The sequence below is a fragment of the Pelagibius marinus genome, assembly GCF_014925385.1.
Taxonomy (GTDB): Bacteria; Pseudomonadota; Alphaproteobacteria; order Kiloniellales; family Kiloniellaceae; genus Pelagibius; species Pelagibius marinus.
Genome location: NZ_JACSDK010000013.1, coordinates 1 through 56,689 on the forward strand (window position 1 = coordinate 1; position 56,689 = coordinate 56,689).

The 56,689-nt window shown below is 66.4% G+C and carries 50 protein-coding genes (1 of these 50 cut by a window edge); 34 read left to right on the plus strand and 16 right to left on the minus strand.

Annotated elements, in window-relative coordinates; genetic code table 11:
* The first annotated feature begins 242 nt into the window (after positions 1-242).
* Complete coding sequence (gene prsT / locus H7X47_RS14780) at positions 243-2,666, plus strand: XrtA/PEP-CTERM system TPR-repeat protein PrsT (protein ID WP_193369488.1); 2,424 nt, start codon at positions 243-245, stop codon at positions 2,664-2,666.
* Positions 2,667-3,399: 733 nt separating this feature from the next.
* Here the strand turns inward: prsT and H7X47_RS14785 are convergent.
* Positions 3,400-4,098 (minus strand): TetR/AcrR family transcriptional regulator C-terminal domain-containing protein, encoded by a 699-nt coding sequence (locus tag H7X47_RS14785; protein WP_193369489.1) that lies wholly within the window; start codon positions 4,096-4,098, stop codon positions 3,400-3,402.
* A 194-nt stretch (positions 4,099-4,292) separates the two neighbouring features.
* On the opposite strand from H7X47_RS14785, the gene H7X47_RS14790 reads away from it, so the two are divergent.
* Complete coding sequence (locus H7X47_RS14790) at positions 4,293-4,775, plus strand: RidA family protein (RefSeq protein ID WP_193369490.1); 483 nt, start codon at positions 4,293-4,295, stop codon at positions 4,773-4,775.
* A gap of 205 nt (positions 4,776-4,980) precedes the next feature.
* Here H7X47_RS14790 and H7X47_RS14795 read toward each other — a convergent pair whose 3' ends face one another.
* Entirely contained in the window at positions 4,981-5,820 is an 840-nt protein-coding gene (locus H7X47_RS14795; protein ID WP_193369491.1) for a citryl-CoA lyase, read from the minus strand.
* On the minus strand, positions 5,817-7,016 hold the full coding sequence (locus H7X47_RS14800) for a CaiB/BaiF CoA transferase family protein (protein ID WP_193369492.1): 1,200 nt from the start codon (positions 7,014-7,016) through the stop codon (positions 5,817-5,819). Before H7X47_RS14800 ends, H7X47_RS14795 begins: the two co-directional genes overlap by 4 nt.
* Positions 7,017-7,155: 139 nt before the next feature.
* Between H7X47_RS14800 and H7X47_RS14805 the strand changes: the two genes are divergently transcribed.
* The 17 genes from H7X47_RS14805 to H7X47_RS14880 all read left to right on the plus strand — a co-directional run bounded on the left by H7X47_RS14805 (position 7,156) and on the right by H7X47_RS14880 (position 24,452).
* Positions 7,156-7,848: an IclR family transcriptional regulator gene (locus H7X47_RS14805; protein WP_227010512.1), complete on the plus strand. Its 693-nt coding sequence runs from the start codon at positions 7,156-7,158 to the stop codon at positions 7,846-7,848.
* Positions 7,849-8,074: 226 nt separating this feature from the next.
* Positions 8,075-8,950 (plus strand): FAD binding domain-containing protein, encoded by an 876-nt coding sequence (locus tag H7X47_RS14810; protein WP_319633613.1) that lies wholly within the window; start codon positions 8,075-8,077, stop codon positions 8,948-8,950.
* Positions 8,950-10,902, plus strand: a complete 1,953-nt coding sequence (locus H7X47_RS14815) for a molybdopterin cofactor-binding domain-containing protein (protein ID WP_319633614.1) — start codon at positions 8,950-8,952, stop codon at positions 10,900-10,902. The genes H7X47_RS14810 and H7X47_RS14815 overlap by 1 nt, the downstream gene beginning before the upstream one ends.
* The gene (locus H7X47_RS26345) at positions 10,869-11,774 is read left to right on the plus strand and encodes a xanthine dehydrogenase family protein molybdopterin-binding subunit (RefSeq protein ID WP_319633615.1); all 906 of its coding nucleotides are present in this window, start codon (positions 10,869-10,871) and stop codon (positions 11,772-11,774) included. Before H7X47_RS14815 ends, H7X47_RS26345 begins: the two co-directional genes overlap by 34 nt.
* A gap of 10 nt (positions 11,775-11,784) precedes the next feature.
* Complete coding sequence (locus H7X47_RS14820) at positions 11,785-13,335, plus strand: 6-hydroxynicotinate reductase (RefSeq protein WP_227010513.1); 1,551 nt, start codon at positions 11,785-11,787, stop codon at positions 13,333-13,335.
* A complete protein-coding gene (locus tag H7X47_RS14825) occupies positions 13,336-14,238 on the plus strand; it encodes a UPF0280 family protein (protein WP_193369495.1) in 903 nt (300 codons plus the stop codon).
* A gap of 15 nt (positions 14,239-14,253) precedes the next feature.
* Positions 14,254-14,835: an amino acid synthesis family protein gene (locus H7X47_RS14830; RefSeq protein ID WP_193369496.1), complete on the plus strand. Its 582-nt coding sequence runs from the start codon at positions 14,254-14,256 to the stop codon at positions 14,833-14,835.
* A gap of 10 nt (positions 14,836-14,845) precedes the next feature.
* Positions 14,846-15,430 (plus strand): amino acid synthesis family protein, encoded by a 585-nt coding sequence (locus H7X47_RS14835; protein WP_193369497.1) that lies wholly within the window; start codon positions 14,846-14,848, stop codon positions 15,428-15,430.
* Positions 15,431-15,458: 28 nt separating this feature from the next.
* A complete protein-coding gene (locus H7X47_RS14840; protein ID WP_193369498.1) occupies positions 15,459-16,490 on the plus strand; it encodes an NAD(P)/FAD-dependent oxidoreductase in 1,032 nt (343 codons plus the stop codon).
* Positions 16,487-16,801 (plus strand): 2Fe-2S iron-sulfur cluster-binding protein, encoded by a 315-nt coding sequence (locus tag H7X47_RS14845; protein ID WP_193369499.1) that lies wholly within the window; start codon positions 16,487-16,489, stop codon positions 16,799-16,801. Before H7X47_RS14840 ends, H7X47_RS14845 begins: the two co-directional genes overlap by 4 nt.
* Positions 16,802-16,831: 30 nt before the next feature.
* Positions 16,832-17,890, plus strand: coding sequence for an aromatic ring-hydroxylating dioxygenase subunit alpha (locus H7X47_RS14850; protein ID WP_193369500.1), 1,059 nt, complete (start codon positions 16,832-16,834; stop codon positions 17,888-17,890).
* A 184-nt stretch (positions 17,891-18,074) separates the two neighbouring features.
* Complete coding sequence (locus H7X47_RS14855) at positions 18,075-19,283, plus strand: ABC transporter substrate-binding protein (protein ID WP_193369501.1); 1,209 nt, start codon at positions 18,075-18,077, stop codon at positions 19,281-19,283.
* Between the two features lie 99 nt (positions 19,284-19,382).
* Positions 19,383-21,278, plus strand: a complete 1,896-nt coding sequence (locus H7X47_RS14860) for an ABC transporter permease (protein WP_193369502.1) — start codon at positions 19,383-19,385, stop codon at positions 21,276-21,278.
* Positions 21,275-22,078 carry an ABC transporter ATP-binding protein gene (locus H7X47_RS14865; RefSeq protein WP_193369503.1) on the plus strand — a complete coding sequence of 268 codons (804 nt, stop codon included), beginning with the start codon at positions 21,275-21,277 and terminating at the stop codon, positions 22,076-22,078. Before H7X47_RS14860 ends, H7X47_RS14865 begins: the two co-directional genes overlap by 4 nt.
* A 5-nt stretch (positions 22,079-22,083) precedes the next feature.
* The gene (locus tag H7X47_RS14870; protein ID WP_193369504.1) at positions 22,084-22,785 is read left to right on the plus strand and encodes an ABC transporter ATP-binding protein; all 702 of its coding nucleotides are present in this window, start codon (positions 22,084-22,086) and stop codon (positions 22,783-22,785) included.
* 12 nt (positions 22,786-22,797) lie between these two features.
* The gene (locus H7X47_RS14875; protein WP_193369505.1) at positions 22,798-23,976 is read left to right on the plus strand and encodes an amidohydrolase family protein; all 1,179 of its coding nucleotides are present in this window, start codon (positions 22,798-22,800) and stop codon (positions 23,974-23,976) included.
* On the plus strand, positions 23,973-24,452 hold the full coding sequence (locus tag H7X47_RS14880) for a MarR family winged helix-turn-helix transcriptional regulator (RefSeq protein ID WP_193369506.1): 480 nt from the start codon (positions 23,973-23,975) through the stop codon (positions 24,450-24,452). The genes H7X47_RS14875 and H7X47_RS14880 overlap by 4 nt, the downstream gene beginning before the upstream one ends.
* Before the next feature lie 367 nt (positions 24,453-24,819).
* Here H7X47_RS14880 and H7X47_RS14885 read toward each other — a convergent pair whose 3' ends face one another.
* Positions 24,820-25,467 carry a LuxR C-terminal-related transcriptional regulator gene (locus tag H7X47_RS14885; RefSeq protein WP_193369507.1) on the minus strand — a complete coding sequence of 216 codons (648 nt, stop codon included), beginning with the start codon at positions 25,465-25,467 and terminating at the stop codon, positions 24,820-24,822.
* 295 nt (positions 25,468-25,762) lie between these two features.
* Between H7X47_RS14885 and H7X47_RS14890 the strand changes: the two genes are divergently transcribed.
* On the plus strand, positions 25,763-26,167 hold the full coding sequence (locus tag H7X47_RS14890) for a response regulator (protein WP_193369508.1): 405 nt from the start codon (positions 25,763-25,765) through the stop codon (positions 26,165-26,167).
* Between the two features lie 71 nt (positions 26,168-26,238).
* On the opposite strand, the gene H7X47_RS14895 is transcribed toward H7X47_RS14890, so the two are convergent.
* Together H7X47_RS14895 and H7X47_RS14900 are read right to left on the minus strand one after the other, a co-directional pair.
* Entirely contained in the window at positions 26,239-28,818 is a 2,580-nt protein-coding gene (locus tag H7X47_RS14895; RefSeq protein WP_193369509.1) for a PAS domain-containing hybrid sensor histidine kinase/response regulator, read from the minus strand.
* A 187-nt stretch (positions 28,819-29,005) separates the two neighbouring features.
* Positions 29,006-30,019 (minus strand): TAXI family TRAP transporter solute-binding subunit, encoded by a 1,014-nt coding sequence (locus H7X47_RS14900; protein WP_193369510.1) that lies wholly within the window; start codon positions 30,017-30,019, stop codon positions 29,006-29,008.
* Between the two features lie 646 nt (positions 30,020-30,665).
* Here H7X47_RS14900 and H7X47_RS14905 point away from each other — a divergent pair.
* The 3 genes from H7X47_RS14905 (at position 30,666) to H7X47_RS14915 (ending at position 33,896) form a co-directional block, all read left to right on the plus strand.
* Complete coding sequence (locus H7X47_RS14905) at positions 30,666-31,859, plus strand: PAS domain-containing sensor histidine kinase (protein WP_193369511.1); 1,194 nt, start codon at positions 30,666-30,668, stop codon at positions 31,857-31,859.
* A 177-nt stretch (positions 31,860-32,036) separates the two neighbouring features.
* Positions 32,037-32,633: a carbonic anhydrase gene (locus tag H7X47_RS14910; RefSeq protein ID WP_322096492.1), complete on the plus strand. Its 597-nt coding sequence runs from the start codon at positions 32,037-32,039 to the stop codon at positions 32,631-32,633.
* Between the two features lie 18 nt (positions 32,634-32,651).
* Positions 32,652-33,896: an APC family permease gene (locus tag H7X47_RS14915; protein ID WP_227010515.1), complete on the plus strand. Its 1,245-nt coding sequence runs from the start codon at positions 32,652-32,654 to the stop codon at positions 33,894-33,896.
* Here H7X47_RS14915 and H7X47_RS14920 read toward each other — a convergent pair.
* Positions 33,893-35,014, minus strand: coding sequence for a cyclic nucleotide-binding domain-containing protein (locus H7X47_RS14920; protein WP_193369512.1), 1,122 nt, complete (start codon positions 35,012-35,014; stop codon positions 33,893-33,895). The two genes, H7X47_RS14915 and H7X47_RS14920, sit on opposite strands and share 4 nt — an antisense overlap.
* Before the next feature lie 343 nt (positions 35,015-35,357).
* On the opposite strand from H7X47_RS14920, the gene H7X47_RS14925 reads away from it, so the two are divergent.
* The gene (locus H7X47_RS14925; protein ID WP_193369513.1) at positions 35,358-35,945 is read left to right on the plus strand and encodes an EF-hand domain-containing protein; all 588 of its coding nucleotides are present in this window, start codon (positions 35,358-35,360) and stop codon (positions 35,943-35,945) included.
* Between the two features lie 115 nt (positions 35,946-36,060).
* Here H7X47_RS14925 and H7X47_RS14930 read toward each other — a convergent pair whose 3' ends face one another.
* From H7X47_RS14930 to H7X47_RS14945, 4 genes are all read right to left on the minus strand, one after another.
* Positions 36,061-37,485: a multicopper oxidase family protein gene (locus H7X47_RS14930; RefSeq protein ID WP_227010516.1), complete on the minus strand. Its 1,425-nt coding sequence runs from the start codon at positions 37,483-37,485 to the stop codon at positions 36,061-36,063.
* Positions 37,486-37,556: 71 nt separating this feature from the next.
* Positions 37,557-38,603, minus strand: coding sequence for an ABC transporter substrate-binding protein (locus H7X47_RS14935; RefSeq protein ID WP_193369514.1), 1,047 nt, complete (start codon positions 38,601-38,603; stop codon positions 37,557-37,559).
* Positions 38,604-38,617: 14 nt separating this feature from the next.
* Entirely contained in the window at positions 38,618-40,027 is a 1,410-nt protein-coding gene (locus tag H7X47_RS14940) for a sensor histidine kinase (protein WP_193369515.1), read from the minus strand.
* Between the two features lie 25 nt (positions 40,028-40,052).
* Positions 40,053-40,754, minus strand: a complete 702-nt coding sequence (locus tag H7X47_RS14945) for a response regulator transcription factor (protein ID WP_193369516.1) — start codon at positions 40,752-40,754, stop codon at positions 40,053-40,055.
* A 146-nt stretch (positions 40,755-40,900) separates the two neighbouring features.
* Here H7X47_RS14945 and H7X47_RS14950 point away from each other — a divergent pair, with 146 nt between their 5' ends.
* The 10 genes from H7X47_RS14950 to H7X47_RS14995 all read left to right on the plus strand — a co-directional run bounded on the left by H7X47_RS14950 (position 40,901) and on the right by H7X47_RS14995 (position 52,107).
* A complete protein-coding gene (locus tag H7X47_RS14950; protein WP_193369517.1) occupies positions 40,901-41,893 on the plus strand; it encodes a tripartite tricarboxylate transporter substrate binding protein in 993 nt (330 codons plus the stop codon).
* Positions 41,894-42,050: 157 nt separating this feature from the next.
* Entirely contained in the window at positions 42,051-42,512 is a 462-nt protein-coding gene (locus H7X47_RS14955; RefSeq protein ID WP_193369518.1) for a tripartite tricarboxylate transporter TctB family protein, read from the plus strand.
* Positions 42,509-44,047 (plus strand): tripartite tricarboxylate transporter permease, encoded by a 1,539-nt coding sequence (locus H7X47_RS14960; RefSeq protein WP_193369519.1) that lies wholly within the window; start codon positions 42,509-42,511, stop codon positions 44,045-44,047. Before H7X47_RS14955 ends, H7X47_RS14960 begins: the two co-directional genes overlap by 4 nt.
* 80 nt (positions 44,048-44,127) lie before the next feature.
* Positions 44,128-45,774: a GMC family oxidoreductase gene (locus H7X47_RS14965; RefSeq protein WP_193369520.1), complete on the plus strand. Its 1,647-nt coding sequence runs from the start codon at positions 44,128-44,130 to the stop codon at positions 45,772-45,774.
* A 255-nt stretch (positions 45,775-46,029) separates the two neighbouring features.
* Complete coding sequence (gene hemN, locus H7X47_RS14970) at positions 46,030-47,376, plus strand: oxygen-independent coproporphyrinogen III oxidase (protein WP_193369521.1); 1,347 nt, start codon at positions 46,030-46,032, stop codon at positions 47,374-47,376.
* A gap of 151 nt (positions 47,377-47,527) precedes the next feature.
* Entirely contained in the window at positions 47,528-48,478 is a 951-nt protein-coding gene (locus H7X47_RS14975; protein WP_193369522.1) for a hypothetical protein, read from the plus strand.
* On the plus strand, positions 48,475-49,239 hold the full coding sequence (locus H7X47_RS14980; protein ID WP_193369523.1) for a hypothetical protein: 765 nt from the start codon (positions 48,475-48,477) through the stop codon (positions 49,237-49,239). Before H7X47_RS14975 ends, H7X47_RS14980 begins: the two co-directional genes overlap by 4 nt.
* A 63-nt stretch (positions 49,240-49,302) precedes the next feature.
* Positions 49,303-50,364, plus strand: coding sequence for an isocitrate/isopropylmalate dehydrogenase family protein (locus H7X47_RS14985; RefSeq protein WP_193369524.1), 1,062 nt, complete (start codon positions 49,303-49,305; stop codon positions 50,362-50,364).
* 187 nt (positions 50,365-50,551) lie between these two features.
* On the plus strand, positions 50,552-51,313 hold the full coding sequence (locus H7X47_RS14990) for a DUF7847 domain-containing protein (protein WP_193369525.1): 762 nt from the start codon (positions 50,552-50,554) through the stop codon (positions 51,311-51,313).
* A gap of 56 nt (positions 51,314-51,369) precedes the next feature.
* Positions 51,370-52,107 carry a hypothetical protein gene (locus H7X47_RS14995; RefSeq protein WP_193369526.1) on the plus strand — a complete coding sequence of 246 codons (738 nt, stop codon included), beginning with the start codon at positions 51,370-51,372 and terminating at the stop codon, positions 52,105-52,107.
* On the opposite strand, the gene H7X47_RS15000 is transcribed toward H7X47_RS14995, so the two are convergent.
* The 5 genes in view from H7X47_RS15000 to H7X47_RS15020 are tightly spaced (at most 31 nt apart) and all read right to left on the minus strand, a layout consistent with a single transcriptional unit that may run on beyond the window.
* On the minus strand, positions 52,104-53,129 hold the full coding sequence (locus H7X47_RS15000; protein WP_193369527.1) for an RDD family protein: 1,026 nt from the start codon (positions 53,127-53,129) through the stop codon (positions 52,104-52,106). The genes H7X47_RS14995 and H7X47_RS15000 overlap by 4 nt on opposite strands.
* Complete coding sequence (locus tag H7X47_RS15005) at positions 53,116-54,150, minus strand: stage II sporulation protein M (RefSeq protein WP_193369528.1); 1,035 nt, start codon at positions 54,148-54,150, stop codon at positions 53,116-53,118. The genes H7X47_RS15000 and H7X47_RS15005 overlap by 14 nt, the downstream gene beginning before the upstream one ends.
* A complete protein-coding gene (locus H7X47_RS15010; RefSeq protein ID WP_193369529.1) occupies positions 54,150-55,460 on the minus strand; it encodes a DUF58 domain-containing protein in 1,311 nt (436 codons plus the stop codon). The genes H7X47_RS15005 and H7X47_RS15010 overlap by 1 nt, the downstream gene beginning before the upstream one ends.
* Before the next feature lie 31 nt (positions 55,461-55,491).
* Positions 55,492-56,448, minus strand: a complete 957-nt coding sequence (locus H7X47_RS15015) for an AAA family ATPase (RefSeq protein WP_193369530.1) — start codon at positions 56,446-56,448, stop codon at positions 55,492-55,494.
* Positions 56,363-56,689, minus strand: the end of a protein-coding gene (locus tag H7X47_RS15020; protein ID WP_193369531.1) for a DUF4350 domain-containing protein. It continues 984 nt past the right edge of the window; the window shows 327 of its 1,311 coding nt (coding positions 985-1,311); the start codon falls outside the window, past its right edge; its stop codon occupies positions 56,363-56,365. Before H7X47_RS15020 ends, H7X47_RS15015 begins: the two co-directional genes overlap by 86 nt.

Sequence of the window (56,689 nt, forward strand, 5' to 3'; positions counted from 1 at the left end):
AAAATTTGTGGCTACTAATTGGCAGCTTTTGGCTAATCTGCGACATGCCAAGACGCGGACATAAGGTCTGGAGTTCCCTCAGGAGCAGACACTCCTACGTATTGCGACGCTGCCGCCGTTAATGAGTACACGCCCTGGGATGTCACGATGCCTTTTTGGGCAGAGAGAAGATTCAGACTGGCCAGAATATGGTTGTCCAGTCATCGCTTGCTTCTACTGGCAACGGAATGGCGGATTAATCAATGTTCATCCTCAAAGATCACCCCTTTATCTTATCGTGGGCCCGCCTTAGCGCCATACTATTTGCTTGCGGCGTTATTCTTGGTTATGCCGCTCCGGCGCTTGCCAAAATGGAGTCAGATGCTTCGAGAGCCCACTACGAGTCTGCAGTAAAGCGTGTCGAAGCGGGAGATCTGCGCGCAGCCATCATTGAACTGAAGAACGCACTGCAGCAAGACCGGACGAACCCAGCGGCCCGACTGCTTCTAGGAGAGGTCTATCTGCAACTCGGAAACGGTGGCTCTGCTGAAAAGGAATTGAGGGCCGCCAAGCACTACGGCACTGATGAAGCGCGCGTCATGGTCCCTCTAGCACGAGCCATGCTTTTGCAGGGGCGTTTTAAGGAGTTGCTAGGCGAGTTCCCGGTAGAGGCTCTAGCGCCCCCGAACGACTTCGAGATGATGTTGCTGCGTGCCGAAGCTTACATAGGTCTGGGTCAATTCGAGACCGCTCGTTCAATTTACGACGCAGCAGCAAGAGAGAAGCCCGAGCATGCTCGTATCCACCTTGGCCTGGCCCAAATCGCAATGGCGACACGGAATTTTGAGGAAGCCGAGACCTACGCCACGACAGCCCTAGCGCTTGAAGCGAACCTCGTTGAAGCCTTGCTTTTGCAGGCAGAAGCGCGCCGATTAAGCGGCCAGCATGAGGGCGCGCTCGCTCTGTTTGGGCAAATCGTCCAGCAGAGGTCGCAGCCGGCTGCCACTATATTGCGTGCGCACATCGGGCGCGCTGCCACTCTCATCGCGCTTGATCGCGATGCAGAAGCGGAACAGGCGATAGCATCCGCCCGCGAAATCGCGCCAGAAATACCCCTCGCTGCCTATTTGCGGGCTTTGATCAAGGTTCGGCAGCGCGATTTTAAGACAGCACGGCAGGAATTGGAGAGTGCCTCGCTGTCTTTGGAAAATTTCTTGCCGGCGCAGTTCTTGTTCGGCGTCGTCTATTACGCTTCCGGGAATTTCGAAACTGCAAGAACCTGGCTCCTTCGCTTTGTCTGGAAGCAGCCAGAGAACCTTCCGGCAAAGAAACTTCTGGCAGCAACGTTTTTGCGCTTGAATGCGTTTCCTGAGGCCATCGGTTTACTCGAGCCGGTTCTGACGCAGGCACCAGACGACCCGCAGATACTCTTTCTGCTCGGCGATGCATATCTTCGTGATCGCCAGGCTGCCAAGGCAGCCAGTGTGCTTCGGCGGGCAGCGGAGAATACTTCTCAGGATCCGCGCATACTAAGCCAGCTGGCCATTAGCTACTTGGCGACAGGCCAGCGGGATGAGGCATTGACCGCCCTCAATGCCACGCTCGATCTTGGGGTCGATGCTAGTGCCATCGGCTATGCCCTAGCATATTCGCATTTGCGGTCTGGTGCTTTCGACAGTGCATTGAATGTGGCGCAGGAACTGCGCAAGCGCTTTCCGCAGAGTGCCATAGCGGCAAATCTCGAGGGCGGTGCGTATGCGGCGCTTGGCCAGTTGGATCGGGCTCGGGCCTCCTTCGGAGAAGCATTGGCCATAGACCCAAGCTATCACCCAGCGCGCGCTAATCAGGCGAGTCTCAAGGCGAAAGCCGGTGACTTTGAGGGCGCTGAGGCCGAGTACGATGCGATTTTGGCCGTGGAACCAGGAAATTTGTCAGCGCTGTTGGGAATGGCCGCGCTCGCTAATCGTCGTGGCGACCAGGATGCCAAAGGACGCTGGCTGGTCAGCGCAGTGGAGGCGGACCCCAACAGCCTCAGGGCGTCAATCGCACTGGCAGAACATCAAGCGGCAGCGGATAGTATGGCGGCGGCAATCGCGACCATGGAGGGTCTTGCAGAAAGACAACGGCGCAATCCGCAGGTGCTTTTGGCTCTGGCGCGATTTCAAAGTAGGGCGGGCCAGTCGGCTGCTGCTGTTCAGAGTTATGAGCGCCTTGTGGAGATCAGTGACGGATCGATCGAAGCCCGGCAACAGCTTGCCGAGGCGTACCTCGCCGCAGGCGATCTAGAGGCGGCGCGGTCCTCATATGAGCGCCTCAAGGAAGCCGCGGCCGACAATCCAATCATATGGAATAACCTTGCCGTCCTCTATCGGCGGGCCGGCGACAGACGCGCACGAGCGCATGCGGAGAGGGCCCTCGAGTTAGCTCCAGACGAACCAGCGATCATGGATACCTTGGGTTGGATCCTGCTGGATGAAGGTGAGATCGATCGTGCTGCAGAACTACTCAGGCAGGCGCACAAAGCAGCACCAGCGACCGCCGACATCACCTATCACTATGCGGAGGCCCTCCGCCGAAAGGGCGAAAATCAAGCAGCTCGCCAGCTGTTGCAGTCTCTCCTGGCAGAAAGCCAGCCGTTTTCCAGCCGGCCGGCGGCTGCGGCTTTGCTGGAGGAGCTGTCGCGGTGACTCTGGTGACAGCGAAGTGACCCAGTGAGAACGATGGCGATGGCGGACTCAGCGTACACCGACCGAGTATAGGAAAGCGATGTGACGAAGCCTGGACAGCTGGTCTACTCCCCATAGGCTCCCACTGTTGATGGGAAGCTCCCTCACGAAGCGCGTTTCGGTGCGGCGCATCTATCGATGGGACGCGGCCATCTCACGGCCGGCTTTCAGCGAGTTGAGTCAGCAGACAGCGAAGAGCCTCATCACTAACGCCACATCGTCTTCGGGCCGTTGAGGACCATCGGAGGCATGACAAGGCAATAGATAGCAAGCGTTCGCAAGTGCCGACAGGCCTGGCTTGCACCCTCCTCGCTGAGATCGTCCAGGAGGGAACTGTAGCCGGGTGGGCTATGGTGTCGCGTAGCAACGATTGCGGGATTATAGCCGACCACGTCGGCGGCGAGTATTGCAGCGAGCCTGCGTTCCACGCTGTGCCTTCCTCGTTCAGGAGAATTCCGGCGCACAACCGCAAAATCCATGTCGTTCGAAAGGCCTTGGAACGTCCGCTTCTGGCACATTGCGGACGATTAGAACGGCTCGGACTGGTGTCTGCTTTTGACCCGTTTCGGACATCTTGGTCTGTTGGGGGGACAGGTGCGAAAGGAACCGTGGTCGGAGCTTACTCGATCACCCGCGGCGTTGGCGCGGCGTGTTGCGGTGGTTGGCGCCGTCTCGTTCAGGAAATGACAAATGTTCATCGCCTCAGGGCGAGGCCATCAAGCAGGAAATCGAGGCCCTCCCTGAACGCGCCGTCCCAATCGTCATCCAACAGCAGACGAGAGCGTTCAATTGTCGGGTAGCATTCATCAAGGTGTGCAAGGCGCTGCTGTGCGGCGGCCCTATCGTCTTCCGAGAGGTCGAAGCTCGCCCGGGTAATGGTAGCGCCCATCACGTGGTTCCAGAGCGACCATATCGCTACGTTCAGGTCTGCGTCCGCCACACCGGCTCCGGACAGGGTTTTGCTCAGCAGTTCCAGGCGACTGAGGGTGTTCGGGCCCAGCGCCCGGCGCGGCAACAGCGCTGCCGCCCAAGGATGGCGCAGCATACTGGCGCGCCAGTCTTCGAGCACATGAACGACTTCGCCGCGCCAGTCTTCAGGCTCAACTGTCTGCGGCGGTCCGCGATACGCGAGTACCGAGTCGAGCGCCAGATCGAGGACATCCTCTTTGTTGTCGACGTGCCAATAGAGGCTCATCACGCCCGAGCCGAGGCGATCGGCCAGCCGCCGCATCGTCAATCCGTCCACGCCTTGGGCGTCCAGCAGTTCTACCGCGGTTGTAACGATGCGTTCGCGGGACAGAGGCGGTTCACCGCGCGGCGCCTGCTCGGCCTGGGATGACACACTTTTCCGTTGAGACCGTTTGCTTTGGGCACCGCTACGTTTGGCTGTCATCCATCTTCCTCGCTGGCCAGAAACTCGATTTTGGTCGGCAAGGCCAAGAATGTCGATCCTGACCGATTGACTCGTGCAGTGTACCATGAGATTGTCTCGTACGCTGTACGAGACAATCTGGCGGTGGGGATCAGAGTTCAGTCTTGCCGGCCGCGCGCTACGTTGCGCGCGGTCCGCGGAGCCAAGGGAAAGTCATGTCACGCGCAATCAAGAGTCTGTTCATCGGAGGGTTAATCATCATGGGAATTTCCACTGCGACGACGGCGGCCGGGAAGGATATCAAGCTGACCATCGTCAATCCGCAAACCCTCTACGACCCATCGCCCAATGGCTACAGCACTGCTGTGATCACTCCTACCAATGCCCGGGTGGCCTACATCTCCGGGCAGGGCGGCCAGGACAGGAAGGGCGCCTTGTCACCCGACTTCGCTGCCCAGGTTGAGCAGGCCTACGCCAATTTGCGCAGCGCCCTCGATGCGCTGGGTGCCAGGCCGGATCAGGTCGCCAAGCTCACGGTTTTCGTGGTCGATCACGATATATCCAAGCTCGAGGTGCTCACCAGAAACGTCAAGAAAGTGTTCGGAGAGGCGCTGCCGGCACAGACCCTGATTCCCGTTCCCAAGCTTGCAATCGACCCCATGCTCTTCGAGGTGGAAGCCGTCGTTGTTTTGGAATAGTGGAGGCGACGGGTCAGGCGCGCTTGTCACCTGTGAGAAGGGTACCGATTGATATATGCGTGCCACTTCATCGGGTCGACGTGCAGGCAATGTCACCTCCTGGCACATTGGCGAACTATCCGGTCCGTGAGTCCCGTGTCTGTTCGCCCCCCAAAACCGGACGAAGCTATTGCTTCACCGGGGCCGGCCCCCATGAAGGCGCGCCCTAATCTGCCTCCGGCAGCGGCCGCTTGGCCGGGCCGTCGTAGCGCCACAGGCGTTCGCGCGGGATCGGCCCCTTGTTGCGCAGGCCCGACTGCGACTCCTCCCAGGCGTGGGCGAGGATGCCCACCGAGCGCGACAGGCAGAAGAGGCCGCGCGCCAGCGGCGCGGGAAAGCCGAGCTCGGCGTAGATGACCGCCGTGGCGCCGTCGATGTTCATGGGGATGCGCTTGCCCTTCTCAGCGGCGAGGTGATTCTCGACGGCGCGCCCGATGGCGGCGAAGCGCCCGCTCACGGCTCCCTTCTTCGCATAGACATCGACCATCTCCAGGAGGCGCGGCGCGCGCGGGTCGATGGGGTGGAAGCGGTGGCCGAAGCCCGGCAGGAACCTGCCGCCCGCCGCCGCGAAGGCGGCCAGTTCCGCCTCGACGGCCTCTTCCAGGCTCGCCCCGGCATCGCAGCGCGCGGCGACGGCCTGGAAGAAGGTCATGGCCTGCTCGCCGGCGCCGCCGTGCACGTCGCCCAGCACGTTGACCGCCGAGGCCATGGCGTTGTTGAGGCCGACGCCGCAGGTGGCGGCCATGCGGGCGATGGCGATGGAAGGCGCCTGGGGGCCGTGGTCGACGGCGGACATGAGGGCGATGTCCAGCAGTTCGGCCTCGTCCTTGCCCGGCAGCTCGCCGCGCAGCAGCAGCCAGATCATCTGCGCGAAGGAGACCCTGCCGATCAGCTCCTCGACGGGATAGCCGCGGTAGCGGATGACCCCCGGCTCCATCTCGATGATCCCGGTCGCCCACCAGGCGGCGTCGGCGGCGATCGTCGGGTCATGGTTCTGGTCGCTCATATGGCTTTCTCCTCGGCCAGGCGGGAAATCTCGCGGGCGCTGTAGCCCAGTTCGCGCAGCAGGCACTCCGTGTCCTGGCCCAGCCGCGGCGGCGGCGCCGTCACCCTGGGCGTTCGGCCGTCGACCTTGAAGCCGGTGCGCAGCAGGCGGAGGTCGCGGCCGACGCCGGGCACGTCCTTGAAGTCGCCGATCATGCCGCGGTCGCGCAGCTGCGGATTGGCCAAGGCCTCGGGCACCGTCAGCACCCGTCCGGCCGGCACCCCGGCGGCGTTCAGCTCCGCTTCCCATTGCAGCGCGCTCTTCGCGGCCAGCGCCTCTTCCAACTCGGCCTTCAGGGCGGCGCGGTTGTCGAGGCGGCCCTGGCGCTCGCTGAAGCGCGGGTCTGCGGCCAGCGCCGGACGGCCGAGCACGCGGCAGACCGCCTCGAACTGCTCCTGCTTGTTGGCGGCGATGTTCAGCAGGCCCTTGGCCGTCGCGAAGGTGCCCGAGGGGCTGGCGGTGACGTTCTCGTTGCCCAGCGGCGCCGGCGCCTTGCCCGCCACCAGGTAGTTGGAGACCGCCCAGCCCATGGTCGCCAGCGTCGCCTCCAGCATGGAAACATCGAGGAAGGTCGCTTCCGTCTTGTCAGGTCGTGCGAGGGCGGCGGCGATGGCGAAGGCGGCGGTCATGCCGCCGATGGTGTCCGCGATGGGATAGCCGACCCGGTAGGGCGCGGTCTCGGCGTCGCCGGTGATCGACATGACGCCGGAAAGCCCCTGGATGATCTGGTCGTAGGCCGGCAGGTCGCGCGCCGGGCCGTCCTGGCCGAAGCCGGAGATGGCGCAGTAGACGAGGCCGGGCCGCGCCTCCTTCAGCACCTTGTAGCCGACGCCCAGGCGGTCCATGACGCCGGGGCGGAAGTTCTCCACCACCACCTCGGCCGAGGCGACGAGCTTCAGGAAGACCGCCTTGCCGGCTTCGCTCTTCAGGTTGACGGTGAGCGAGCGCTTGCCCGGGTTCTGCGCCAGGAAGGAGACGCCCATGTGACGGGCGTTGAGCTCGGCGTCGGCGCCGAGCTGGCGGGCCAGGTCGCCGCTGCCCGGCACCTCTATCTTGATGACGTCGGCGCCCAGGTGGGCGAGCTGGTGGCAGCAGAAGGGCCCCGCCAGCACGTTGGTGAGATCGAGGACGCGCACGCCCTTCAGGAAGGCTGGCATGGTCTTTCCCCAGGAGGTTCCCGGCACAGCGGGTGTCGTAGGTCTTGGCGGCAGGCTGCGGCTGTGTTCTGCTTGCTGCAACGGCATAGCGTCGTTGAGGGCGAAATCGTTCTGTCTGACAGAATATATGAGGGGCGGCATGGCGGAAGAACGGGTGGAAGCGGTGGAGCGGGCCCTGACCCTGTTGGAGGCCTTCGCCGACGGCGCGCCGCAGCTGAGCCTGGCCGAGCTGGCCGCGCGCACGGGCTTCTACAAGAGCACCATCCTGCGCCTGGCCCGCTCGCTGGAGCGCTTCGGCTACCTGGTCCGCGGCGATGACGGCGCGTTTCGCCTGGGCCCGGCGCCGGCGCGCCTGGGCGCCCTCTACCGCGACCGTGCCGATCACGGCGGCCTCATCCGCGCGGCGCTCAGGCGCCTGCGCGACGCCTCTTCCTTCACCGCGTCTTTCTACCTGCGCAGCGGCGAGACGCGGACCTGCCTCTACCGCGAAAACTCCGAGCGCGAAATTCGCCACCACCTGGAAGAGGGCGCGCGCCTGCCGCTGACCCTCGGCGCGGCGGGCAAGGTGCTGCTGGCCTACACGGAAAAGCCGGCGACGGACACACAGCGCCGCGCCGCGCAGAAGCTCCGCCGCGACGGCTACGCCGTCTCGCAGGGCGAACGGGACCCCTTCATCGCCGCCGTCGCCGTGCCGCTGCTGGATGCCGGCGGCGCCTTTCAGGGGGCGCTCTGTCTGTCCGGCCTCGCCGCGCAGTTCACCGAAGGCCAGAAAGAGCACTGCCGAGACCTGCTGCGGCAGGCGGCTGCCGAGCTGCAGGACCAGCTCCGCTAGCGAGAAACACAATAACTTTGCATACAAAATAAAATTCAAATCAGGGGAGCCGGCAGGGATTCTTACCGCCTTTCCCGATACTTACCTCAAGGCTTCTCTGGGAAAATACGTGATCCAATGACGGAATCGGGCGAGTCTCCGTCGCCAGCGGCAATTGACAGCGGTGCTTTATCTTGCATACTAAACAAAAATAACAACGAACTCATGGGACAGGGGAGTTCGGCTGGTGGGGTGTTATCTTCGCCCAGGTTATCTTCGGCCCAGGGGGCTTGAAGACGCGGTCGCCGCCATGGCGGACGGCAGCTATACGGTCCTCGCCGGAGGCACCGATTTCTATCCTGCGCGTGCCGGCGGTCTCGGGGGCCGCCCCCCTGAGAGCAAAGTTCTCGACATTACCGCCCTGGAAGGGCTGCGCGGCATCGCCGAAGAGGGCGACTCCCTTCGCATCGGTGCGCTGACCACCTGGAGCGACCTGCTGCACGCGCCGCTGCCGCCCTATTTCGCGGCCTTGAAGCTGGCGGCGCGCGAAGTGGGCGGCGTGCAGATCCAGAACGCCGGCACCCTCTGCGGCAACCTCTGCAACGCCTCGCCGGCCGCCGACGGCGTGCCGCCGCTGCTGGCCCTGGACGCGGAGGTGGAACTGGCCTCGCAAGCGGGCGCGCGGCGCCTGGCCCTCGACGACTTCATCCTCGGCAACCGCCAAACCGCCAAGCGTCCCGACGAACTGGTGACGGCGCTGCACATCCCGAAGCTATCCGCGCGGGCGCGCAGCACCTTCCTGAAGCTGGGCGCGCGCAAGTATCTGGTGATCTCCATCGTCATGGCGGCGCTGCTGATCGATCTCGACGACAAGGGCAACGTCAGCAAGGCCCGGGTCGCCGTCGGCTCCTGCGCCGCGCGTGCCCTGCGCCTGCCGGCGGTGGAGGCGGCCCTCGAGGGGCGGCCTTTCGACGAGGACCTGCTGCCACGCATCGGCGATGAGCAGCTTGACCCGCTGACACCGATCGACGATATCCGCGGCACCGCCGACTATCGCCGCGAGGCCGCCGTGGCGCTGCTGCGCCGCGGGGTCGAGGCCCTGCTGTCGCAGGAGGCCGCGTGATGGACGCCGCGCTGAAGCAGCCCGCCGCCGAAGGCGGGCAGGAAATCCGCTTCACCCTCAACGGCGAGGCGGTGACCCTGAGCGCCGATCCCCTGGAGCGGCTGAGCGACGGGCTGCGCTACGCGCTCGGCCTTACCGGGACCAAGGTGGGCTGCAACGCCGGCGACTGCGGCGCCTGCACGGTGCTGGTCGACGGCGAGCAGGTCTGCAGTTGCCTCATGGCCTGCGGCCAGGTCGAGGGGCGGCAGGTGATGACGGTCGAGGGTCTTGCCGGCGACGCGGAGGGACAGCGCCTGCAGCAGGCTTTTCTCGATCACGGCGCGGCCCAGTGCGGCATCTGCACGCCGGGCATGCTGATGGCCGCGACCTCGCTGCTGAAGCGGGCCGCCGCTCCGACCAAGCAGGAGGTGCAGGACGCGCTGGGCGGCGTGCTGTGCCGCTGCACCGGCTACCAGAAGATCGTCGAGGCGGTCTGCGCCGCGGCGGAAGCGACCCCGGCTGATGTCCCCTTGACCGATCCCGATGTCGGCTGCGCCGTCGGCGCGCGCTTCGCCAAGACCGACGGCCTGGCCAAGGTGACCGGCGCCGAGCTCTACGGCGCCGATACGGCGCCGCAAGGCGCGCTGTGGCTGCGCGTCGTCCGCGCGCCGCATGCCCGCGCCAGTTTCACCCTGGGCGACCTCGACGCGGTGGTGGCGAAGACGCCGGGGCTGGAGCGTATCCTCACCGCCGCTGACATCCCCGGCAGCAAGGCCTTCGGCGTCTATCCGCACATCAAGGACCAGCCGGTGCTGGCCCAAGGAAGGGTGCGCTACCGCGGCGAGGCGGTGCTGGCGCTGGTCGGCAGCCGCGCCGCCGTCTGGTCGCTCGCCGAAGAGGAGCTGCCGATCACCTGGCAGCCGGAGGACGCGGTCACCGACTTCTGCGCCGAGGGCCAGCCGCTGGTCCAGGAAGGCCGCGCCGACAATGTGCTGGCGCGCGGCTTCGTCAACAAGGGCGACGCCGAGGCGGCCCTGGCGGCCTCGGCGCTGACGTCGGAGATCAGCACCGCCACGCCCTTCATCGAGCACGCCTACATCGAGCCGGAAGCCGGCTATGCCGAGCGCAAGGGCGATGTGCTGGAGGTCTGGGTGACCACCCAGGCGCCCTACATGGACCGCGACGAGACGGCGGCCATCCTGGGCCTCGACAAGGAAAAGGTGCGCATCATCCCCTCGGCCTGCGGCGGCGGCTTCGGCGGCAAGCTGGACCTCTCGCTGCATCCCCTGGTGGGGCTGGCCGCCTGGCTGTCGGAGCGGCCGGTGCGCTGCGAATACACGCGGCCGGAATCCATGGCCTCCTCCACCAAGCGCCACGCTTCGCGGGTGACGGCGCGGGCCGGCTGCGATGCCGACGGTAAGCTGACGGCGCTGGTCTTCGACGGCGACTTCGACACCGGGGCCTATGCCTCCTGGGGGCCGACGGTGGCCGACCGGGTGCCGGTCCACTGCAGCGGCCCCTACAAGGTGCCCAACGTCCTGGCCCGTTCGGTCGGGCGCTTCACCAACGCGCCGCCGGCCGGCGCCTTCCGCGGCTTCGGCGTGCCGCAGTCCGCCCTGGCGCACGAGGCGCTGATGGACGACCTGGCCGAACAGCTCGGTCTCGACCCGCTGGAGTTCCGTTATCGAAACGCGATCCGCGTCGGCGACGCCACGGCCACCGGCCAGGTGCTGACCGCCTCGGCGGGGCTGGCCGACTGCCTGGAGGCCCTGCGACCCACCTGGAAGGAGTGGCGGGCCGCCGCCGAGGCTTTCAACGGCGCCGACCCCCCGCGGGGAGGGGGGGGCGCCCCCCCCGCGGGCCTCACCCGGGCCCCCGCCCCCGCCGGCGCCGCGGCGTCGGCGTCGGCTGCGTCTGGTACGGCTGCGGCAACACCTCCATGTCCAATCCCTCGACCATGTCGGTGGCGCTGAACCGCGAGGGCAAGCTCACGCTCTACAACGGCGCCGTCGACATCGGCCAGGGCTCCAACACCATCATGGCGCAGATCGCCGCCGATGCGCTGGGCCTGCCGGTGCAGGAGATGCGCGTCGTCATGGGCGACACGGCGCTGACGGCGGATGCCGGCAAGACCTCGGCCTCGCGCCAGACCTTCATCTCCGGCAAGGCGGCGGAGCTGGCCGGGCGCGACCTGCGCGCCCAGATCCTGCGCCTCGCCAATGCCGGCGAGGACGCGCGCCTGGAACTGAAGGACGGAGAGCTGCACGTGCACGACGGTGTCGAAGTGCGCAGCCTCGACCTGGCGGAACTGCCGGAGGATGCGCGCGGCGACGTGCTCTGCGGCAGCGGCACCTTCGACCCGCCGACCTCGCCGCTGGACGGGAACGGCCAGGGCGACCCCTACGCCACCTACGGCTTCGCCGCGCAGATCGCCGAGGTCGAGGTCGACCTGGACCTGGGGACGGTGAAGGTGCTGCGCATGGCCGCCGCCCACGACGTCGGCCGCGCGGTCAACCCGACCCTGGTGGAAGGCCAGATCCACGGCGGCATCGCCCAGGGCCTGGGCCTGGCGCTGATGGAGGAGTACCTGCCCGGGCGCACCGAGAACCTGCACGACTACCTGATCCCCACCTTCGGCGACATGCCGGAGATCACCAGCATTCTGGTGGAAGACCCGGAGCCGCTGGGCCCCTACGGCGCCAAGGGCGTGGGCGAGCATTCGCTGATCGCCACCGCGCCGGCGATCTTCGGCGGCGTCTACCAGGCTACCGGCCTGCGGCTGACAGGCACGCCAGCGACGCCGGACCGGGTGCGCGCGGCTCTGCGCGAAGCGGGCATCGTGTGAGGACCAAGAGATGAGCGCGACGGAAGCCGAAAAGACTGAAGGCCGCGGCAAGAACGCCCACAACAAGAACGGGGACATCGTCGTCTGCGACGCCTGCCCGGTGCTCTGCCGTATCCGACCGGGCAAGACCGGGGCCTGCGATCGCTATGGCAATGTCGACAACGCCCTGGTGCGCATGGACCCCTTCCTGCTGGCGCGCCAGGCGGCCGAGCGCGAGGCGGAGATGGTGCCCTTCCTGGCCACCGAAGGGGCTGGGGCGGAATGGGATGGGAACCTGGTCCAGGGCTCGGAAGCCTTCGTCACCGGCATCGGCGCCGGCACCACCTATCCCGACTACAAGCCCGCGCCCTTCATTGTGTCGTCCAAGGTGGAAGGCGTCGACATGGTGACCGTGGTGACCGAGGGCATCTTCAGCTACTGCGGCGTGAAGGTGAAGATCGACACCGACCGCCACCTTGGGCCCGAGCAGGCCGCCGTGCGCTGCCAGGGCGAGCAGGTCGGCCACGTCACCACCGCCGAGTACGGCTCGCAGATGCTGGCCCTCGGCGGCGTGCGGCACCTGACCGGCGGCAGCAAGAAGGAAGGCAACGTCACCTGCCAGATGATGCTCGACCTCTGCAACAAGCAGGCGGTGGACCTCACCATCGACGGCGGCGCCGAGCTGACCATCCAGGCGGGCAGGGCGCCGATCATCAACGGCGTCAAGGAAGAGCGCATGCGCGTCGGCTGCGGCTCGGCCACCATCGGCATCTTCGCCCAGCAGTGGGTCGGCCAGGTGGACGAGGTCATCGTGGTGGACGATCACATCACCGGCGTGCTGACCGAGCACCAGGCGGGCAAGTTCCTTGATATGAAGCCCAGCGGCATTCGCGTGCGCGGGCGCCGTTCGACGCCGGGCCGCTATTTCCAGGTGGCCGAGCCCGGTACCGGCTGGGGCGGCACCAACATCAGCGACCCTCTGTCGATCATCGAAAAGATCGATCCCAAGACCGCCTGGCCGGGCCTGCGCCTGCTGATGGTCAGCACCACCGGTGAGCACGCCGCCTGGTTCGAGCTGGACGAAGATCTGAAACCCCAGGAAGCCGAAATGCCGGAGGCCGTGCAGGTCGTGGTCGACCGCATCGGCGAGAACTGCGAACCGGCGCTGGCCTCCGTGCTGTTCATGGCCGGGGCGGGCGGCAGCCTGCGCGCCGGGGCGACGGAGAACCCGGTACGCCTGACCCGCTCGGTGAAGGATGCGCTGACCCGCGTCACCGCCGGTGGCGCCAAGGCCTACGTCTGGCCGGGCGGCGGCATCACCATCATGGTCGACGTCATGGACATGCCCGACAATGCCTTCGGCTACGTGCCGACGCCGGCCATCGTCGGGCCGATCGAGTTCACCATGCCGCACGAGGTTTATGCCGAGCTGGGTGGCCACATGAAGTCGGTGCAGTCCCTGGCCGACGTCATCAAGACCCGCGGCACCGGGGAGCGCATCCGCCTGACCGACCTGAAGGCGGAGAACCCCTGGCCGCTGTCGCCGCTAAACAAGCTTCCGGGCAAGAAGGCGGGGGTCTGAATGACGCGTCCCAGTCTCCTCCGCCACGACCTGCCGGACGGCCGCCTGCATCTGCAGGAAGGCCCCATCGACCTGCTGATCGAGGCCTTCGGCCCGCGCGCGGCGGTGCGGCGGGCCTACGACGCGGCGGCGGAGTGCTTCCAGGACGTCCTGCCGGACCTGGTTGCGGAGCTGACGGCGCTGCGCCGGCCGCTGCGCCAGGACACACCGCCGTTTTCCGGCCCGGTGGCGCGGCGCATGGCGGCGGTCTGCCGACCTCACCGCGCCGCGCTCGTCACCCCCATGGCCGCGGTCGCGGGGGCTGTGGCCGACCAGGTGCTGGCCGCCATGACCGGGGCGGCGGACCTCACCCGCGCCTATGTGAATAACGGCGGCGACATCGCCCTGCAGCTGACGCCCGGCGAAAGCCTTGCCTGCGGCCTGATCGCGCAGGTCGCCGGTCCGCGCCTGGATGGCCCGCACCTGGACGGTAGGGCCGTCATCAGCGCGGAGCTGCCGGTCCGTGGCATCGCCACCTCGGGGCGCGCCACCAAAGGACAGGGCGGGCGCAGCTTCTCGCTGGGCATCGCCGATGCGGTGACGGTCTTCGCGCGCACGGCCGCCGAGGCCGACGTCGCCGCGACGCTGATCGCCAACGCGGTCGACCTGCCCGGCCATGCGCTGGTGGTGCGCCGCCCGGCCGAGGAGATCGACCCCGAGAGCGATCTCGGCGCGCGCCCGGTCACCGTCGCCGTCGGCAGGCTGACCGAGGCGGAAATCGCGGCGGCGCTGCGGCGCGGGCAGGCGGCGGCCGCGGAGATGCTGGCCGCCGGCCTCGTCGAAGCGGCGGTTCTGTTTCTGCGGGGGCAGGCGGAGACCGTCGGGGCGTTGCCCCTGCTGTCCGGCCTGCCGAGCGCGGCTTAGAGGGGGAAACACGTTTTGGCCGTCGAAGTTCGCAAAGTCACGACCAACGTCGAGGAAATCCACCACGAGGGCGGGCCCGTCGCGGCCACGCCCCTGCTGGTCGGCTCCGCCGCCGTGGTCATCGCCAATCCCTTCTCCGGGCGCTACGTCGAGGAGCTGCAGCCCTACATGGAGGAGCTGAAGCCCCTGGGCCTCGAAATAGCCGAACGGCTGGTCAAGGCGATGGGAGGTGACAAGAGCCGCGTTTCCGGTTTCGGCAAGGCCTCCATCGTCGGCGGCGCCGGCGAGCTGGAGCACGGCGCGCTGTGGCACGTGCCCGGCGGCTACGCCATGCGCGAGCTTCTGGGCGACGCCAGGGCCATCGTGCCCTCGGCCAAGAAGGTCGGCCCGGTCGGCGCGCGCATCGACGTGCCGATCACCCATATCAACGCCTCTTACGTGCGCGGGCACTTCAACGCCGTCGAAGTCGGTGTGCCCGGCGCGCCGGAGGCCGACGAGCTGGTGTTCATCCTGGCGATGACCAGCGGCGCGCGCATCCACGACCGCATGGGCGGCCTGCGCGTGGAAGACATCAAGGGGGAGGATGGTTTGCGATGAGGGTCCCAAAATGCCAGTGAAAGTCCGCAAATACGTGGTGATCGTCGAGGAGACCCAGAAGGAGATCGGCAAGGCGATCTCTCCGCCGACGCGCCGCGCCGCCGCTCTGGCGGTGATCGAGAATCCCTTCACCGACCGCTACGAGGAGGACCTGGAGGTCCTCATGCAGGCGGGCGAGGAGCTGGGCAAGACCCTGGGCGAGAAGGCGGTGGCGGCCCTGGGCGTGGCGCCGCCCCAGATCGAGAGCTACGGCAAGGCGGCCATCGTCGGCGAGGGCGGCGAGCTGGAGCATGCCGCGGCCATCCTGCATCCGCGCATGGGCAAGCCCCTGCGCCAGGCGGTGGAGAAGGGCGCGGCCCTGGTGCCTTCGTCGAAGAAGATGGGCGGTATCGGCAGCGCCATCGACGTGCCGCTGGGCCACAAGGATGCCGCCTATGTGCGCAGCCACTTCGACGGCATGGAGGTGCGGGTGCCCGATGCCCCGCGCCACGGCGAGATCGTGGTCGCCATCGCGGTCACCGATTCCGGGCGGCCGCTGCCGCGGGTCGGCGGCCTGACCACGGCCGAGGTGAAGGGCGAGGACGGCCTGCGCTGAGGGGTTTGCTCGGGGGATTGGAGACGAGATGACGGAACAACGCGTGACCACGGATGTGGTGATCATCGGCGCCGGCCCGGTCGGTCTCTTTGCGATCTTCGAGCTGGGCCTGCTGGGCCTCAAGTGCCATCTGGTCGATATCCTGGACAAGCCCGGCGGCCAATGCGCCGAGCTCTACCCGGAAAAGCCGATCTACGACATCCCCGCGCTGCCCGTGGTCACCGGTGGTGAGCTGGTCGAGCGCCTGATGGAGCAGGTCGCGCCCTTCGAGCCGCAGTTCCACCTGGGCCAGATGGCCGAGAAGCTGGAGAAGCTGGAGAGCGGCAACTGGCTGCTGACTACCGACCTGGGCATGGAGATCGAGGCGCCGGTCATCGTGGTGGCCGCCGGCGGCGGCAGCTTCGTGCCCAAGAAGCCGCCCATCCCCGGGATCGAGGACTACGAGGGCAGTTCCGTCCATTACGCCGTGCGCAAAATGGAGACCTTCCGGGGCAAGCACCTGCTGATCGCCGGCGGCGGCGACTCCGCCCTGGACTGGACCCTGAACCTGCATCCCGTCGCGGCCAGCGTCACCCTGGTCCACCGCCGCCCGGACTTCCGCGCCGCGCCGGATTCGGTGGAGAAGATGCGCGCCCTGGCCGAGGCCGGAAAGATCAAGTTCCAGGTGGCGCAGATCGCCGGGCTGGAAGGCGAGGGCGGCGCGCTGACCGGCGTGAAGCTGAAATCATCGGAAGTGGGCGAGTGGGTGGAGCCCTGTGATACCCTGCTGCCCTTCTACGGCCTGACCATGAAGCTGGGACCGATCGCCGACTTCGGGCTGAACCTCAACGAGAACCTCATCGCGGTGGATACCGAGAAGTTCGAGACCTCGGTGCCGCAGATCTTCGCGGTCGGCGACATCAACACCTATCCCGGCAAGCTGAAGCTGATCCTGTCGGGCTTCCACGAGGCCGCCTTGATGGCGCAGCAGGCCTTCCACTACGTCCACCCGGACAAGAAGTTGCGCTTCCAGTACACGACGTCGTCCAGCGAACTGCAACAGAGGCTCAAGGTAGCATGAAGGTAAAGGTAACCGACCGCGAGGGCGGCAACCACGAATTGCCCTTTCAGGAGGGTGATACCCTGATGCAGGTATTGACGGAAGAGGATCTGGGCGTCCGAGCCGAATGCGGCGGCTGCTGCGCCTGCGCCACCTGTCACGTCTACGTCGGCGCGCAGTGGCTGGAGAAGCTGCCGGCGCAGAGCGAGGAGGAACTCTCCATGCTCGACGAGGCTTTCGACGTGGCGCCGACCTCGCGCCTGTCCTGCCAGGTGCTGATGACAGCGGCGCTGGACGGCATGGAAGTGACCATCGCGCCGGACTGGGACTAGGTCCCGGCCACGAAGGAAAGGAGAGAGAGCATGACGTTCGTCCGCAATGCCTGGTACGTCGCCGGCTGGTCGAAGAATTTCGGCCGGGAGCTCACGCCTCTCACCATCATGGACGAGGACATCGTCATCTACCGCACCGAGGCGGGCGCGGCCGTGGCGTTGACCGACGAGTGTCCGCACAAGCGCCTGCCGCTTTCCAAGGGACGGCTGAAGGGCGACGCGGTGGAGTGCGGCTACCACGGCATGACCTTCGGCTGCGACGGCAAATGCGTGCGCATTCCCGGCCAGAGCAACCTGCCGTCCTCGGCCTGGGTGCGCGCCTATCCGCTGCATGAGCGCCACGGCATCGTCTGGATCTGGATGGGCGAGGCGGAGAAAGCCGACCCGGAGCTGGTCTTCGACATGCCGGAGTTCACCGACCCGAACTGGGCGCCGCACCACGGCGACGCCCTGGAGCTGGAATGCAACTACCTGCCGGTGGCCGACAACCTCTGCGACCCGGCGCACGTCAGCTTCGTTCACCCGACAACGCTGGGCAACCCGGCCTGCGAGGACGTGCCCATCGACTGCGCGCGCCAGGGCCAAACGGTGATCACCTGGCGCTGGATCCGCGACGCGCCGCCGGTCGGCTTCTTCAAGGCCTTCGGAAATTTCGCCGGCAACGTCGATCGCTGGCACTACTACTATCTGCACGCGCCCAACGTGGCGGTCATCGACTTCGGCAGCGCCGCCACCGAGGAGGCCATCGGCGAGGAGGAGCGCGACAAGGGCGTGCGGCTCTTCGCGCTGCATTTCCTGACGCCGGTCTCCGAGACGCGCACGGTCGACCACTGGATGCACCTGCGCAACATCGCCTTGGATGACGAAGGGATGGGCGAGCGCATGAACGAGCAGTTCCGCATCGCCTTCGCCGAGGACAAGGCGATCCTGGAGACGATCCAGGCACGCGAGGCCAAGGCCCCGGCGCGCCGGCCTGTGCGCATCGCCATCGACCGCGGGCCCAACCACCTGCGCCGCATCATCGCCGAGATGGCTGCGCAGGAGACCACCCCGGCGGAAGATGCGGCCGCGATGCAAGCGGTGTCGTGACGTTATGACGCAACGATTGCACAAATCGTCACCCCCGGGCTTGATCCGAGGGTCCATGGCGCGACACCCAGTGCGGTTGGACCATGGATGCTCGGCTCAAGCCCGAACATGATATTGAGAGAAGCCGGGAAAGCATGAGAAGAACCGGCGACAGATCAGCGAATAGACCAACAGGAGGCAAAACATGGGGATCAGAAAGGTTTTGGGGGCGGCAGTACTCGCCGCTTCCGTCATTGCGCCGGGCGTTGCCGGCGCCCAGGAGACCATCCGCATCGGCGACATCAACAGCTACAAGAACCTGCCGGCATTCACTATTCCCTATAAGCAGGGAGCCGAGCTGGCGATTGAGCAGATCAACGCCAAGGGCGGCGTACTAGGCAAGCCGCTGGAGATCGTCTCCCGCGACGATCAGGGCAAGCCCGGCGAGGCGGTGCGCTACGCCGAGGAGCTCTTCACCAAGGAAAACGTCGTGCTGATCTCCGGCTCGCTGTTCTCCCACGTCGGTCTGGCGCTGGGCTCCTACGCCGGCCAGAAGAAGCGCCTCTACCTCGCGGCGGAGCCGCTGGCCGACTCCCTGGTCTGGGCCCAGGGCAACCGCTACACCTTCCGCCTGCGCCCCAGCACCTACATGCAGGCTGCCATGCTGGCTGAGGCTGCGGCCAAGACGGGTGCCAAGCGCTGGGCGACCATTGCCCCGAACTATGCCTACGGCAAGGACGCCGTGGCCGCCTTCAAGGAAGTGCTGAAGGCCAAGGTGCCGGACGTCGAGTTCGTCGGCGAGCAGTGGCCGGCGCTCTTCAAGATCGATGCCGCCGCCGAGGCGCAGGCGCTGGAGTCCGTGAAGCCGGACGGCATCTACAACGTCACCTTCGGCAGCGACCTCGCGAAGTTCGTGCGTGAAGGCACGCTGCGCGAGCTGTTCAAGGAGCGCACGGTGCTGGGGCTTCTGACCGGCGAGCCGGAATACATCGATCCGCTGGGCCCCGAAGCGCCGGAAGGCTGGATCGTCACCGGCTATCCCTGGTACGCCATCGATACCCCGGCGCACAACGCCTTCGTCGAGGCCTACCAGGCCAAGTTCGACGACTACCCGCGCGTCGGCTCCCTGGTCGGCTACAACGCCATGCTGTCCATCGCGGCGGCCCTCGAAAAGGCGGGCGGCACCGACACCGAGGCGCTGGTCGAGGCCTTCGAGGGCCTGGAACTTGATACGCCGGCCGGCGCCATCACCTATCGCGCGCTGGACCACCAGTCCACCATGGGGGCCTGGGTCGGCACCACCACGGTGAAGGACGGCAAGGGCGTCATGGTCGACTGGACCTACGAGAAGGGCGGTGACTACCTGCCGTCCGACGAAGTGGTGAAGACGCTGCGTCCGGCCAACGGCGGCTGAGGCCACCCCGCCGCCTTGGGGCGGGCGCCAGGACGGCGCCTGCCCCATCGGCCGCCCGCGTCTTTTGATGGATTTACCGCAGATGACAGAGACCGCCTGATGGGTGTCTACCTGGCGCAGTTCCTTTCCGGGCTGGCGAGCGCCTCGGCGCTGTTCCTCGCCGCCTCGGGCCTGTCGATCATCTTCGGAGTCACCCGCGTGGTGAACTTCGCCCACGGCTCCTTCTATATGCTGGGCGCCTATTTCGGTTATTCCCTGGTGCGCAACCTGGGTGGCGGGGCGCTGGGCTTCTGGGTTGCCCTGCTGATTGCCTCGATCGCGGTCGGGCTGGTCGGGCTTTTGGTCGAGGTGATCATTCTCCGGCGGCTCTACAAGGCACCGGAGCTGTTCCAGCTCATCGCGACCTTCGGCGTCATCCTTGTCATCCAAGACGTCGTCTTCTGGTACTGGGGGGCGGAGAACCTTCTGGGTCCGCGCGCGCCGGGCCTCAGCGGCATCGTGCGCATCTTCGACGTGCCCATGCCGGTCTACGACCTGGCGCTGATCGCCATCGGACCGCTTGTCCTGCTGGGCCTCTGGCTGCTGTTCAACCGGACCCGCTGGGGCGTGCTGGTGCGCGCCGCCACCGAGGACCGCGAGATGGTCGGCGCCCTGGGCGTCAACCAGTCGCTGCTCTTTACCGGCGTCTTCGTGCTGGGCTCGGCGCTGGCCGGTCTGGGCGGCGCCATCCAGCTGCCCAAGGGCGATGCCAACCTGCTGATGGACTTCGGCATCCTGGCGGAAGTCTTCGTGGTCACCGTGGTCGGCGGCATGGGCTCCATCTTCGGCGCCTTCCTGGCCGCCGTGCTGATTTCCGAGCTCAATACCTTCGGCATCCTGGTCTGGCCGAACGGCACCCTGGTGCTGATGTTCATCCTCATGGCGGTGATCCTCATCGTGCGTCCCACCGGCCTGCTGGGCCGGCCCGAGACCATCGGCCAGAAGACCGAGACCGGACCCGTCGAGGTGGTGCTGCCCGCGGGCCCGCACTACAAGATCTTCGTCGCGGTGGTCATCGCCCTGCTGGCGCTGCTGCCGCTGCTGGTCGACGACTTCATCCTGGTGCTGGTCACCGACATCCTGGTGCTGGCGCTCTTCGCCACTTCCCTGCATTTCCTCATGTCGACCGGCGGGCTGGTCTCCTTCGGTCACGCCGCCTTCTACGGCGGCGGCGCCTACGCGGCGGCCCTGCTGGTCACCTACGCCGCCACGCCTTTTGAGCTGGCTTTGCTCCTGGCGCCCTTCGGTGCGGGGCTGCTGGCCCTCGTGATCGGCTGGTTCTGCGTGCGCCTCTCGGGCGTCTACTTCGCCATGCTGACGCTCGCCTTTGCCCAGGTCGCCTGGTCGGTGGTCTTCCAGTGGTCTGATGTCACCAACGGCGACGACGGCCTGCTCGGCATCTGGCCGGCGGCCTGGGCCTCGGGCACCGCAACCTACTACTACGTCGCCTTCGTGGTCGCGGCTGCGGGAATCTTCCTGATCCGCCGGGTGGTCTTCGCGCCCTTCGGCTACGGCCTGCGCGCGACCCGCGATTCCTCGCTGCGCGCGGCGGCCATCGGCATCGACATCAAGCGCCAGCAGCTCGCCGCCTTCGTCTTCGCCGGCGTCATGGCAGGCCTGGCCGGCGGCCTCTTTGCCTTTTCCAAGGGCTCCGTGTTTCCGGACGAAATGTCGATCCCGCGTTCCTTCGACGCCCTGCTCATGGTGCTGCTGGGCGGCATCGAGTCGCTCTCCGGCCCGGTGGTCGGCGCCGCCGCCTTCACCTGGCTGCACGACGAGCTGATCACCTTCGAATACTGGCGCCTGCTGCTGGGCGTGGTCATCGTCGCCCTGGTGCTGCTCTTCCCGCAGGGCCTCGGCGGCGCGGCGCGGCACCACGTCGGGCGCTACCTGAAGCTGGAAGCCTCGCCCGGCGACCTGCGCTCGGCCACACCGAAAAGGGAGCAGCGCGCATGAGCTTCGCCGAAGCGAGAACCGCCGGGTCGCCGGCGCTGTCGGTCAGCGGCCTGAGCAAGGCCTTCGGCGGCGTGCAAGCGGTGAAGGACGTGGACTTCCAGGTCGCCGAGGGCGAGCTGCTGGCCCTCATCGGCCCCAACGGGGCGGGTAAGAGCACCTGCTTCAACATGCTGAACGGCCAGATCCGGCCCGACCGGGGCAGCGTGAAGCTGTCCGGGGAGGAGCTGGTCGGCCGCTCGCCGGCGCAGATCTGGCGGCGCGGCGTCGGGCGCACCTTCCAGATCACCGCCACCTTCCCCTCCATGACCGTGGCCGAGAACGTCGCCATGGTGCTCATGAGCCAGGCCCGCGAGCTTTTCTCCTTCACCAGGAGCGCGGTAAACCGTCACCGCGCCAAGGCGCTGCAGCTGCTCGACATGGTGGGCATGGCGGGGCAGGCGGACCGGCCCTGCGGCGTGCTGGCCTACGGCGACCTGAAGCGGGTCGAACTGGCGGTGGCCCTGGGCAACGAGCCGCGGGTGCTGCTGATGGACGAGCCCACGGCGGGCATGGCGCCGCGCGAGCGCGTCGAGCTCATGGGTCTCGCCGCGCGCCTGGCGCACGAGCTGGACGTCGCCGTGCTATTCACCGAGCACGACATGGACATCGTCTTCAGCCATGCCGACCGCATCATCGTGCTGAGCCGCGGCGAGCTGATCGCCGAGGGCGACGCCGAACAGATCCGGAGCGACCCCCTGGTGCTGAAGACCTACCTCGGCGAAGGCCAGGTCTACGGCCAAGACAAGAAGCCCAAGGACTGAGGGCCATGCTCGAGATCAGGGGCATTCACAGCTACTACGGCCAGGCGCACATCCTGACCGACGTTTCGCTCACCCTCTCCAAGGGGGAGATCGTGGTGCTGCTGGGGCGCAACGGCGCCGGCAAGTCGACCACCATCAAGTCGATCATGGGCATGGTGCGCGTGACGGAAGGCTCCATCGCCTACGACGGTGAGGAGGTCCTGGGCGAGCCGGCGAACCGCATCGCCCGGCGCGGCCTCGGCTACGTGCCGGAGGAGCGGCGTATCTTCACCCGCCTGAGCGTGCAGGAGAATCTGGACTGCGGCCGGCAGCCGGCCCGGGAGGGCACGCGAAACTGGACGGCGGATGACATGTTCGACCTCTTTCCCAACCTGGCCGAGGCGCGCCACCGCCCCGGCGGCACGCTCAGCGGCGGCGAGCAGCAGATGCTGACCATCGCCCGCACCCTGATGGGCAACCCGGGCTGCATCCTGCTCGACGAGCCCTCGGAGGGCCTCGCCCCGGTGGTGGTGGAGCAGATCATCAAGGTGGTGAAGGAGATCAAGGCACAGGGCATTCCGGTGCTGCTGTCGGAGCAGAACCTCTACTTCGCCGGCCTGGTCAGCGACCGCGCCTACGTCATCGAGACCGGGCACATCCGCTACGAAGGCTCCATGCGAGAGCTGGAAGAGAACGACGAGGTCCGCCAGCAGTATCTGGCGGTGTAAGGGAGACCTGCCATGAGCGAGAAGCTTGTCATCAAGAATATTGGCCTCATGCTGTCCGGCGACCTGGAGCAGCCGATCCTGGACGCCGACACCATCGTCGCCGTGGATGGGCGCATCGCCGAGGTCGGCAAGGCCGTCGAGGTCGACACGGCCGGCGCCGACAAGACCGTCGACGCCAAGGGCACGACCGTGGCGCCGGGGCTGATCGACAGCCACGTGCACCCGGTCTTCGGCGACTGGACGCCGCGCCAGAGCCAGATCAACTGGATCGACTCCTTCCTGAACGGCGGCGTCACGACCATGATCTCTGCCGGCGAGGTCCACCTGCCGGGCCGGCCCAAGGACATCGTCGGCCTGAAGGCCCTGGCGATCACCGCCCAGCGCGCTTTCTCCAACATGCGCTTCGGCGGGGTGAAGGTGCACGCCGGCGCGCCGGTCATCGAGAAGGGCATGGAGGAGGAGGACTTCAAGCAGCTTGCCGAGGCCGGCGTGAAGCTGCTGGGCGAGGTCGGCCTGGGCGGCGTGAAGCAGGGCGAGGAGGCCAAGAAGATGGTCGCCTGGGCGCGGAAGTACGGCATCCAGAGCACCATCCACACCGGCGGCCCCTCGATCCCAGGTTCCGGCCTCATCGACGCCGACGTGGTGCTGGAAGCAGATGCCGATGTCATCGGCCACATCAACGGCGGCCACACCGCCCTGCCGCTGACCCAGATCCGCTGCCTCTGCGAGAGCTGCAGCCGCGCGGTGGAGATTGTCCACAACGGCAACGAGCTGGCGGCGCTCTACGCCATGCGCACGGCCATGGAGCTGGGCCAGCCGGAGCGCATCATCCTCGGCACCGACTCGCCGGCGGGCTCCGGCGTGCAGCCGCTGGGCATCCTGCGCGTCATCTCGCTGCTGTCCGCCATCGGCGAGGTGCCGGCGGAGACCGTGTTCTGCTTCGCCACCGGCAACACCGCGCGGATGCGCGAGCTGGACTGCGGCCTCATCGAGGTCGGCCGGGCGGCGGACTTCGTCATCATGGACAAGGCCCAGCACACCGCCGGCAAGACCCTGCTGGACTCGGTGCGCCTGGGCGACCTGCCGGGCATCTCCATGGTCATCATCGACGGGGTGGTGCGATGCGGGCGCTCGCGCAACACGCCGCCGGCCGAAACCCTGGCCGAAGTCGTTGGGGCGGAGGTCGCGTGAGCTCCGCGCCCACATCCAAGCCGCCGCCCGAGGCGGTGACCACCGAGCCGCCCGGCGGCTACCGGCTGGAGCGGCAGATCGGTTTCCTGCTGCGCCGCGCCCATCAGTACGCCAGCGAGGTCTTCCAGTCGAAGATCGGCGCGCGCAACCTGACGCCGCAGCAGTTCTCCGTGCTCGTCACCCTGCTGGAACGGCGCGAGATCGCCCAGACCAAGCTGGGCGACCTGGTGGCCATGGACCCGGCCACGGTGCTGGGCGTGGTGCAGCGTCTCGCCCAGCGCGGCCTGGTCGCCGTGCGCACCGACCCCGCCGACGGCCGCCGCCGCCTGGTGCAGCTGACCCACGACGGCCACGAACTGGCCCGCGATCTGGTCGAAATAGGTCCGGCTATTTCCCGCGAGACCTTGGCGGGCCTCACCGACAATGAGCAGCGCGACCTGCTGCGCCTGCTGGATCGCCTGGGGCGGAAAGGATAGCGCAGGCAGAGCGGATCCCCGCCGCTGTCTGCAGAGACGAGCCCGTTTCCAGGCTCTCCTGCAACACGTCACGTGGGTGAGATGTGCGTCCCCGGGCTGCCGGGAGCGGACAATCGGGCGCGCTCCGATCACACGGCACTGCAGACTTGCGCTGGGCCGGGGGACGTTTCGGGCTGCCATCGGCTTTCGCCAAAGGGCCGCGAGCCTCGGGCCGAGCCGGAGGCGCCGCACCAGCGGCACCTTGCCTCCTCCCCTTTGCTGATCGAGATTTGCGGACGGCTTCTCTGAAAGCGAACTCGGGTGAAGGGCGGTCAGCCGAGAAGCGTCTCCCGGCAGTCCACAGCGGTGCCTGCCCGGTCCGGCGAGTTCAAATCAACCCTGCGCGCGTCGCAATCGAAGCCGCTTCTGCCCGGTTGCGCGCGTTTATTTTCCGAAGGATCTGGCGGATGTGCATCTTTACCGTCACTTCGGCGATCCCGAGACCGCGCCCGATCTCCTTATTGGTCGCACCCGAGGCCAGTTGGGCAAGAATTTGCAGCTGGCGAGGTGTCAACTCATCGGGAATCGCGCCGGCATCGATATCGTCAATGGCAGGGTTGGCGCTTACCTTCCCGTTCATCTGAAGGGTCTCGGCGGGCAAGTAGCTTCCACCAGCCAAAATCACGGCGATTGCCCCGGCGAACAGCTTGGAGGGCAGGGTCTTCGGCAAGAAGCCCTTTGCCCCGGCATCAATGGCGCACTTGATATCCTCGTAAGCCGCGGCGCCTGACACCAGAGCAACGGCAGTCTCCGGAAACGCCTCTACAACTGTCTCGATCGTCTGACCGCCCTGCATGCCGGGCATCCGCAGATCAAGCAGGATCAATTCAATCGGCTCGCCTTCAGTCCCAGCCAGAGCCAGCAGTTCGTCGAGCCTGCCGACCTCGATGACCTCCAAGTCGTGCAGCTGCCGCTGCAGACGTAGTCCGGCTGCCTCACGATATAACGGATGGTCATCAGCGATGATGGCGCGCATGGGCCAAACCTCAGCCGATCTCCGAATTTGCCAAAAACCGTGCCCTCCCCTCCGGCCGTCACTCTAGGGGTGACAGCAGCCTTTCAGAGCGTGTCAGCCCGTCTCGGACCGCCAGCGAGGGCTCTTTCAACTGTTCAGTCATGATAGGGATTTCTTATCCCTGGGTATATGAAAACTATCCGAAGGGATAGAGGACCTATCCGAAGGTATGCAGGCGGTTGCAGGTACCCTAGACGATGGCATGCTGTGCTGATGACCAGTTTGAAAATTAACGATTCTTCGCTAGTTTGGCGACATGGATGGAAGTCTCTCACCAGATCGGCACCCGGCCAGAATCGTTGTAATCGATGATGATTGCGACATCCTCGCTTACCTGGTCGCCTTGCTGGCTCGCCATGGTTTTCGCTGCGTCGCATTCTTGCGGCCGGATGAAGCCCTCGAGTACATCCGCGCCCATCCCGTATCGGTAGTGTTAAGCGATATCTTTATGCCGGAAGTTGATGGCATTCAGCTCATCTCTGAAATCAAGGACTGCAGCCCGGAAGCTGTAGTTATCGGTCTGAGTGGTTACAACCAGACCTACTTGAGGTGCATGCAGGCTCTTGGTGCGTTCGCCTGCATTGCAAAGCCCATTGATCCTGCGGTCTTGATAGAAACCATCGAACAATGCCTCGAGTGTGGCGCAACTGAAGGTCGCTAGAGCTGCTGCGCCGGAGAGCGCAGCGATGCATGCTGCGGCTTATATCCGCCCGCGGGGCGGGGGCGTGCCACTCATGGGGATTTTCCTTGTTTGTCGATGATCTCGCGAATCTGCGCCACGATTTTGTTTGGACTGACCGGCTTGTGAAGCAAGGCATCGGCTCCTTGCCGGCGTGCAATGCTCTCGGTGATCTCCGCGTCGAACCCGGTGTAGAGGATTGCCCGCAGTTCCGGCCGAAGTTCTTTGAGCTTCGAAATCAGCGCGAGCCCGGTCATTCCCGGCATTACCTGGTCGGATACCACAAAATCCCACGACTCGGGCGTTTCTCTGACCGTGCGAAACGCTTCATGCGGACTGGTAAAACACATCACTTCATAGCCGCAGCGCCGCAATCCGGTCGTCAGCACTTGGGCCAGATCCGGATCGTCATCGACAACAAGAACGCGTTCGTTGCCGAACAAGCTTCTCTCCGCAACAGCTTCTTGCGTCCGCGCCTCGGGTAAAGCCTTCTCAAGAGGCAGGTAGATTTCGAAGGTGGTGCCCTCTCCGAGCTCACTTTCGACGCAGATAGCGCCTCCGTACGAGCCGACGATGCCGTGGACCACCGCAAGGCCAAGGCCGGTGCCGCGCCCGAGTGTCTTTGTCGTATAGAATGGTTCAAAGATTCTTGCCCGCGTTTGGTCATCCATACCGCCCCCCGTGTCGGAGACAGAGAGCAAGGCGTAGTCGCGACCCTGCTCAAGCTTGCCCGTTCCGCTTAGCTCTACGCGCCGGCCGGCCTTTCGGGTCACGCGGATCTGCGACAGCTTGATGGCGATCGTCCCGGGCGTGCTGCCCAGGGCGTCCCTGGCGTTGAGGCAGAGGTTGAGCAATATCTGATCAATCTGTCCCGCGTTGCAGAGAACAGGAAGTGGCCGGTCGCCAATCTCGACCACAAGGGAGGAGGAGGAGGGCAGAGAGGTATCCAGCAGATCGCGGCAACTCTCTACCACCGCGGCCAGATCGAGGACCCGTCGTTCAGTATCGCGGGCGCCGGCAAAGGCCAGCAACTGCTCGACAAGGTCCCTGCCTCTCTCGCTGACCCTGATAATGCGCTCGGCATACTTCTGCTGTTCAGAGCCCTCGGGCAGATCATCGACCAGGAACTGCGAAAAGCCCATGGCGGCTCCGAGCAGATTGTTGAAGTCGTGGGCGATGCCGCCGGCCAAACGACCGACTGCCTCCATCTTTCCAGTTTGCTGCAGGCGCCGCTCGAGTGCCTCACGCTCCTGCTGTTCGGCTTTTTCTCGGGAAATATCCTGCATGGCGACGACCAGATTCCCGGCTGCCTCGTCGACAGACCTGATGCTGGCGACCGAAATCAACCCCCAGTACGATCCAGCGGAAAAGCGATCCGCCAAGACCTCCTCCCGGCCGACACCGCCGGTTTGAATCGAGTCGATCAGCCTCTGCCAGACGTCCTTCGGCAGGATGTCCGTCATCGTCAGATCAGCATAGGCGCGCTCCCCGGCCTCCCGGTCGAAACCGATGATCTGCAGGAACACTTCGTTGCAGTAAATCAGGCGGCCCGTAGGATCGGCTATGGCGATACCGGCCGGCCCCTGTTCAACGGCGGCGGACAGCTCGCGGACCCGTGCTTCGGCCAGGCTGCGGGCGGTGACATCGGTCGCGGTACCCCGATAACCCACGAACTTGCCGTCCTCGTCACACAGGGGGTCTCCGTTGATCGAGCAATAGTAGAGCCGTCCATCTTGATCATGAAGCTTGTAGACGAAGTTCCGAAAAGGTTCATGCCTTTCCAGCATGGCTTTATGGCGCTGCCACTTCTCGGGGGCTGACTTCAGGTCGGCCGAGAAATCCCAGCGAAGGCCGCCAATCCGCGTTCCACGATCATGCGTCGCTGTCTTGGCGGTGTCCGAAATATATGTGAATCTGTGGTCCGGACCCGTCTCCCAGAAGTGATCCGATCCGATCATGGCAAATTGCTGAAAGCGCGCTTCGCTTTCGACAAGGGCCAATTCCGCCTTGTGCCGACGGTAGGTGTAGATGATGAGAAGCAGGCCAAGCACTGCCAAGGCCAGGAGGACTGAAAGCAGGCCGTTTCGAAGCCTTTCGATTCGATCAGCCTGCCGGCGCAGCATGGCGTTCGAATGCTGCCCCGCGTCCTGCAGCAGACGATTGGCATCCTTGAAGGCACCGGCTGCGCGGCTCTCGACCAGGCTCAAGACTTGATCTGACCCTGGAGTGAAGCCATAGAGCCCCTCTGTAAGCCACAACCTGATATCAAACAGCGCAGGATTGACCACAGCGTAGACGGCCGAGGCGCCGATCATGTTGTCGAAGTTGTACGTGCTGCGGATTTCCGACAGCTTCGCTTGGGCAGCATCGACGGATTGGAGAACCGCCTCATTCCGTTCGCTCCCGGGGTCTGCACGGGCAAGCTGAACCGCCTGGGCCAGGTCTCCCAGGTCATGCAGAAGGAGCACGATGTCCCGCTCCTGCTGAGACAATGTCAAAGGAATGTCAGAGCGAATCTGCTCAATGGAGGAATGCACGAAATAGGCAACCGGGACGGTGAGGAGAATCGCCATGGCGACCACCCAGACTGCGAGGTTGGGAAACTTAAAGCCCGGCAAAAACCCAATCTTCATGTGATCTCTCAAAAGATCCAAACGCTGCCATCGGACCGGAGTCCGCCTTGCGCGCTTGACCGCTACTCGGACAACGAAGCGTCGCCCAGCTTGGGGGCTTCACCTGCGACCTTCAGGTTTGCGAACTCGCAGCGGCCTTGGGCCGGCAGCTGCGGGTTGCTCTTGTCCCTGGGTCACATGAGTCGGTCTATTTTATCATCCCCACTTCGCGATAGTAGCGCTCTGCGCCCCTGTGCAACGGAATGCTGATGCCCTGCAATGCGGTCTCCAAGGTTATGGCCTTGGCTTTCGGGTGCCCGGTTTCGAACAGCTTGCGGGAAGCGTCATTCCATAGCGCCTTGGTAATTTCATAGACAAGGTCGGCGGAAACGCCGGCGCCGACCAGCCACTGGGCGCCGACCGAGACGGTTTCGATTTCGTCGATTCCCGGGTAGGTGCTCTTGGGAATAACGTCTTTTGCAAGGAAGCTGTATTGCGCGATCAGGGCATCCCTTTCCGATCCCGATATCGGAATCAGGTCCACCCCGACATCGGACGCGAGCGCGACGACCGATGTTGTTGGGTAGCCGGCGACGATAAAGAAGGCATCGAGTTCGCCGGACCCGATCAAGGCAGCGGCCGGACTTGGCTTTAGGTATCGTGGCACTAAATCCGATTCGGATAGGCCGTAGGCCTCGAGGATGAGGCGGGCATCGACCAATGTTCCCGAACCCGGCTCGTCCAGGGACACCCGCTTGCCCTTCAAATCCTCGACCGAGGCGATTCCGGCACCCTTGCGGGCCACCAGGTGAATGCTCTCCAGATAGAGATTGGCAATGACACGAAGCGATGTCACCGGGTCCTGATCGCCGTAGATACCGGTCCCCGTGTAAGCCCAAAAGGCGATATCGGACTGCGCAAAACCGGATTCGAGGCTTCCTCTCGCGATGGCGTCGATGTTGGCGACTGAACCATTGGCCGACTGAGCAACGGCGACCAGCCCCGGAACGCCGCAACTGCCACCCTGATCACAGGGACGCGCCTCCGGCGGGTTGCTGATCGACTGCGCGATCAGCCCGCCGATCGGGTAGTAGGTGCCGCCGATCCCACCGGTTCCGATCCGAAAAAGCTGGAACTCCTGCGCCTTTACCTGTGCGCCAAGGGGAAATCCTGCGGAGACCAGCGCGACCAGGGAAGCGAGAATGGCTTTTCGCAAGAACATCGCGCTCTCCTTTTTCTGTCGATAGCGGAAACCTAACCTGCAATATCTCGATCATCTCCAAACTCGGCCCCAATGGCGGCCGAACGGATTTCATTCCGGAACTATACCCGTATTCTTGCCCGATAAGATGAGTCTCCGGTGGTGGAGTTGAACTTGCCACCGCGTTTCGGTCGATTCTCAACTCTTACCGGTACCTTTCACCCGCCGCTATCTGTGTCTTTCCTCGATTCAAAGCATCGTTGGTGATGGTCGCCGCAAGCGACCCTTCAACCACAGGGTGCTGTCGAACGAACCGAGGGGTATCGCGAAGTCAGCATGCTGAAACGGATCGTACCTTTCGGGCGGCGCGCCTTACCGGGCGAAAACGCTGCTCGGCCGCTTCTGAAGGCACACATATGGCTGCCGCCGAAGGCGCTTTCGCGGCCCAATTGGCGGCTGTCGGCTTAACTGTTCCTTCACCGCTTATCTGCATCTACTACGTGTGAAATATTCCGAAATTGGCGGCGACCGGCTGTCGACGGAAGCAGAAAAGAGGGTAGCGGCTCGCCGCATGGAGTTTTCCACTTCGCCTGGAGAATCAGGCGCGACTGTTCAGGCAGACGTCGATGGTCGTCGCCCAGCCTGCGACGAAGCCGAGGACCGCAGGTTGAATGACTTGCGCGCCGAATGTCGTGCCCTGCGCAAGCAACTCGACGCGGCCGGCGACGGCGCGATTTTCGCCGAAGCGCTGGAGGCGGTCTCCGAAGCGATCGTGATCTACGACGCGGAGGGGCGGCTCGTCACCTGCAACCACAACTTCCGGGAACTCTACGGTTACAGCGAAGAGGAAGCGCGGCCGGGGGTCCATTTTGCCGAGCTGGGGAAGATCGACGTCGCGCGCGGCCACGTGGTCGTTGGCGACGAGTATGGCGATGGCGATGCCTACCTGGAACGCAAGGCCGAATACCGCCGCAGCCTGGAAGGGTCCTTTATCGTCCAGCTCAAAGACGGCCGCTGGCTGAAGACCACCGACCGGCGCATGAGCGGTGGCGGCTTCGTCAGCGTCCAGGTCGATATCACCGAGATCAAGCACAAGGAAGAGGTGTTCCGCAACGCCATGGAGCAGGCCGAAGCCGCGGCGCGGAGCAAGTCGGAGTTCCTGGCCAACATCAGCCACGATCTGAGAACGCCGCTGAACGCGATCCTCGGTTTTTCGGAGATGGTGCTCGGTGAAGTCAGCGGTCCCTTCGAGAACGAGACTTACCGGGGCTACCTGGAGAACATCCACAAAGGCGGCCGGCTGCTGCTGTCCATCGTCGACGACATCCTCGATACCGCGAAGCTCGACAGCGGCAAGTACAACTTGAAGCCCGAGCGTTTCGATCCGATCGAGCTGACGGAAGAAGTACTGGCGACCTTCACCCCGATCTCCCGGGACAAGGACCTGCAGATCAGCGTCACGGCGCCACCCGAGGGCATGCCGACCATCGTCTCCGACCGGCGCGCGCTGATTCAGATCATGAACAATCTTGTCTCGAATGCCTGCAAGCACACCGACGACGGAGGCTCTATCGATCTGCGGTGGGGCCTGTCGGAGGGCAAGTACGTGCAATTTTCAGTGACAGACAACGGCGTCGGCATGCCGGCGGAACTCGTGGCCAAGATCGGCGAGCCTTTCCTGTCCGACGGAAGCGCCACGGCGCTGCGCGGCGAAAGGGGAACCGGACTCGGCTTCTACATCTGTACGAAGCTTGTCGACCTGCTGGGTGGCGTCCTCTCGGTGGACAGCACGCCCGGCGAGGGCACCAGCGTCTCAGTGCAGTGGCCGCTGGAGAGCCTGGCCCCCGAGCCTATGACTTAACCCCACACGGTCTTCAGCCGGCCCGAGCTTCCCGACGGGCCTCCTGCGCCCGCTGGATCACCCGGGACGCAAAGGCTAATGTGCTCCCGAAAGCTTGATTTCCGTTCGAGTCGGCCGAATTCCCAAGGGAACCGGCGGGCTTTGCCGGATATGCCAACTGGGGGCGAGGGGAATTCGTTGAAGGAACTGCTACAGCGCAACGCCGAGTGGGCGGCCCGGCACATTGCCGAGAATCCAAACTATTTCAAGCGTTTGTCGGAAATCCAGAGGCCGCACTACTTCTGGATCGGCTGTTCCGACAGCCGCGTGCCCGCCAACGTCATCGCCGGCCTGGAGCCGGGCGAGGTCTTCGTCCACCGCAACGTCGCCAACCTGGTGAACCCGGGCGACCTGAACTGCCTCTCGGTGCTGCAGTTCGCCGTCGAGGCACTGAAGGTTCAGGAGATCATTGTCACCGGCCACTACGGCTGCGGCGGCATCGCCGCCGCCGTGGACGGGGAGCGCCACGGCATCATCGACCACTGGCTGCAGCCGATCCGCGACATCGCCGCCCACCAGGCCGGGGAACTGGAGAACCTCGCCGACGAGCGCGCCCGCCTCGACCGGCTGTGCGAGCTGAACGTCATGGCGCAGGTGCAGCGGGTGGCGGAAACCCCCATTGTCCAGGACGCCTGGAAGCGCGGCCAGCCCCTGCTGGTGCACGGCCTGGTCTACGGGCTCAGCGACGGCCGCCTGCGCAACCTCGGCTGCACCCTGCCCAGACCGGCCGAATAGCCGGGGGCCGCGCAGCGCATGGGCGGTGAACCATCGCTGAAACCCGGCCCATCCCTTAAGCGTGGCCTCAATCTGCCGTTGCTGGTGCTCTATGGCCTGGGCACCACCATCGGCGCCGGGATCTACGCCCTGGTCGGCAAGGTGGTCGGCAATGCCGGGCTGCACGCGCCCTTCGCCTTCCTGCTGTCGGCGGCCCTGGTCGCCTTTTCCGCCTTCTCCTTCGCCGAGCTGTCCTCGCGCCTGCCGCGCAGCGCCGGCGAAGCGGTCTACGTTCATGAAAGCTTCGGCCTGCGCTGGCTGGCGCTTGCGGTCGGCCTGCTGGTGATCCTGGCCGGCATCGTGTCCTGCGCCACCCTGGCGCGCGGTTTCGTCGGCTATTTCCAGGAACTGGCCGCGCTGCCGGCCTGGCTCGGCATCCTGCTCATCGTCGCCGCCCTCGCGGCGGTGGCGGCCTGGGGCATCACCGAATCGGCGCTGCTGGCCGCGGCGGTCACGCTGCTGGAGGCAGGCGGGCTGATCTTCGTCGTCTGGAGCGGACACGACGCCCTGGCGACCCTGCCCCAGCGCTGGACGGAGATCGTTCCCTCCCTGGAAGGCGGCGTCTGGCTCGGCCTGCTCTCCGCCGGCGTCGTGGCCTTCTATGCCTTCATCGGCTTCGAGGACATGGTCAACGTGGCCGAGGAGGTGAAGGACGCCGAGCGCAGCATGCCGGCGGCGATTCTGCTGACCCTCGCCCTGACCTCGGTGCTCTACTTCCTCGTCGGTCTGGTGGCGGTGCTGGCGGTGCCGGTCGACGATCTGGCGGTCAGCGACGCGCCGCTCGCCCTCTTCATCCAGCGCACCACCGGCGGCTCCGGCGCCTGGATCAGCCTCATCGCCATCGTCGCCGTGCTGAACGGCGCCCTCATCCAGATCATCATGGCCGCGCGGGTGCTCTACGGCCTCAGCGCCCAGGGCTGGCTGCCGCCCTTCTTCGCCCAGGTGCATGCCCGCCGGCGCACGCCCGTCAAGGCGACGCTGGCGGTCGCGGCGGCCGTGGCCGGCTTCGCCCTGCTGCTGCCCCTGGAGACCCTGGCGCGGGGCACTTCCCTGGTGACGCTGGTGATCTTCGCCACGGTGAACCTGGCGCTATGGCGTCTCAAGGCGCGCGCGCCCGCGCCGGCCGGGGCGGTGACCTTTCCCCGCTGGATCAGCCTCTGCGGCTGCCTGGTCTGTGCCGCGGTCTTCGCGTTGGAGGTCGCACGCCTGATTGCCGGCCTCTAGCTGGTGAAGAATTCCATCTCGCCGATGTTCTTGGCGCAGGCGACCAGGCGCTTGCCGTATTTCTTGCGGTCGAGGCTGCCCAGTTCGTCCTGGAACTCGCGGCTGATGCGGATCGCGCCCAGGTTCTCCGGGGCCTCCAGGACATCCTCGGCGTGGAGCTGCTCCAGCCTGGCCGCCTTGTTCACCTCCCGGCCGATGAGGGTGAACTGGTGCCGGGTGGTGGAGCCGAAGTCGCCGCTCAGCACCAGGCCGACGTGCAGCCCCACGCGCAGCGACAGCGGCGCGGCGCCGATCTTGATGGCGGCGACTGCCTTGACGGCCTCCTCGGCGGCGCGCAGGGCCTGCACGCAGTCGCTTCGCGCGTTGCCATCGCTGCCCGACAGCACCCAGAAGGCCATGAGGCCGTCGCCGATGAACTTGTCGATGTGTCCGCCACGTCCCAGGATCGGCAGCGACTGGGCGTTGAAGAAGCGCTGGACGATGTCGGCGATGCGGTCCGGAGCCGTGTTCAGGGTGTGCCGGCTGAAGTCGACGATGTCGGAGAACCAGATGATGGCGCGGTCGACGGCGTAGGACATCTGATGGTCGCTGCCCGCACGCAGGCGCCGGCTCAGGGCGTACTCGTTGGTGTAGGCATGGAGGATGCGGGTGTCGTCGGCCAGCTGCCGGCTGAGCGAGGAGGTCTTGTGGCTGGCATTGCGCAGCTTCAGCGAGATGATCTTGGCGATGTTCTTCCAGAGGACGCCGGCTTCGGGGTGGTTCTCGATCTTTTCCCTGTCGATGACCAGAACTTCGACGCAGCTTTCGTTGGCGACGACGTCGTAGCTGCGCTGGTAGCCGTTGCCGACCAGGTGCTGCTCGCCGATCACCTCGTTGCGCCGCCGCACGAAGAGGGTGCGGTCCCGCTCCTTGATGGCGACTGAACCGGTCACGATGATCCAGAGGCAGCGGGCCGGATCGCCGTGCCGGCAGATGTATTCGCCCTCCGCGTAGCGGTAAGGCCGCGGCTCCAGGCGGGAGGGATCGGCGACGTCGTCCACCAGGCCGCTGCTGACCAGGGCCTCTGAATAATCCGGCGCCAGGCCGCACACCTCCAGGAGCTGCGTTTCCTTTGCCATGTCTTGATCCGATGACGGGTTGCTGGCCGATACGCTCGTGGGACCGGCTCTTCACGGAGATGCTACCGCGAATCCGCTGCGTGCAGCCAGATCGTGCAATCGCAACTTTGCCGAGCCTGGCCGCCTTGCCGCTCCGGGCCGACTGGCGCCGCTAGGCCTGCCGCTTCGGACCGGGCGGCATCGCGAAGGCTGCGCGGGGCTTGGGGGCCCAATGCCCTGGCGGGCCTGAGAAAAGATCCTTTCGGCGGGGATGCTCCGCGGCCTGGCCGCGTAGTTCAGGAAGAAGCTCAAGACAGAGTGGTCCTCCCCAGACCAGGCAAGACAGACGGAAAGGTATCCCCCAATGAAAAAGACAACGAAACTCGCGGTGGCTTTTGTGGCTCTGGCCGGCATCGGCGCGACGGCGGTGGTCTCGGCCCAGGCCGACAGCCGCTGGCAGGGCCGCGACGGCGCTGCGCCCCAGATGACGCAGCAGGCCTATGGCGGCCACCACATGCGCGGCCATCACTCGGGTGGCGGGTGGCACGGCCGCCACGGCGGCGGGCGTCACGGGTTCCGCATGATGGAGGCCTTCGACGCCAACGACGACGGCAAGCTGAGCCAGGAGGAGATCGACTCCTCCCGCGCCGAGCGCTTCGGCAAGTTCGACGGCGACGGCGACCAGAGCCTGACCCTGCAGGAGTACGAGCAGTTGTGGCTCGACGCCATGCGCGAGCGCATGGTCGACCGCTTCCAGGATCTTGACGCCGACGGCGACGCCAAGGTGACCGCCGAGGAGTTCAAGGCGCCCTTCGCCAAGATGGTGCGCCGCATGGACCGCAACGAGGACGGCGTCATCGACCGCAACGACTTCCGCCGCCACAGGGGTATGGGCCCCGGCGAGGGCCCCGGCCAGATGCGTGGCCCGCAGACGGACGGTGACAACGGCTAAGCGCGACAGCGCTTTTCCTGACGAGGCGCGGGGGAAATCCCCCACTCATTGACCCCGTGCTTCACTGCACCGCGGACTTAGATGGCCCTGGTCCGCGGTGCAGGCTTTTCCGGATCTAGCCTTCGACCCTGAACCAGGTCGTCATGCCGGCGGCCTGGTGCTCCAGCATGTGGCAGTGGATCATCCACTTGCCGGGATTGTCGGCGACGAAGGCGATCTTGGCGCTCTCCAACCGCTCGAGGAGGACGGTGTCCTTCCAGGCCTCGCTGCCGGTCGGCTTGCCGTTGCGCTCCACGACCTTGAAGTGATGACCGTGGAAGTGCATGGCGTGCGGCCAGGCGGTGTCGTTGCGCATATCAATCGTGACGCTGCGCCCGCGCGGCGCGCTGAACAGCGGTGTGTCGGTCATGCCGGCGGTGCCGTTCAGCGCCCAGACCTGACCCTTGCCGACCAGATCGCGGATCGCCAGGGTCTCGCCCTGGTAGGTCGCCTGGGCCATGTTGCCCATGGCCCCGCCTTCCAGCAGCAGCTCGACCGCCTGCGCGCCGGCGAGGTCGAGATTTGTCGACAGCGGGTTGGCGGGGAGCGCGGGCGGTGGCACCGGCGAAGGCTTTGTGTGAACGAGCTGGTCACTGGGATGATAGACGAGGTGCCCGGCGACGAGTCGCTGATCGGCGCTGACCTCGGTGATGGTCGCGGTGCTGCCGGGGTCCAGGATCATATCGATGATCAGATCGACGCGCTCGCCCGGTGAGAGGGCGATGTAGCCGTCGGTGAGCTCGCGCGGCGGCACCGGCTGGCCGTCCTCGGCGACGACCCAGATGCCTGGATGTTCGATGCGCAGCTCCAGGATACGGGCGTTGCAGGTGTTGCAGAGGCGCAGGCGGATGCGCTCACCGCTGGTCACCGGGATGTCGAGCTGATCCTGGCCGTTGAGCGTCAGGGTGTTGCCGAGACGCCCGGCATGGCTCCAGTCCATCATGTGGGCGAAGGAGGCCTCGTCGAGCTGGCCGTCCTCGCCCAGGCGCCAGTCGTCGGCGACGATGGCGATGTCCTGCTTGGCGCCGCCCCAGCCGTCCTTTTCCTCGACGATCAGCAGGCCGTAGAGGCCGCGCGCCACCTGCTCCCAGGAGCGGTTGTGCGGGTGATACCAGAAGGTGCCGGCGTCGGGGACGGTGAAGCGGTAGTCGAAGGTCTCGCCCGGGGCGATGGGGTCCTGGGTCAGGCCCGCGACGCCGTCCATGGCGTTGTCGATGCGGATGCCGTGCCAGTGGATGGTGGTCGGCTGGTCGAGGCCGTTCTTCAGCCGCACGAAGACCTCCTCGCCCTGGCGCGCCCGGATGATCGGGCCGGGGGAGACGCCGTCGTAGAGCCAGGTGCGGGTCTTGGGCTGGCCGGCCTCCAGCAGCAGCGCCTCGCCGGGCCCGGCGGTCAGGATCCTGGGTTCGGCGGCCAGCGCCGGCAGACGCGGCAGGCCGAGCCCGAGGGCGGAAAGCGCCAGGCCGCCCTGAAGCAGGCGGCGGCGGGACAGAAGGGGCAAATCTCTCTCCTGACGGCGAGTTATGGTTGCGCTGATTATCTAGGTCCCGGGAGCCCGCTGCCAAGGTTTTATCAGCGGCGCTCCTCGACGGCGCTGGCCCATTCCGAGAGGAAGGCTTTCCGCTTCAGGGCGTCCAGGTAGACCAGCAGGCCGGGGCCGAGGCGGATGGGGATCAGGGTGCCGTCGTCGCCTTCGGGTAGGGCCGGGCTCAGGAAAGCCTGGTGCTCGATGAGGCGCTGGCCCTCTTCGGAGACCAGGAAATCGATGAAGTCGCCGGCCGCCTGGGCGTTGTCGCTGGTCGCCGGGATCAGGGCCGTGCGCACCATCAGCAGGGTGTAGTCGCGCGGCAGCACGATGCCGATGGGCGCCCCGGCGTCGCGCCGGGCCTGGGCATAGGAGCCCAGCACGTTGTAGGCCAGGGCGATCTCGCCCTCGGCAACGCGGTCCAGCATCTCCGAAGAACAGCAGGACAGTTCCGCCGAGAGGTTGCCGAAGATCTCCATCAGCCGCCAGTAGGTGTCCGACTGCAGGCTGTCCTGGGTGGCGAAGAGGAAGCCAAGGCCGGAAACGTTGGGGTCGTAAGTGGCGATGCGCCCTTTGAAGAGCCCGGGCGTGCGGCGCAGCAGGTTCAGCAGTTCGAAGCGGGACCGCGGCACCGCGATCTCGGCGAAGGCCTGGCGGTTGTAGATCATGACCGCCGGCTCGCGGGTGAAGCCGAAGATGCGGTCGCGCCAGGTCGCCCAACGCGGCAGGCGCGAGGTGGCGGTGGAGACGTGGCGGCGCGCGCGCCCGTCGTTCACCAGCTTGATCTGCAGGTCCATGGCCGAGGAGATGGCGAGGTCGTAGGGGCTGTCGCCCACCTTCACGTCCTGCTCGACCGCCTCGTAGACGACCCGGCTGGTGGCCTGGTCGTAGACCACGGCCACGTCCTGGTAGCGGTTGCGGTAGGCGCGGATCAGGCCCTCCATCACCTCGGCCTCGGTGGTGCCGATGATGTGCAGGGTGCTGGCGGCCCCGACTTCCTCGACCGCCGGATAGCTGCGCCGGTCCTCGATCTCCACGGCCCCGGCGGGCGCAGCGACAAGAAGGAGCAGCAAAGTGGCGGCAAGACGGAACATGGGCGCTTTCCGGGTCATGATCGGATTCGAGGGGCGGAGAAGGTGAGGCGCAGGCGCAGGCCCTGGGGCTCGTTGTCCTCCAGACGCACCCGGCCGCGGTGCGCCAGCATGACCTGGCGGACGATGGAAAGGCCGAGGCCGGAGCCCATGGTTTTCCCGCCCCTGGTTTCGGCGCCTGGGGTTTCGCTGGCGGACCCGCCGCGGCGGAAGCGCTCGAAGACCAGGTCGCGGTCCTGGCGCGGGATGCCGGGGCCGTGGTCGGCGATGACGATCTCCGGCGTCTTGCCGCCGGTGACGGTGATCTGAACGTAGTCGTCGGCCGGGCCGTACTTGATGGCGTTGTCGAGGCCGTTGCGGATGGCCTCCAGCAGGGCGATCTCGTCGCCCAGGATCTCGGCGCTGTCGTCCAGGTCGAGGCGGAAGTCGATGCCGCGCATCTCCGCCGCCACCTCCAGGTCGCGCGCCGCCGTGCGCGCCAGGGCGGCCAGGGAGAGCGGCTGGCGTTCGGCGCGCTCGGCGCGGTAGGCGATCATCGCCTGGGTCAGCATCTGGGTGGTGAGCTGCGAGGTCTCGTCGGCGGCGCGCAGCATGCGGCGCAGGCTTTCCTCGCTGGCCTGACCATTGCCCCTCAGGGCCACCTCCGCCTGGGCCTTCAGGGCCGCCAGGGGCGTGCGGATGCGGTGGGCCGCCTCGGCGATGAACTGCTGGCTGGTGTCCAGGGTGTTGCGCAGGCGCTCGATGAAGTCGTTGATGGCGTCGACCAGCGGTTCGATCTCGCGCGGCGCGGCCGTTTCCAGGGGCGAGAAGTCGTCGCTGGCGCGCTCGGCGATGGCGCGTTCGATCTCGTGCACGGGCTTGAGCGCGCGGGAGATGGCGACCCAGGCCAGGAAACCCGCCAGGGCCAGGAAGCCGAGGCCGACGCCGGCGGCGGAGAGCGCGATGTTGGTGGTCAGCGTGCCGAAGGCCTCGCGGGTCTGGGCCACGGTGATGAGCACGGACTCGCGCTGGTCGCTGGTGAGGATCGACCGCCGCGCGGTCGCCACCCGCACGGTGTCGCCGCGGTAGCGGGTGGTGAAGAAGCGCGGCGTGTCCTCCTGCTCCGGCAGCGCGCCGGGCGGCAGATCGTCGTAACCGGTAATGAGCTGTCCGCCGCTGGTGGCGATGCGGTAGAAGACCCGGTCTTCGCCGGCCAGGCCCAGCATCTCCAGGGCGGCGTAGGGCAGGTCGACGGTCAGCGCGCCTTCGGCGACGCGCACCTGCTCGGCGATGGCGATGGCGGAGGCGCCGAGGATGGTGTCCTGGGTCGAATCCGCCGCGCGCCCGGCCACCGCCTGGACCGAGAGGTAGAGCAGCACGGCCAGACCGGAGAAGACCAGCAGCAGCTGGCCCAGCAGGCGGCGGCGCAGGGACCAGGTCGTGCTCATGGGATCGACTTCATGGGAGAAGCGGTCATTCGCCGCTCCCCTCACCGTCTTCGGGCGTGGCCTCGCGCAGGCGGTAGCCGAGGCCGCGCACGGTCTCGATGACCACGCCGCCGTTGTGGATCTTGCGGCGCAGGCGGCCGATGTAGACCTCGATGGCGTTCTCGCTGGCGTCCTCGGCCAGGCCGAAGAGCTTGTCCATGAGCTGGGCTTTGCTGAAGACCTGGCCGGGCGAGGACAGCAGCACTTCCAGCAGGCGCAGCTCGCGGCTGCGCAGGTCCAGTGGCTGGCCGGCGGCGGTGACGCTGGAGGCGGCGGCGTCGAGCTCCAGCGCGCCGAGCTGAACCAGGCTCTGGGACATGCCGTGGCGGCGGCGCACCACGGCGCGGCAGCGCGCGTCCAGCTCGGCCACCTCGAAGGGCTTGGTCATGTAGTCGTCGGCGCCCAGGTCGAGCAGGTGCACCCGGTCGGCGACCTGGGAGCGGGCGGTCAGCACCAGCACCGGCAGGTCGCTTTCGCTGCTACGGATCTGCTGCAGGATCTGGCGGCCGTCGCCGCCCGGCAGCATGATATCCAGCACCACCAGGTCGAACTCGCTGCCGCCGGCATGCAGGTAGTCCTCGGCCTCCGGGGCCGTGCGCGCCCAATCCACAGCATGGCCGTCGGCGCGGAAGTGGCGTTCCAGCGCATCGCCCAGGTCCTCGTTGTCCTCTACCAGAAGCAGCCGCATCGGGGCTTATTCTACCTCGTGTTTATGCCGCACCTCTTCCCGCTTCCTCTGCTTCGCGCGCGACAGGTTGGCGACAGGTTCCCGCGTTATGGTCGATCCTGGCAAATACGGGTGAAGTCCCGTCAATAATGCATTGGGAGGAAATAATGCGAAAGTTTCCCATGAACCGCCGCGCGGTGATTGCGGCGGCCACCGGCGTCGCCATGGCGGCCGCCTTGGGCGCAGGCGCCGCGCAGGCGCAGTCCCTTGACGAAGTCCACTTCCTGATCCCCGGCGGCGCCGGGGGCGGCTGGGGCGGGACGGCACGCGGCACCGGCGGGGCCCTGGCCAAGGCCGGCCTGGGCGGCACCGCCTCCTTCGAAAACATGTCCGGCGGCGGCGGCGGCAAGGCCATCGCCCACCTGATCGAGACGGCGGACAAGGCGGACGACACCCTGATGGTGAACTCCACGCCGATCGTCATCCGCTCGCTGCAGAAGGTCTTTCCGCAGTCCTTCCGCGACCTGACCCCGATCGCCTCGACCATCGGCGACTACGCCGCCATCGTGGTGAACAACGATTCGCCGATCCAGGACTTCAACAGCCTGGTCGAGGCCTACAAGGCCGATCCTTCGAACGTCGCCATCGGCGGCGGCTCGGTCGCCGGCGGCATGGACCACATCGTCGCCGCCCTGGTGATGAAGGGCGCCGGCGCCAAGCCGACGGCGGTCAAGTACATCCCCTATGACGCGGGCGGCAAGGCCATGGCGGGCCTGCTGTCGGGCGAGATCAAGGCGCTGTCCACCGGCTTCGGCGAGGCCGTCGACCTGGCCAAGCAGGGCGAGGTGCGCATCCTCTGCGTCACCTCCATGAAGCGCGTCGACGCGGCGCCGGACGTGCCGACCTGCGACGAGGCGGGCTCCAAGGGCACCGAGTTCGTCAACTGGCGCGGCTTCTTCGGCCCTCCGGGTCTCTCCAAGGAAAAGCAGATGGCTTACCAGGAGACCCTGAAGAAGATGTACAGCACCCCGGAGTGGGAAACGGTCCGCGCCCGCAACGGCTGGGTCAACATCTACCACCCGGGCGACGAGTTCGTTTCCTTCCTGGAAGGCCAGGAAAAGCAGATCGGTGATCTGATGAAGGAACTCGGGTTCCTGTAAGGAGTTACCCTCCCGCATAGGAAATTCCCCGGCAGGGGAGATTCCACTAGGGTATCTGAGGGGGCCGGAGCTCAAAGGTTCCGGCCCCCGCTTTCCAGCCGGGAAGCCTTGCCGGGAAATCACAACAACGACGCCCGGCAAACGTTGGGGGATTGCCATGTTGACCCGTGACCGCATCGGCGCGCTGCTGCTGCTGGCCTTCAGCATCTTCTACTGGTCGCGCATCGACGACATCCGGCTCTTGCCGTTTCAGGCCGAGGCCGCCTTCACCGGGCGCACCGCGCCGGAGGTGCTGGCGGTGCTGGGGGTCGTGCTCTCGGTCGTTCTGCTGCTGAAGCCCGGCAGTGATGCCGGCATCGAGGCGAAAGGCTACCGCTGGGGCACCGCGGGGCTGATCTGCCTGCTGATGGTGGCCTATGGCCTGACCGTGCGGCCGGCCGGCTTTCTCATCTCCACCAGCCTGTTCCTGGCTTTTGGATTTTTCATTCTCGGCGAACGCCGCTGGCTGGTGCTGCTGGGCGTCTCCGTTCCCCTGGTCGTGCTGTTCTGGCTGCTGATGACCCAGGTCCTCAGCGTCTACATCGCGCCCTGGCCCGAATTCATGGATCTCAGCCGATGATCGAAGGCATTCTCCAGGGACTTTCCACCGCCGCCTCGCCGATCAACCTGCTGATGGTTGCGATCGGCTGTTTCGTCGGCACCTTCATCGGCATGCTGCCGGGTCTGGGACCGATCTCCGCCATTGCGTTGATGATCCCCATCACCTACGGCTTCGATCCGGCGACCGGCCTGATCCTCATGGCCGGCGTCTACTACGGCGCCATCTTCGGCGGCTCGACCTCGTCGATCCTGATCAACGCGCCGGGCGTCGCCGGCACCGTTGCGACGGCCTTCGACGGCTATCCCATGGCGCGCCAGGGCAAGGCCGGCAAGGCGCTGGCCATCGCCGCCTACTCGTCCTTCTCCGGCGGCACCATTGCCGCCATCCTGCTGCTCGTCGCCGCGCCGTCGCTGGCCGTGGTGTCGCGCGCCTTTCAGTCCACCGACTACTTCGCGCTGATGGTGCTGGGCCTCACCGCTGTCGCCGCCTTTGCCGGCAAGGGCAACGTCGTGAAGGCGCTGCTGATGACGGTGCTGGGGCTCATGCTCTCCACCGTCGGCACCGACAAGGGGGTGGGCGTGCCGCGCTTCACCTTCGGCCAGATCGACCTGGCCGACGGCATCTCCTTCCTGCTGCTGGCCATGGCGACCTTCGCGTTGTCGGAGGCGCTGATGGCGATTCTCAAGCCCAAGAGCGACGCCGACCGCAAACGCGAGATGGAAGCGCAGAAGAACCTCGGCTCCATGAAGATCCCGCGCGAGGAACTGAAGGAGATGGCGCCGGTGGTCGGCCGCTCCTCGATCCTCGGCTTTTTCGTCGGCGTGCTGCCCGGGGCGGGCGCGACCATCGCCTCTTTCCTGGCCTACGGCATCGAACAGCGCCTGGCCGGCCCCAAGAAGGGTGCCGAATTCGGCAAGGGCTCGGTGCGCGGCCTGGCCGCGCCGGAGACGGCGAACAACGCCGCCTGCTCCGGTTCCTTCGTGCCGCTGCTGACGCTGGGCATCCCCGGCTCCGGCACCACGGCGATCATGCTGGGGGCGCTGCTGTCCTACGGCATCCAGCCCGGCCCGCGCCTCTTCGAGGAGAACCCCGACGTCTTCTGGTCTGTCATCATCTCGATGTACATCGGCAACGTGATCCTCTTGATCCTGAACCTGCCGCTGATCCCCTACATCGCGCGGGTGCTGGCCATTCCCTCGAATATCCTGCTGCCGCTGATCGTCTTCTTCTCGCTGATCGGGGTCTACTTCGTCTCCTTCAACACCTTCGACATTCAGCTGATGGTGCTCTTCGCGGTCGCCGCCGTGGGCCTGCGGCTGCTCGACTTCCCCATGGCGCCCATGCTGCTGGGCTTCATCCTGGGCGGCATGATGGAGGAGAACCTGCGCCGCGCCCTGGCGATCTACAACGACAGCTGGGTCTTCCTCTGGGAGCGCGGCCTGACCCTCTCGATCCTGATCATCGCCGCCCTGGTGCTCTTTGTGCCGATGATCGGGCCGAAGATCACCGCCGTCCTGGCCCGCCGCCGCGAGGTGGCCGGGGAGGGCGGCTGAGACTTTCCGCGCCCGGAAGCGGCGCGCTATAGTCCCCTCGTCTGAAATTCGCAGCCATAAGCGGGCGAGGGGACGAGGGAATGCCTTCAGAAAGTGCCCGGCAGGACAACCATAGGGTGGACGCCGGGGAGTTCGACTATGTGATCGTGGGCGCCGGCTCGGCCGGCTGCTGCCTGGCCAACCGGCTGTCGGCCGATCCGGACGTCAAGGTGGCGCTGCTGGAGGCCGGCGGCAAGGACTCCTGGTTCTGGATCCACGTTCCCGTCGGCTACCTCTACACCCAGAACACCCCGCGCACCGACTGGTGCTACAAGACCGAGGCGGAGCCGGGCCTCAACGGCCGGGCGCTGAACTACCCGCGCGGCCGGGTGCTGGGCGGCTGCTCCTCCATCAACGGCATGATCTACATGCGCGGCCAGGCCCGCGACTACGACCACTGGCGCCAGCTCGGCAACGCCGGCTGGAGCTGGGACGAGGTGCTGCCCTACTTCAAGCGCTCCGAAGACCACTACCAGGGCGGCGACGCGTTCCATGGCGGCGAGGGCGAGTGGCGCGTCGAGGAACAGCGCCTGTCCTGGGAGATCCTCGACGCCTTCCGCGAGGCCGCGGCGGAGAGCGGCATCCCGCCGACCGACGACTTCAATCGCGGTGACAACGAGGGCTGCGGCTACTTTCAGGTGAACCAGAAACGCGGCGTGCGCTGGTCCACCGCCAAGGGCTTCCTGAAGCCGGTGATGGACCGCCCGAATCTGACGGTGCTGACCCACGCCCAGGCGCAGAACCTGGTGCTGGACGGCAAGCGCGTCACCGGCGTGAATTTCCTGCAGGGCGACAGTCCCAGGCGAATCACCGCGCGCGGTGAGGTGGTCCTCGCCGCCGGTTCGGTCGGCTCGGTGCAGCTTTTGGAGCTTTCCGGCATCGGCAACCCGGCGGTGCTGAAGGAGCACGGCATCGACGTGGCGCACGATCTTCCCGGTGTCGGCGAGAACCTGCAGGACCACCTGCAGATGCGCATGATCTTCAAGGTCGAGGGCACCGTGACCCTGAACCAGCGCGCGGGCAGCCTGTTCGGCAAGGCGATGATGGGGCTGGAGTACCTGCTGAACCGCAGCGGGCCGCTCTCCATGGCGCCCAGCCAGCTCGGCGCCTTCGTGAAGTCGGACCCGGCGCGCGAGACGCCGAACCTGCAATACCACGTGCAGCCCTTGAGCCTGGACAAGTTCGGCGACCCGCTGCACGACTTCCCGGCCTTCACGGCCTCGGTCTGCAACCTGCGCCCCGAGAGCCGCGGCAGCATCCACATCCGCAGCGCCGACTTCCGCGACGCGCCCGTCATCAAGCCGGCCTACCTCTCCGCACCCGGCGACCGCCAGGTGGCGGCCCAGGCGATCCGCCTGACCCGGCGCATCTGCGCCGCGCCCGCGCTGGCCCGCTACAAGCCGGAGGAGTACAAGCCCGGCGCCCAGGTCGACGGCGACGAGGCCCTGGCCAAGGCGGCCGGCGATATCGGCACGACCATTTTCCACCCCGTCGGCACCTGCAAGATGGGGGACGACGACCAGGCGGTGGTGGACGCCCGCCTCAAGGTGCGCGGGCTCCAGGGCCTCCGGATCGCCGATGCCTCGGTCATGCCGACCATCACTTCCGGCAACACCAACTCCCCCACCATCATGATCGCCGAGAAGGCCGCCGACATGATCCGCGAGGACCGGCGGGCAAGCGCCTGAGCGTCGGGATCCCCCTCACCCAGCTCCGTCTAAGCTCGCTCTGCTCGCCAAGACTTCTCAACCCTCTCCCACCAGGGGAGAGGGAAAGTAAGTGGGTAGCCCCTCGCCCCTCGTGGGAGAGGGAGGGGCCCGCGCAAGCGGGAGGGTGAGGGGGCGGTAGCGTCGCTAAGCCCCAGAATTCCGCCATTTTTCACCCTTCGCGCCGATTGACCTCCGTCAATGCCGCCGGCCCGCACCGCGGCTAGATTTGCCGCCATGACCAGCATCCCGATTCGCCTCGCCGAGGCCCAGGCGCCGCGCTACACCAGCTATCCGACCGCCCCGCACTTCAGCGAGGCGGTGGGCGGCGGCCTCTATCGCAGCTGGCTCAAAGAGCTGCGCTTCGGCGCGCCGCTGTCGCTCTACCTGCATGTGCCCTTCTGCCACCAGCTCTGCTGGTACTGCGGCTGCCATACCGCGGTGGCCAACAACTACGAGCGCATCGCCGCCTATGTCGGCCTGCTGCGCCAGGAGATCGCCCTGCTGGGCCGCGTGCTGGGAAGAGACCGCCCGGTCACTGGGGTGCACTGGGGCGGCGGCACCCCCTCGATCCTCTCGGCCGAGGATTTCACCGCGGTCATGGGCCAGCTGCGCGAGGTCTTCGACTTCCAGCCGGCGGCCGAGCTGGCCATCGAGATCGACCCGCGCCACCTGACGGCGGAGAAGGCCGAGGCGCTGGCCGCTGCCGGCATCAACCGCGCCAGCCTGGGCGTGCAGGACTTCAACCCCCATGTGCAGGAAGCCATCAACCGGCTGCAGCCCTTCGAGACCACGGCCGCGGCGGCGCAAGCCCTGCGCGCGGCCGGCATCGCGGCGCTGAACTTCGACCTCATGTACGGCCTGCCGCACCAGAGCCTGGAGGACGTGAAGCAGACCGCCTCGCTGGCCGCCGATATTCACCCGCAGCGCGTCTCGGTCTTCGGTTACGCCCACGTGCCCTGGATGAAGAAGCACCAGAAGATGATCGACACGGCGGCGCTGCCCGGCGCGGAAGAGCGCCTCGCCCAGGCCGAGGCGGCCGAGCGCGTGCTGCTGCTGCGCGGCTACCGCGCCGTCGGCATGGACCACTTCGCCCTGCCGGACGATCCGCTGTTCCGCTATGCCGACGAAGGCCGGCTGCACCGCAACTTCCAGGGCTACACCACCGACCAGGCCGAGGTGCTGCTCGGCCTCGGCGTCTCCTCCATCGGCACCCTGCCGCAGGGCTACGTTCAGAACGAGAAGGACCTGGTGGCCTATGCCAAGGCGCTGCGGGCCGGCAAGCTGCCGGTGGCGCGCGGCGTCGGCCTGACGCCGGAGGACCGGCTGCGCCGCGACGTCATCCAGTCCCTCATGTGCAACTTCTTCGTCGATCTGCGCGCCCAGGCCGTGGCCCATGGGCGGCCCGGCTTCGACTTCTCCGACTCCCTGGAGCGCCTGGTCCCGCTGGCCGGCGAGGGGCTGGTCACGGTCGAAGGCTCCAAGGTCCGGGTGACCGACGACGGCAAGCGCGCCGTGCGCCTCATCGCCTCCTGTTTCGACGCCTATCTCGGCGCCGGCGGGCGCTACAGCAAGGCGGTTTAGGCGGCGAGTTCCAGCGAAACTTCTTCAATTACGATCCACTTTCGGTTGTGTTTTCTTAACGTCCAGGTGGCAGGCTTCACGGCCTGCCGCGGGGGCGGTCCTTCCCGCGGCGGCGCGCGGACAACGCGTTTGCGAGGAAGGAGCCGTTTCGATGAAACTGGGTGTGATGAAGGCGGTCCGCCGCTGTTTCGGCTTTGGCCTGCGACACCTGCCAGTGTTCTACCTGTTGTGCCTGCTGGTGGGCGCGCCGCGCCTTCTGTTCAGCCAGACCGCAGGGCAGGGATGGCAGGTCGCCATGCTGGTGTCCTTCTTCGAAATCGTGATCGCCTGTATGGTCGTGAGCATTATGGTGTGGACCATGATTCGCGACCGCCGGGGAGAGGCCTGGACGGTCTTGCCGGCCATCGGTGACTCATTTCAACGGGCGCCGATGATTCTCGGCGTTGCGATCGTCGTTGCAACAGTCTCCCTCGCCTTCGGCGGGCTGGGGATGTACCTCGCAACGCTGCACCCTGTTGCGGCGGCCGTGCCCTCGGTGGTGATGTTCATCCTGAAGCTCATATTCTGCGTGGCGATCCCCTGCGCTGCGGTTTCCGAGGGCGGTGTGTTCGAGGCACTGTGGCAGAGCGCACGGCTCAGCGCCGGCTCGCGATTGCGCATCCTCGGTGTCTACATCCTGATGATGCTGCCTTTCGGTATTGTCGCCGTTATAGCCGCAGCGCTGCTGCCGGCGGACGTGATGACAGATCTGCAGAGCGGCAACCTGCCGATGCTGTGGATTCTCCTAGCCGGTGCCCTCGGCAGCGCTTTTCTGTACCCAGTTCCAGTTGCGATCCATGAACAGCTCGCCGAACTGGGAGACGACTTGGAGTTCGAGCGGACGGCCGGGGTTTTCGACTTAGGCCGCCGCTTCCGGGCGGCCACGCCACCTGCGCCGGGGGCGGGGACGGCGAGATCTGCAGAGAGTCGAGCTACTTGCGGTTGTAATTTTTTAAGCTTTTTTCGGCAGGCTTCTGGTCCTAACGCTGCGGCCAAGGGATCCGCCTGTCAGGGGTCGTCCTTTCGGCCGAACTACGCCGCAAGGAAGGAACCGCTGTTATGACGCTGCGAGTTTTCGCGACCCTGGGCCGGACGTTCGTCTTCGGTCTCCGGCACTTTCCGGCTTTCTTCCTGCTGTGCCTGCTGGCCAATCTGCCGACGGTCCTCTACGGCCTGCTGCGGCCCGAGTCCTTCCAGGCCGCGATGATGGGAGGCGCGAGCTGGGAGACCGATCTGATGACGGCGGTGGAGGTCATGCTGCTGGGCCTTGTCACCGCGGTTATGGTCCACACCCGCCTGCGCGATCAGCAGGGTGAAAGCTGGACGGTTCTGCCGGCGATCGGCGACACCGTCGAATACCTGCCGACGGTTCTCGGCGTATCGTTCTGCATTGCCGTCGGCGTGACGCTCCTTTCCGTGCTGACCGACGTTCTGGGGACAATAACCCCGATCCTGGCGCTCATCCCATTTCTGATCATGGCTGTTCTGGCCCTGATCTTCACCGTGGTGATGCCCTCCGCGGCGCTGGACAACGGGGGCGTCGTCGACTGCTTCGGGCAGAGCGCGGCCCTGTCCCAGGGCTCGCGTCTGCGCATCATCGCGGTCTACATCCTGTTCTTCATTCCGGTGGCCATCGCCGGAGCCGTGTTGATCGGCGTCTTCGCGCCGGACATGAGCAGGGCGGAACTGCCGGTCAGCACCTACCTTTACCTCGTGCCGATCGGCAACGTGTTCTTCTTCGCACTGCCGGTGATCATGCACGAACAGCTCGCCGGTCTGGATGAAGGTATTGAGCTGAGTGAGACCGCCGCCGTTTTCGATTAGAGCCCGGGGCGCCGCCCCACTATAGTGCCGCCCTGATCTTTGCAGAGAGGAAGGGGCGGGGCGGTGAAGTTTCTGGTCATGGCGGGCGACGGCATCGGGGAGGAGATCACCGAGGCGACGCTGAAAGTGCTGGAGGCGGCGGACGGCCGCTTCGGCCTCGGCCTCGACTTCGAGGCAGCGGAAATCGGCCTGAAGGCGCTGGCCAAACACGGCACCACGATGCCCGACGGCGTGCTGGAGCGCGCCCGGGCCAGCGACGGCATCATCCTGGGGCCCATCTCCCACCTGGACTATCCGGCCCCGGAAGAGGGCGGGGTGAACATCTCCGGCGTGGTGCGCAGCAAGCTCGACCTCTACGCCAATGTGCGGCCCGCGCGCACCCGCCCCGGCCTGCCGGCCAAGGGCGGCGACTTCGACCTGGTGATCATGCGCGAGGCGACCGAGGGCTTCTACCCCGACCGCAACATGTTCGCCGGGCGCGCCGAGTTCATGACCGACCCGGACACGGCGCTGTCGATCCGCAAGATCTCCCGCAAGGCCTCCGCGCGCATCGCCCGGCGTTCCTACGAGCTGGCCATGAAGCGGCGCAAAAAGGTGACGCTGATCCACAAGGCCAACACTTTCCGCCTCAGCGACGGTCTGTTCCTCGAAGCCTGCCACGCCGTGGCAAAGGAGTTCCCGGAGGTGGAGACCGACGAGGTCATCGTCGACGCCATGGCGGCGCTGCTGGTGCGCCATCCGGAACGCTACGACGTGATCTGCGCCACCAACTTCCATGCCGACATCCTCTCCGACCTGGCCTCGGAGCTGTCGGGCAGCCTGGGCCTCGCCGGCTCGGTGAACGCCGGCGACGACCTCTGCTGCGCCCAGGCCCAGCACGGCTCGGCCCCGGACATCGCCGGCCAGGACAGGGCCAACCCGTCCTCCCTCATCCTCTCGGCGGCCATGCTGCTGGACTGGATCGCCGACAAGCGTGGCCTTGCCCCCTGCGGCGCGGCGGCGCGGGCCATCGACGGCGCCGTGGACGCCGCCCTCGCCCGGCCGGAAACCCGAACGCCCGACCTGGGCGGCGCGCTCGGCACCCGCGCCTTCGCCGAGCACATCGCCGCCGCCGTCGCCGCCTGAGGCGTGCAACAGGCGTGATTCGCGAAATGGTTAGGAGGCCTGCAAGGTATCGACCCTAGATTGCGTTGCGGCTATAATCGGCGGCGCGCCGAGAACTCGGGGGTGAAGTCGGCCTGACGCGGAGCCACCGGGAAGGGCCGAGAGTTCTCTCGCGTTTCACTGTTTTTCGTGACTGGGGGCTTATTCCATGAGTGATTCTACCAGCGGCGGCGCAGTGTCGTCGGGCGCCATAAGCATCGGCGGTGTTTTCAGCCGAACTTTCGCATCGCTGTTTTCCAACTTCGTCACCTTTCTCATCATCTCTTTCCTGATTCTCCTGCCGCTGCCGATCTTCAACCTGCTTGCCGGCGGCGGCATGGCCAGCCCGCCACAGGCGATCGGCGTGGGCTACCTCATCGCCGTGCTGATCAACATGGTCTTGACCTATGCCGCGATGGGCGCCGTGGTCTACGGAACCGTCGCCTACCTGCGCGGCAACCCCGCCGGGCTGGGCGAGTGTCTCTCTCGGGGCTTCGCGGCCGTGGTTCCCGTGATCCTGGTCGCCATCCTGATCACCATCATGGGGGCGATCGGCATGATGCTGCTGATCATTCCCGGGATCATCGTTTTCGTGATCACCGCCGCCGCGGTTCCGGCCGCCGTGGTGGAGCGTCCCGGCATTTGGGGCAGCATCAAGCGCAGCGCCGAACTGACCAAGGGCAACCGCTGGCGGATCTTCGCGCTGCTGGTGATCTTTTACATCGTCATGATGGGGATCGCCTGGGTGCTGGGTCTTGCCGGCTTGCCGGTTCTCGTACCGGACGGCTCGATCTTCGCGATCATCGTGCTCTATGTCTGGTCGGGCGTCACCACGGCCTTCTTCGCCGTCTTCGGCGCGGTGATCTACCACGACCTGCGCGTGGCCAAGGAAGGCGTCAGCTCCGAACAGATCGCGGCGGTCTTCGATTGATGTCGTGTTGGTGGGACCTGGCTGCCGCGCCAGGTCCCACAGCGTCCTGATATCCGATGAGCGATACGACATATACGGACTTCGGAAGCGGCGCTGTACTCAGTCAGTCGCTTCAAGTTTTCGGGCGGAACTGCCTTCCCTTTATCGCGCTGGCCCTGTTGCTGATCTCTCCGGCCTACCTGCTCGCAGGCTGGTTGGTCTGGGAGGGAAATTTCATCCAGTCCATCCCGCCGGCGGCCCTTCAGTTCGGGCTGACGATACTCGAGTCTTTGCTCGGCTTTATCGTCCACGCGGCAGTGGTCTACGGCACCTTTCGTGACCTGCGAGGGCAAAAGACCGGGTTCGCCGCCAACTTCGCGGGCGGCTTCGGATCCGTGGTGCCGGTGCTCGCCGTGGCCATTGTCTCTGGCCTCATCGTGATCTTCGGTCTCTTCCTGCTCGTGGTGCCAGGGTTGATTTTCGCGGCGATGTATTGGGTCGCCGTGCCCGCCGCCGTGGTCGAGAAGACCGGGGTGAAAGACAGCCTTTCGCGCAGTGCCGCACTCACCTCCGGTGAGCGGTGGAAAGTCTTCGGCATCATCGTCATCATTGGCTTTGCCCAGGTCTTTTTTGAGCGGGGGATTGACCCATTCCTGGACTACGAGAACGCTCTCCTCCTGTCGATGGCGATAACCTTGCTCTATTCGGCCTCGCTCACCGCCTTCGGTGCGGTGGCGAGCGCGGTCACCTATCACCAGCTGCGCAGAGTCAAGGAAGGTACCGGCGTCGAGGAGATTGCTGCCGTCTTCGACTAAGTCTTGCCTGGAGGGGCGCCGTTGCCGTTCGGGCCGGTCTTGCCCCCTGGCTTTCCGGCATACTTGTTCTCGCGGCGCTCACCGAACAGCATGCGCGCCTCCAGGTGGGCGCGCAGGGCGGCGTAGAAGGCCTTCAGGAACCGCTCGGCCTCGATATCGTTCCGCGCGGCGCGGTCGCCGTGCGCCCAATCGATCTTGCGCTGGATGCGTTTGGCCACCTCGCGCCGGGTCTCGCCGCTCTGCGGGCCGCGCTGGCGCAGCACCTCCTCCAGGGTCTGCAGCTCGTAGATGCCGTAGATTTCCAGCTGGCTGCGGGTGAAGGGGAACTCGGGGTCCAGCACCACCGCGCTGCCCTGGTCGCGCCGGGCCCCGGCGGCCACGTCGTCCAGCAGCAGCGCCTTGGGCGAGGACACCACCCAGGTGCCCGCCACCAGGTCGCCGGCGCGCAGGCGGTCCTTGTTGAAGAAGGGCAGCAAAAGGCAGAGCGCGACCCAGCCGAGGGTCAGGAAGTAGACCCAGCCGCTGCTGCCCCCCAGGCCGACACCGAAGATGAGGGTCAGCGGCAGGAACAGCTCCACCTCGCGCAGCAGGTTTCGCGAAAACACGGCCCCGGGGCGCAGATAGCCGCCCTTGCGGTCGATGACGCGGATGCCCAGCGCGCGCTTGCCGGGCGTCTGGCCCTGCCAGCGCAGTTCGAAGAAGATGAAGTAGAAATTGCGGATGATGAAGGACGCCAGGATCGCCATGCCGATCGCCACGCCCTCGATGCCGAATTCGGAGAGGGTGAAGGCAATGGTCACGACGAAGACGACCAGGGCGATTACCATGATCACAAGGTCGATCATGACGGCGGCGGCGCGCTCGCCCCTTTGGGCCAGCTGAAAGATCAGCGGCACGCCTTCGGGCGTCAGGATGCGGCGCTCGCTGTGGACGCGGGCCTGGCCTTCCGGAGCGACGCCCGTCAGCTTGGGGCCTGGAGGCGATCCTTGTGGCTTTTGGGCGGCGGCGTCAGTCGTCGTCATAGTGCCGCTCCCTCCCACTCGAATCTCGACCGCTCAGGGTGAAGTAGGTGAGCCAGAAGGCCAGCATGGTGCCGCCGATGACATAACGCGCCGTGATATCGGTCACCAGCTGGCGGGCGAAGCCTTCCAGAAGGCCGGCGACGAAGAGCATCAGCACCGCCCCCATGATAAGGGTGCCGGCGGCGCGTCCCCGGCGGGCGAGGCTCTCCATCCGGGTCTCGCGGTCGGGGAAGATGATGGCGCTGGCCAGCACCAACCCGCCGCCGCCGCACAGCACGATGGCCAGCAGTTCCGTCGTCCCGTGCACGGCAAGCCAGCCGACCAGGTCCCAGGCCAGGCCGCGGGAATCGTAGAGCGCCAGGAAGGCGCCCAGGGTGAGGCCGTTGTAGAACATCAGCAGCACCGTGGGGATGCCCAGCGCGAAGCCCAGGGCGAAGGCGAACATGCCGATCCCGGCATTGTGGGAGAAGAGGTAGGTCGCGAAGACGTAGAGGCTGTCCGCCGCGCTGTCGGCGCCGTCGTAGAGCGCGCTGCGCAGGGTTTCGGTGGAGGCCGCGGGCGTGCGGCCGCCGGCCATGTCCCAGCCGACGAAGGTGTAGTACCAGTCGGCGTTGCCCTGGACCAGCAGGAAGCCGATGACGCTGCCCAGCACCATCCAGACCGTGGCCAGCAGGATCGGCCCCCGGGCCTCGCGCACCGCACCGGGAAAGCCGTAGCGCAGGAAGCTGGCGATCCGCTCCAGCAGGCTGGCGCGCGGGCCGTAGACCTGAAAATAGGCGCGCGAGCAGAGGCTCTCCAGGTAGTTCAGAACGTTCTGATCCAGGGAGATGGCGCGCGCCACGGACAGGGAGGAGAGCGTGGCGCGATAGAGCGTCGGCAGGCGCAGCAGGTCCTCGGCGGGCAGCGACTTCAGGCCGCGCTTCTCGGCGCGCCGGACCATGTCCTCCAACTCGCGCCAGCTCTTCTCCCGCTCGCGCCGGAACTCGTAGCTCTTCAGGGAGGATTTCGGGGCCAGACTCATCAGATCAACTCGCGGCGCTTGATGTCGAGATAGCGGTTGATGAGCGCGGTACCGATCTGGTCGGCCCGCACGTCCAGGCAGTGTACCCCAAGCCGGCGCAGCCGCTCCAAGACGACCCGCCTCTCGCGCAGGAACTCCTCGGCGATGACCGAGCGGGCGAGGCTGTCCAGGCTGCCCGGTTCCCCGTCGACCGTGGCTTCGAGCTGCGGATCCTGCAGGCAGACGAAGACCACCAGGTGACGCCCGGCCAGGCGCTCGACGTTCTCCAGCATCAACTCGGCGGTGATGGTGTCGACGAACTCGGTCTGCAGGATCACCAGGGAACGGCGGTCAAGCCGTGCGGCCAGGGAGGAGAGGCCGAGGGTGAAGTTGGTCTCGTCGCTGCTGTAGTCCAGCTCGGCGGCGGCGCGCTGCAGGCGCCAGAAGGTGCCGATGCCGCCGGTCGGTTGGCTGAAGAGGCGCACCTGGGAATCGAAGCCGTAGACGCCGATGCGGTCGCCGGCGCGCAGCGAGATGTAGCCCAGCTGCAGTCCGGCATTGACCGCGTGGTCCAGCTTGGTAAGCCCCTCCAGCGGCTCGCTCATCAGATGACCGGTGTCGAAGGCCAGGACGATCTGGTGGTTGCGCTCGCTGCGAAACTCCTTGCACAGCAGGTTCAGGTGGCGCGCGGAGTGCTTCCAGTCGATGGAGCGGGGGTCAAGGCCGGGCACGTACTCGCGCAAGGCCTCGAACTCCGAGCCCTCGCCCTGCTGGCGCTGCGGCTTGATCCCGAAGATCGCCATGGGGTCGGCGTACTGCAGGGCCATGTGCTTGACCGCCTTGGTATTGGGCGTGACCGCGATCTCGTTGCCCACCTCGATGATCCGCAGGCGGTAGACCAGTCCCAGCGGCCCCTTCCAGCGCAGCCAGAGGCGCTCGACCCGCGCCTTGCCGCGGCGCCTGGCACGCAGCGGAAAGGACACCAGGGTGTCCTCTTCCGGATCCAGCGGCGCCACCGCCCGCGGCGGCTGTTCCAGGTTGTCGTCCACGTCGCAGAGCAGCTCGACCACCGGGCGGCGGTAGGAAGTGGGTTCCAGGCGCACCTGGAAATCCTCCGGTGCCCCGATGTAGAGCGCCGGCGGCAGGTTGACCTGGACGCTCAGGCGTTGCGGTGAGAGGGCCAGGCCGGCGTCGGCCAGCAGCGCGAAGCAGGCGAGGAAGAGATAGGCCGGGACATAGGGCCAGAGGTCCGGGTCCGCGAGCAGCAGCGCGAAAGCCAGCGGGATGCCGGCGGCGAAGGCCGCCACGGCGCGCGGCGTCGGCCGGATCATGCGGCGCTTCCTTTCCTCGGTCCGCGCGGCTTCATCGCGGCGCCGGGATCTGGTCGAGGACCTGGCGGATCACGGTGTCGGCGACCAGGCCCTCGATCTCGGCGCCCGGCGCCAGGACGACGCGGTGGCGCAGGGCCGGCAGGGCGATGAACTTCACGTCGTCCGGGATCACGTAGTCGCGGCCCTGCATGGCCGCCAAAGCGCGCGCGGCGGTGGCGATCATGTTGGCCGAGCGCGGCGAGGCGCCGAACTCCAGGGACTCGTGCTCGCGTGTCGCCCGCACGATGTCGACGATGTAGTCGATCAGTTCGTCGGAAAGGCGCAGGCTCGCGATGACCTTGCGGATCTCCGCCAGGGCGGCGCTGTCGGCCACCGCCTCCAGGCCGAAGTTGGACAGGTCCGGCATGACCGTGCGGTGGCCGTGTCGGGCGACGATGGCGCGCTCCTCGTCGCGGGCCGGGTAGTCGAGGATGTGCTTGAAGAGAAAGCGGTCGAGCTGCGCCTCGGGCAGGGGATAGGTGCCTTGCTGCTCGATGGGGTTCTGGGTTGCGATGACCATGAAGTCGTCGCCCAGCGAGTAGGTCGCGCCGTCGATGGTCACCGCGCGCTCGTGCATGGCCTGCAGCAGCGCGGCCTGGGTCTTCGGCGGCGTGCGGTTGATCTCGTCGGCCAGCAGGATCTGCGTGAAGACCGGCCCCTTGGTCAGCCTGAAGTCGCTGGTCTGGAAGTTGAAGAGGTTGGTGCCCAGCACGTCGCCCGGCATCAGGTCAGGCGTGAACTGGATGCGCCCGAAGTCCAGGTTCACCGACCTGGCGAAGGACTGCGCCAGCAGCGTCTTGGCGGTGCCGGGCACCCCTTCCAGCAGGACATGACCCTCTGACAGCAGGGCCACCAGCATCAGGTCAAGGGCGGCGTCCTGTCCGACCACGGTCTTGCGAACCTGCTCCCGCACCCGGTCGCAGACCGTTTGGATCGGCTCTATGTCCATGAATCATCTCCTGTTTCCAACGGTGTAGGCGCAGTGCCGCGCGCAGCAGGGCGGGGACCGCGATAGACGGGCCGTTGATGGCTGTGGCAACGGCGTCGTAGACTTGGCTATAGCTCTCGCTGGTGCCGCGGGCCCGGCCCGTCCGGTCCAGCCAGTCGGTGAGCTTGGCGCCGCGGCGATCGCGGGGCACGTGTATGTGGCGGCCGAGGTCGTGCAGGCAGGTTTCGTGGTAGCGCTTCAG

Excerpts from the sequence above, each read along its gene's own strand:
- H7X47_RS15005 (WP_193369528.1), bottom strand. The coding sequence starts at position 54,150 with ATGAGTCTGGCCCCGAAATCCTCCCTGAAGAGCTACGAGTTCCGGCGC.
- H7X47_RS14975 (WP_193369522.1), top strand. The coding sequence starts at position 47,528 with ATGAAACTGGGTGTGATGAAGGCGGTCCGCCGCTGTTTCGGCTTTGGC.
- H7X47_RS14920 (WP_193369512.1), bottom strand. The coding sequence starts at position 35,014 with ATGGCAAAGGAAACGCAGCTCCTGGAGGTGTGCGGCCTGGCGCCGGAT.
- H7X47_RS14965 (WP_193369520.1), top strand. The coding sequence starts at position 44,128 with ATGCCTTCAGAAAGTGCCCGGCAGGACAACCATAGGGTGGACGCCGGG.
- H7X47_RS14825 (WP_193369495.1), top strand. The coding sequence starts at position 13,336 with ATGACGCGTCCCAGTCTCCTCCGCCACGACCTGCCGGACGGCCGCCTG.
- H7X47_RS14950 (WP_193369517.1), top strand. The coding sequence starts at position 40,901 with ATGCGAAAGTTTCCCATGAACCGCCGCGCGGTGATTGCGGCGGCCACC.
- H7X47_RS14820 (WP_227010513.1), top strand. The coding sequence starts at position 11,785 with ATGAGCGCGACGGAAGCCGAAAAGACTGAAGGCCGCGGCAAGAACGCC.
- H7X47_RS14835 (WP_193369497.1), top strand. The coding sequence starts at position 14,846 with ATGCCAGTGAAAGTCCGCAAATACGTGGTGATCGTCGAGGAGACCCAG.
- H7X47_RS14925 (WP_193369513.1), top strand. The coding sequence starts at position 35,358 with ATGAAAAAGACAACGAAACTCGCGGTGGCTTTTGTGGCTCTGGCCGGC.
- H7X47_RS14850 (WP_193369500.1), top strand. The coding sequence starts at position 16,832 with ATGACGTTCGTCCGCAATGCCTGGTACGTCGCCGGCTGGTCGAAGAAT.
- H7X47_RS14980 (WP_193369523.1), top strand. The coding sequence starts at position 48,475 with ATGACGCTGCGAGTTTTCGCGACCCTGGGCCGGACGTTCGTCTTCGGT.
- H7X47_RS14805 (WP_227010512.1), top strand. The coding sequence starts at position 7,156 with ATGGCGGAAGAACGGGTGGAAGCGGTGGAGCGGGCCCTGACCCTGTTG.
- H7X47_RS14795 (WP_193369491.1), bottom strand. The coding sequence starts at position 5,820 with ATGAGCGACCAGAACCATGACCCGACGATCGCCGCCGACGCCGCCTGG.
- H7X47_RS14895 (WP_193369509.1), bottom strand. The coding sequence starts at position 28,818 with ATGAAGATTGGGTTTTTGCCGGGCTTTAAGTTTCCCAACCTCGCAGTC.
- H7X47_RS14785 (WP_193369489.1), bottom strand. The coding sequence starts at position 4,098 with ATGACAGCCAAACGTAGCGGTGCCCAAAGCAAACGGTCTCAACGGAAA.
- H7X47_RS14865 (WP_193369503.1), top strand. The coding sequence starts at position 21,275 with ATGAGCTTCGCCGAAGCGAGAACCGCCGGGTCGCCGGCGCTGTCGGTC.
- H7X47_RS14935 (WP_193369514.1), bottom strand. The coding sequence starts at position 38,603 with ATGTTCCGTCTTGCCGCCACTTTGCTGCTCCTTCTTGTCGCTGCGCCC.
- H7X47_RS14885 (WP_193369507.1), bottom strand. The coding sequence starts at position 25,467 with ATGCGCGCCATCATCGCTGATGACCATCCGTTATATCGTGAGGCAGCC.
- H7X47_RS14790 (WP_193369490.1), top strand. The coding sequence starts at position 4,293 with ATGTCACGCGCAATCAAGAGTCTGTTCATCGGAGGGTTAATCATCATG.
- H7X47_RS14990 (WP_193369525.1), top strand. The coding sequence starts at position 50,552 with ATGAGTGATTCTACCAGCGGCGGCGCAGTGTCGTCGGGCGCCATAAGC.
- H7X47_RS14945 (WP_193369516.1), bottom strand. The coding sequence starts at position 40,754 with ATGCGGCTGCTTCTGGTAGAGGACAACGAGGACCTGGGCGATGCGCTG.
- H7X47_RS14815 (WP_319633614.1), top strand. The coding sequence starts at position 8,950 with ATGGACGCCGCGCTGAAGCAGCCCGCCGCCGAAGGCGGGCAGGAAATC.
- H7X47_RS14840 (WP_193369498.1), top strand. The coding sequence starts at position 15,459 with ATGACGGAACAACGCGTGACCACGGATGTGGTGATCATCGGCGCCGGC.
- H7X47_RS15015 (WP_193369530.1), bottom strand. The coding sequence starts at position 56,448 with ATGGACATAGAGCCGATCCAAACGGTCTGCGACCGGGTGCGGGAGCAG.
- H7X47_RS15010 (WP_193369529.1), bottom strand. The coding sequence starts at position 55,460 with ATGATCCGGCCGACGCCGCGCGCCGTGGCGGCCTTCGCCGCCGGCATC.
- H7X47_RS14875 (WP_193369505.1), top strand. The coding sequence starts at position 22,798 with ATGAGCGAGAAGCTTGTCATCAAGAATATTGGCCTCATGCTGTCCGGC.
- H7X47_RS14955 (WP_193369518.1), top strand. The coding sequence starts at position 42,051 with ATGTTGACCCGTGACCGCATCGGCGCGCTGCTGCTGCTGGCCTTCAGC.
- H7X47_RS26345 (WP_319633615.1), top strand. The coding sequence starts at position 10,869 with ATGTCCAATCCCTCGACCATGTCGGTGGCGCTGAACCGCGAGGGCAAG.
- H7X47_RS14915 (WP_227010515.1), top strand. The coding sequence starts at position 32,652 with ATGGGCGGTGAACCATCGCTGAAACCCGGCCCATCCCTTAAGCGTGGC.
- H7X47_RS15000 (WP_193369527.1), bottom strand. The coding sequence starts at position 53,129 with ATGACGACGACTGACGCCGCCGCCCAAAAGCCACAAGGATCGCCTCCA.
- H7X47_RS14870 (WP_193369504.1), top strand. The coding sequence starts at position 22,084 with ATGCTCGAGATCAGGGGCATTCACAGCTACTACGGCCAGGCGCACATC.
- H7X47_RS14890 (WP_193369508.1), top strand. The coding sequence starts at position 25,763 with ATGGATGGAAGTCTCTCACCAGATCGGCACCCGGCCAGAATCGTTGTA.
- H7X47_RS14845 (WP_193369499.1), top strand. The coding sequence starts at position 16,487 with ATGAAGGTAAAGGTAACCGACCGCGAGGGCGGCAACCACGAATTGCCC.
- hemN (WP_193369521.1), top strand. The coding sequence starts at position 46,030 with ATGACCAGCATCCCGATTCGCCTCGCCGAGGCCCAGGCGCCGCGCTAC.
- H7X47_RS14855 (WP_193369501.1), top strand. The coding sequence starts at position 18,075 with ATGGGGATCAGAAAGGTTTTGGGGGCGGCAGTACTCGCCGCTTCCGTC.
- H7X47_RS14960 (WP_193369519.1), top strand. The coding sequence starts at position 42,509 with ATGATCGAAGGCATTCTCCAGGGACTTTCCACCGCCGCCTCGCCGATC.
- H7X47_RS14800 (WP_193369492.1), bottom strand. The coding sequence starts at position 7,016 with ATGCCAGCCTTCCTGAAGGGCGTGCGCGTCCTCGATCTCACCAACGTG.
- H7X47_RS14900 (WP_193369510.1), bottom strand. The coding sequence starts at position 30,019 with ATGTTCTTGCGAAAAGCCATTCTCGCTTCCCTGGTCGCGCTGGTCTCC.
- H7X47_RS14940 (WP_193369515.1), bottom strand. The coding sequence starts at position 40,027 with ATGAGCACGACCTGGTCCCTGCGCCGCCGCCTGCTGGGCCAGCTGCTG.
- H7X47_RS14995 (WP_193369526.1), top strand. The coding sequence starts at position 51,370 with ATGAGCGATACGACATATACGGACTTCGGAAGCGGCGCTGTACTCAGT.
- prsT (WP_193369488.1), top strand. The coding sequence starts at position 243 with ATGTTCATCCTCAAAGATCACCCCTTTATCTTATCGTGGGCCCGCCTT.
- H7X47_RS14860 (WP_193369502.1), top strand. The coding sequence starts at position 19,383 with ATGGGTGTCTACCTGGCGCAGTTCCTTTCCGGGCTGGCGAGCGCCTCG.